This is a genomic window from Acinetobacter sp. YH12021 (genome assembly GCF_013420145.1).
GTDB lineage: Bacteria > Pseudomonadota > Gammaproteobacteria > Pseudomonadales > Moraxellaceae > Acinetobacter > Acinetobacter towneri.
In genome coordinates this window covers 1-57,671 of record NZ_VOYT01000002.1, presented here as the reverse complement: position 1 = coordinate 57,671, position 57,671 = coordinate 1, and the positions used below count along the sequence as shown (strand labels likewise).

Genomic DNA, 57,671 nt, shown 5'->3' with positions numbered 1-57,671 from the left:
CGCAACCCACACAGGGGACAACGCCTGTACCCCATGCATTAGGAAATGTTCAACGTCCAGGTGAGTACCTTCGTCAAATTCGCGTCAATCAAAAACGCGAACTGGATGATGTTTCAAAAGATTTGAAAATTCCATTAAAAACGCTGATAGCGCTAGAGCAAGACGAATATACCGCTTTGCCTGAAGCGACCTTTATTAAAGGTTATTATCGTACCTATGCCAAATATTTACAGGTCGATGCTTCAGCCATTATTCAGCGTTTTGATGAAATTTATGCCAACGATACAGGGTTGTTGCCAAATCACGCCTTGAACAATTCACCCATCAAAATTATGGGAAAACTGCCAGGCTCTAACCGCGATCGCAATAAAAAGTGGCTCACACGTATCGCTGTGATTGTGGCGGTATTGCTGTTGTTGTGGGCATTGGTCGCGCTAATTCAAAACTGGATGTCGTCTGGTCAAGAGGGTGCAGAACCTGAAATTGCAGTACTGCAATCCGATGTGCAAATCATTTCTGACAATGCGACAGGCAGCACGCCTGCACTTGCTTCGGGCGATCAGCTGAATTTGCAATTTGCTCGTCCAACTTCAGTGCATATTGTTGACTCTGCTGGCAATGTTTTAGCGACAGGACGTCAAGCCTCTACTTTAAATTTACAAGGCGAAGCCCCATTTCAAATTCGCTTAGATGATGCGACTGCTGTGTCATTAAGTTTGAACAATGAGTCGATTTCATTATCGCCATATACTGTGAACGGAAAAGCAGAATTCCGTTTATCTCGATAATGCAGCAAGGTAGAGCGATATCATGATTGTAAATCCAATTCAACGCCGTCCGACCCGTAAAATTCGTGTGGGTTCTGTCTATGTGGGTGGTGATGCGCCCATTAGCATCCAAAGTATGACCAATACGGAAACCTGCGATGTTGCTGCAACCGTGGCGCAAATTCAGCGTTGTGTAGATGCGGGCGTAGACATCATGCGTGTTTCTGTACCGACCATGGAAGCCGCAGCTGCATTTGGTGAAATTCGAAAGCAAGTATCTGTGCCGTTGGTGGCAGACATTCACTTTGACTATAAAATTGCGTTGGCAGTTGCTGATGCGGGTGCAGACTGTTTGCGGATTAACCCGGGTAATATTGGTTCGGAAGCTAAAATTCGTGAAGTCGTAGCTGCTGCCAAACATCATGATATTTCTATGCGGATTGGTGTGAATGCGGGATCGCTAGAAAAAGATATTCAGAAAAAATATGGCGAGCCGACAGGCGCAGCATTGCTAGAATCTGCCATGCGTCATATTGATATTTTAGACCGTCTAGATTTTCAGGAATTTAAAGTTTCAGTCAAAGCATCGAATGTGTTTTTAACCATGGATGCTTATCGTTTGTTATCACAACAAATTGATAATCCATTACATTTGGGCGTAACTGAAGCAGGTATTTACCGTACAGGTACCGTAAAATCTGCAATTGCTTTGGGCGGTCTGCTCATGGAAGGCATTGGCGATACCATGCGTATTTCACTTGCGGCAGAACCTGAAGATGAAGTTAAAATCGGTTTTGATATTCTAAAATCTTTAGGTTTACGCTCTAACGGGATTAACTTTATTGCCTGCCCAAGCTGTTCACGTCAGGAATTTAACGTCATTTCTGTAATGCAGGCATTGGAGGAGCGTTTGGAAGATATTCGTACTCCAATGGATGTATCGGTCATTGGTTGTAAAGTGAATGGCCCGGGCGAAGCTAAAGAAGCTGATATTGGTGTGGTGGGCGCAAGTCCGCGTTCATTGGTTTATCGTAATGGTGAAAAGAGCCATTTAATTGATACCAATCAACTCGTTGATGAAATCGAAAGCATGGTTCGTCAGCGTGTTACAGAGCTTGAACAAGCTAAATCTAAAGAGATTATTCGTACAAATTTTTCTGAGTAAGTCATGAGTTCAATTGTTGCAATTAAAGGTTTTAATGACATTCTTCCAACGCAAACACCTGCGTGGAGACGTCTAGAGCAACATTTAGCATCTTTAATGGATGCTTATGGTTATCAACAAATTCGTTTGCCAATGGTTGAGCAAACCAATTTGTTTAAGCGTTCAATTGGTGATGCGACCGATATTGTTGAAAAAGAAATGTACACATTCTTAGACAAGGGTAATCCGCCTGAGTCTTTGACTTTGCGTCCTGAAGGAACTGCGGGTTGTGTACGTGCCATGTTAGAGCACAATTTGCTACGTGGTGCGACACCGCGCGTGTGGTATATCGGCCCAATGTTTCGTTATGAAAAACCGCAAAAAGGTCGTTATCGTCAATTCCACCAATTTGGTGTAGAAACTTTTGGCGTTGCAACACCAGATATGGATGCCGAACTTATTTTAATGACTGCGCGTTTATGGAAACGTATGGGCGTTGCCGATAAAGTTCGCTTAGAGTTGAATACGCTGGGTGAGTCGGATGAGCGCGTAGCGTATCGTGCCGCTTTGGTTGAGTTTTTGGAAGCGCACAAAGCCGATTTAGACGAAGATTCACAGCGTCGTTTAAGTACTAACCCACTGCGTATTTTGGACTCGAAAGATGCTAAAACGCAAAGCATCCTAGAAAATGCTCCAAAATTGCATGATTTTATGGGTGAAGATACGCTGAATCACTTTGCCCAATTACAGCAGTATTTAACCGATGCAGGCATTGAGTTTGTGATTAATCAAAAACTGGTACGTGGTTTAGATTATTACAATAAAACCGTTTTTGAATGGACAACCACGCATTTAGGTTCGCAAGGCACAGTTTGTGCAGGCGGGCGCTATGATGGTTTGGTTGGGCAGTTGAAGGGTAAGGCAGATCAGTCCGTACCTGCCGTGGGCTTCGCCATGGGCATTGAGCGTTTATTGTTGTTGCTTGAGCAAGTCGAAGACAATACGCCTGTACGTGATTGTGAAGTATTCTTGTTGGCAGATCCAACAACTCAAGGCAAGGCGTTGGTTTTAGCTGAGCAAATTCGTGACCAATTCGAACAAGCGGGCAGCCAGATTCGCTTAAAAGTTGGTTCACAAGGCTCAATGAAAAGCCAAATGAAAAAAGCCGATCAATCAGGTGCAATCTATGCCTTGATTTTTGGTGAGCGCGAAGCGGAAGCACAGCAATTGGCAGTGAAAACCTTGGCAACTGCTGAGCAAACGACTGTTGCAGTGACCAAAATTGTGCCTTTCATCATTGAAAAATTTTCTTCACAATAAGCCAAATAACATAAGGAAAAGGGTAATCCAATGAGCGCATTGAGTGATGACGAACAACTTGATAGTTTAAAATCGTTTGCGAAAAAATATGGTTCAGCCATGATTAGCGGGATTTTAATTGCGTTGATTGCCTTTTTCGGATGGCAATATTGGCAGAAAAAAACCTTGGCAGAGCAGCAAATGAATACTGCTAAAGTGCAACAACTGATGGATGATGCACGTACAGCAGAAGGCAATCCAGATGCCTTCAGTCAATTGTCTGCAACTGCCGATAAAATTGTGAAAGAAGCCCCTGATTCTGCGCAAGCTATTCAAACTCAATTCTTAATGGCTAAACTCGCTTACGATCAGCAAGATTTTGCTGCCGCAGAAAAAGCCTTAAAGAAAGTTGAAAACTCTAAAGTAAAAGATCAAGGCTTAGTGCAATTGGTTAAGTTGCGTTTGGCTTATGCACAGTTGGCGCAAAAGAAATACGATGAAGCTATTCAAAGTTTGGCCGCGGTGACTGATCCTGCATTTAAAGCGACTGCAGATGAAGCGCGTGGCGATGTTTATGTCGCGAAAAATGACCGTGAAAATGCCAAAAAAGCCTATCAAAGTGCATGGGATACTTTGGTGGAACGTAAACAAGAACGTCAAATTTTACAAATAAAACTCGAAAGTGTTGGTGTTTTGGTGGATGATCCTGAAATTGAACGCCCAGTATTAGACACACAAGTGGATGAGAGCTAATGAATAGAAAGTATAAAATACCGTTTGCACTGACCGTTTTAACCCTCGCTTTGGCGGGGTGTTCTACCAATAAAATTAAAGTTGCAGAAGTTAAGCCAAATCCACTGCCAAAACTTGAGCAAGCACAAAGTCTAGTTCCTGTATTTTCACAAAGCGTTGCATCGACTACATCAGCCGATCCACTACGCCTGCAATTAGATGCCGAAAACGGGGTAATTTATACTGTTGATCCTAAAGGTGAGATGGCAGCCTATCAAGGCAAGCAACGTCTTTGGCAAAAACAAGTGTCTAAGCAAGGCTTAACTGCAGGTGTCAATGCTGCTGATGGCATTGTGGTTGCAGGAAACAGTAAAGGACAATTGTTTGCTTTAGATCAGCAAACAGGTGAGCAAAAGTGGGTTGCACAGTTAACAGGTGCAATTCTTGCGCCATCGTTAATTCAGGCGGGTCGTGTGGTGACTGTAAGTAATGACGGCACGGTATATGCACACAATGCCGAAACAGGTCAGTTGGTGTGGACTTACAACTTGCCAAACGTGCAATTTAGTTTGCGTGGTATGGCTGCACCTGTGGCGCTCGATTCACGTACTGTACTGATTGCTTCTGCAAATGCCTATGTCTATGCACTGGATATTGTTACAGGCGTACCACGTATGCAGCGTCGTGTTGCTATTAGTGAAGGCCGTTCAGATATTCAACGCTTAAATGATATTGATGGCGACCCTGTGGTTGCAGGTCAATTCTTAGTGACCACAAGCTATCAAGGTCAGGTCACCGTATTGGACTTAGCTTCACAACAAGTGATTTGGAGTGAAGACGCAAGCAGTACCAAACGCCCAGAAGTTGCGGGGAATGGTGTATTTGTCAGCACTGCAGATGGCAAAATTGCAGCTTACGAAATCACATCAGGACAAGCACTTTGGGAAAATGACAGTTTGCTCAACCGTCGTTTATCTAATCCTGTATTGTTTGGACAATATTTAGTGGTCGGTGATTTAGATGGTGTTTTACACCTCATTGATCCAAGCTCAGGGCAACTGGTTGGACGTTCAAAAACCAATGGCGAAGTCCGTTCATTGCGTGTAATTGACAATCAACTCTATGTCGCAACGCAAAAGGGCGCATTAAGCGTTTGGCAGAACCGCTAATTTTGTTCTGACTTTTATGCTAAAATAGTTGTCCGTATTTTTACGCGGGGTAATTGAATCATCAATGCCCCGTGTTTTTATTTAATAGAGTGGTCGATGTTCTCTCTGTCGTTTGCGTGGTCGCAACGCTGAACCCAACATCCATACTCTGTTCTTTCTTCCACAGTTTCGGATGTACAGACCATTGAAACTGACTGATCTTGAATAAAGGTTAATCTATGAAACCCGTAATTGCGCTCATTGGTCGTCCGAACGTCGGAAAATCAACGCTGTTTAACCAGATTACCAAGAGCCGTGATGCACTTGTTGCTGACTTTGCAGGTCTGACACGTGACCGCAAATATGGTGATGCAACCTATCAAAATAAATCTTTCATTGTGGTCGATACTGGCGGTATTGGCGAAAGTGAAGGTGGCATCGACTCTTACATGGCTGAACAATCTAAAACAGCCATCCATGAAGCCGATATGATCATTTTTGTGGTCGATGCACGTGCAGGCTTGTTGGCATCGGATGAGCAAATTGCGCGTGAATTGCGTACTTTGGGCAAAAAAGTATTCTTGGTGGCGAACAAAGTAGATGGCGTACATGCCGAAGCCGCTTTGGTTGAGTTCTTTAAACTGGGTATGGGCGAGCCTTTGCAAGTGGCTGCCAGCCATGGTCGAGGCGTTCAGCAAATGCTGGAAGACGTTTTGGCAGATGTTCCTGAAGATGAAAACCCAGATGCACATGATCAAGACACAGGTTTGCGTTTAGCCATCATTGGACGTCCAAACGTGGGTAAATCGACACTGGTTAACCGTTTATTGGGCGAAGAACGTGTGGTGGCATACGATCAGCCGGGTACGACACGTGACTCTGTCTATATTCCGTTTGAGCGCAACGAACGTAAATACACCTTAATTGATACTGCAGGTGTGCGTCGTAAAGGTAAGGTCGATGAAATGATCGAGAAATTCTCGATTGTGAAAACCTTGCAAGCCATGAAAGATGCACACGTGGTGGTGATTGTGGTCGATGCACGTGATGGTATTGTCGAGCAAGATTTACACTTAATTGGTTATGCGCTTGAAGCAGGGCGTGCCATGGTGATCGCGATTAACAAATGGGACAATATGTCCGAATATGATCGCAAACAATGTAAGTTAGATGTTGAGCGTCGTTTTGACTTTATTCCATGGGCAAAAATCCACCTAATTTCTGCCTTGCATGGTACAGGCGTGGGCGATTTATATCCTTCTATTCATCGTGCTTATGAATCATCACACTTAAAAGTGTCACCTGCGAAACTGACTCAAATCTTGAATGATGCAACAGATGCACACCATCCACCCAAAGTGCAAGGTCGCGCCATTAAAATGCGTTATGCACACATGGGTGGACAGAACCCGCCAACCATCGTGATTCATGGTAATAAGGTCGATAAAACACCTGCAGATTACCGTCGTTATTTAGAAAACGTGTTCCGTAAAGTTTATAAGCTAGAAGGTACGCCTGTAAAAATTGAATTTAAAACTTCTGAAAACCCATTTGAAGGACGTAAGTCACAAGTGGATGAACGCACAGCGGCACGTCGTCGTCGTTATGTGCAGAAGTTTAAGAAAGCCGAGAAGAAGTTCAAGCGAGGCTAAGGCTTAAACTTTGACGTGTTTAATAAAAAATCCCGAATGTGAATTCGGGATTTTTTTATTACAGTTTGAGCAAAATTGCCTAGAGATCAGCTTTGTGAATATTTTACTGAAGTTGTTAGGTCAATTCTTAATATTGTTAAAATGCACATTTTTTCGCTTTTTGATAAATTTGGATGTTATCCAGATTATTACGTGCAATTTCCAAAGACTGTTGGCTTGCACTTAAATCTTGTTGTGCATTTTGACCCGAAAAAGCATTTGCAATTTGGCTTGCTTTAGACACTGTTTCAGATTGACCTGAGAAAGCAGAAAGGGCTGAACCTGCAATGCCAGCCCATTTGCTTACAGGGTTGTTGGCTTGAGCATTGGCTTGGCTGCTGCTGATCTCTGCTTGCGCCAAAGTGCGTTGTGCTGCTTTGGCTTCAACTGCTAAATCTGTGCAGTCTAAAGTTTTTAAATAGCTGGTGCTATAAACCTGATTTTGCTGAAGGTTGCCATAATAAGCTTTATCGGCTTGCTTAACTGCATTCGCAGCAGCTAGACGGCTTTGATTCATTTGAGCTTCGGCTTGATTGACTGCAGCCGCATTTTTAGCACCTAATACTGCTGTTGCTGCTTCAATCCAGTTGGCTTGAGCTGCTAAAGGTAAACAAAGAATCCCGCAGCTAAGAAACAATTTTTTTAAAGTCATTATTTATCCCTCTCATTTATATAAGATTGTGATTCTAATAAAAATAAAAGCAAAAAAGGTGATTTGTTATACTTTTGTATCAAATTAATTGTTTGATTGTAAATAATTTTTTAATTTCAAGTATTGATTGTTTAATCATTCTAATGAATCTAGCGCCTGTGATGAAAAAGGCGCTAGAAGTATTGCTGTTGAAGTTTTATATATTTATTTAATGACGCTTCGCCAACAAGCTATTTGACAGACGATTTAACCATTGTGGGCTAATACTCGAAAGCTGCATTAGGGTTTTGGCTTTTAAACCGACCGCACGATGCGTATTGGTCAGGATCGAATCTTTAACCGTCGCTTGTTGATACACCACCTGGGCGACATCTTCTGTCGATAAATGCACGCCCATGTTTTGAATGGTGGCTGCATCCATATCTTTAACCATTGCGGTTTGTACAAATAGCGGCATGACATCTAAGACGCGAATGCCATATTTTTGCCACTCTATATCTAAACCTTCCGTAATGCCACGCACTGCAAATTTGGAAGCAGAATAAGAAATTAAATCGGCTTGTCCATAAATCGCAGATGCCGAAGACAGGTTAATCACCCGTGCAAAACTTGCTTGTTTTAAATAAGGCAAAGCCGCATGACAACCGTTTAATACACCATTCACATTCACTGCCATAGTCCGATGATGCGCTTCTATGGGTGTGTCTTCAAATGCGCCTGAGTAGAGAATTCCTGCATTATTCACCAAAATATTCAATTCACCTGCCCATTGGCAAAAATCAGATATTGCAGCTTGCCAACTGGCATAGTCTGCCACATCAAGTAAACCTGCATGCGCACGCTCACCCAATTGTTCTGCTAATTGCTGTGCTTGTGCGAGATGAATATCATAAATACCGACACGGTAACCTTGTTGATAAAACAATTGTGCGATTGCGGCACCAATGCCTTGTGCAGCGCCACTAATCAAGATACTGTGCATTTGAACTTGCTCCCTGATGTTATTTTTGTTGTGCATATCGTCCTTGCCATCTGAGCATAACAAAAAAATGGTGCATTCGTGCAATAAATTGAAATAAGGAACAACCCATGCAGCAATTGCTTTCAATCATGCAACAGTTACGTCAACAATGCCCGTGGGATCAAAAACAAACCCCAGAAAGTTTGACTAAATACGCGATTGAAGAAGCTTATGAAGTTGAAGCGGCAGTGCGTTCAGGCAAGGTAGATGATGTACGTGATGAGCTGGGTGATTTGTTGTTGCAAGTGGTGTTTCAGGCACAAATGTATAGCGAGCAAGGTGCATTTGATTTTCAAGATGTGGTACAAGCCATTTGCGATAAATTAATTCGTCGGCATCCACATGTGTTTCAGGCAGAACAGTTTGCGCAGCTTAGCGCAGAAGATGTCGCTGCCTTATGGAAAACCATCAAACAACAAGAAAAACAGGGTAAAGCAAAGTCACGTTTAGATGAGGTGAAACATGCACCCGCTTTGGTGCAAGCACAGCAAATTCAGCAGCATGCGGCACAATTGGGCTTTGACTTTCATACCGTGCAAGATGCGTATGGCAAGTTAGAAGAAGAATTGCAAGAATTACAACAGGCGATTCAACAGCAACAATCCGATGAAATACAGGATGAGTTAGGGGATTGTTTGTTTTCTTTAATCAATGTTGGGCGTAAACTTGGCGTGTCCAGTGAGTTGGCATTATTGGGCACAATTCATAAATTTAGAACACGCTTTGCTTACATTGAAGATCAGGCCGAATTACAACAAAAAACAATAGAAGATATGACTTTAGAAGAAATGGATCAACTTTGGGAGCAGGCAAAACAACAATTAAAATGACAGGTTTTGCGGCAACATGAATATATCGCAGCAATTAAAAGTTTCTTTTCGCTTTTTTTCTTTCGGATGGCAGTACTGGCTTGCATTGCTGTTATGCAGTATCAGTGTATGGACTACAGCACAAAATGTGCAATCTAAGCCTGCTCAGGTGAATGGGCATAGCTATGATCAAAACTATTTAAAATGGAAAGCACAGCAAGCCGCGCAAGATCAGCGTTTAAGTGCGGCTCAAACCGCATCATCAAGCGCAGAACATTATTTAGCGCGTCCCACTCAGCAAAGTGCGCCTACAAATCAAGTGCGTTTAAATAGTGCTTCGTTAGAACAATTGCAGCAATTGTCTGGGGTGGGTAGGAAAAAAGCACAAGCGATTGTGGAATACCGAAAACAAAATGGAAAATTTCAAAGTATTGAAGAACTTCAGCAAGTCAAAGGGATTGGCCCTGCCTTATTTGCCAAGAATAAACACAAGTTGGCATTGTAGCTGCAAGCAGAATTTTAGCACTGCACATTGCAAAATTAGCGTGTGAATCAAATTGCCCTTTGATTGTGTTAGAGATATGATTAGCGACATCTTATCTGTTTTACGTTCAGACGTAGGAGACAGCGTCTTTTGCAAACTTTGCGCGCGTCAAAATGTGGTTTATCTACCGCTCAATTACCTTCTTCCATTTTAGATGTTCTAGATGCTTTAACCAAAGCAGGCTATGAAGCTTATATCGTCGGTGGTGGAGTTCGTGACTTAATGTTAGGGCTAAATCCGAAGGATTTTGATGCCGTAACCAATGCCACACCCTCACAAGTGAAAGAAGTTTTCGGACGACGTTGCCGAATTATTGGACGACGTTTTGAGCTGGCGCATGTCTATGCAGGGCGTGAACTAATTGAAGTGGCCACTTTCCGTGCGCCACCGAAAAAAGCTGTGACTTCTGCGGCGGGGATGATTCTGCGCGATAATAACTGGGGCACAATCGAGCAAGATTTTGCCCGTCGTGACTTTTCAATCAATGCGTTGTATTACCAGCCACGCAAAGGCATCGTGTTAGATTTTTGCAATGCCGTAGATGATATAAAGCACAGAAACTTGCGTTTATTGGGCGATCCAACTTTACGTTTTGAAGAAGACCCAGTGCGTATGCTGCGTACTTTGCGTTTTGCTGCCAAATTAAATTTCAATATTGATCCAAAAATTCTTAAAATTTTTACGCCTGAAATGACGCAGTTATTGCGTGATGTATCGCCACACCGTTTATATGATGAGTCGCAAAAACTCTTTACGATGGGACATTTAAATAAAGTCCTGCCGATGTTGATTGAGTTTGGTATTTGGCGTCAGTTATTTGCCGACATCAAGCCAGACATCAACTCATTTATTGAACGTGCAGCAAAAAATACCGATCAACGGATTACGATTGGTAAAACCATCAACCCTGCATTTTTCTATGCGGTGCTGTTGTGGCAACCGTTTTTAGAGCGTTGTGACTTTTATCTTTCTAAAGGTGTGGTGGCAGCCGAAGCGCGAGCCCAAGCAGGTTTAGATGTACTGAAACGTCAGGCGACACGTACCATTATTCCTCGTTTTGCTGAAACTTTTATTCGTGAAGTTTGGGAAATGCAAACCCGTTTATTGCAACCGAAACCACAGCAAATTGAAGCATTGTCTGGGCATGCGCGTTTCCGTGCAGGTTTTGACTTTTTATTACTGCGTGAAAAAGCAGGCGATAGCTCGACTTTAGGAATGGGTCAGTGGTGGGATGCCTACCAGCTTATGAGCACCGATGAAAAAGAACGTGCGATTGCCCAATATAACCGATTACGTGCCAAGAGCCGCCGTAAAACAGCGCAAGAACCTGTTGATGTGGCACCAGCAACACATGCTGCCGATATGCAGATTGAACCCTTGGTGAATGAGCCTGAGCCTCGTAGTCGACGTGCGCGTAAAGCCAAACAGTATGAAGAAAATCGGGCGCAATTGACTGCTACAGCAAACGGTTCAGGTATTGGTGCAGATCATCCGATTTTAAAACGTAAACGTGTGCAACGTGATTTAAGCCAAGTGATTTTTGGGCCAACACAATGAGCAACATCACCTATATTGGTTTAGGCAGTAATTTGGGCGATTCGCGTCAAATTTTGACTGAAGCGGTGCAAAAACTGGCAACTTTGGGGCAAGTGCAGACTTCTAAACTGTATCAAAGCCCACCAATGGGGCCACAAGATCAGCCTAATTATTTGAATGCTGTGGTACGTTTAGATACCGAACTTGAAGCCTTGGCATTGTTAGATGAATTACAGCGTTTTGAACAAGAGTCGGGTCGGGTGCGTTTACGTCATTGGGGTGAGCGTACGCTAGATTTAGACTTGTTGATTTATGCTGATGCCAACATTCAAAATGAACGTCTGACTGTACCGCATGTGGGGGTGTTAGAACGTGATTTTGTCGTCATCCCGTTGTTAGATTTGGATGCTAACTTAAGCGTTAAGGGACAATTATTAAAACACTCGCCATTGCTTGAACATCCGAGCTTAACTGTTGTAGATGCCAGCAATTGGGCAGGGCTATAAAGTTTTAAATTAAGCATGCGTGATGCTTTTTCCATAGAGGAATATTTTCATGATTAGTTTAAGTGACCTAAGAAAATTTAAAGCGGAAGGTCGAAAATTCTCCTGCCTGACTTGCTATGATGCAAGCATGGCGAAAGCAATGGAAATTGCTGAAATTGATACGATTTTAATTGGCGATTCTTTGGGGATGTCCATTCAGGGGCGTGACTCAACCTTGCCTGTCAGCGTGGCGGATATGGCTTATCATACTGCGGCGGTGCGTCGTGGTAATCAACATGCTTTTATTTTGACTGACTTGCCATTTATGAGTTATGCCACCTTAAATGATGCATTGCAAAGCTCGAAAGAGGTGATGCAAGCGGGTGCACAAATGGTCAAAATGGAAGGTGGTGCATGGCTCAGCGAAACCGTTGCAACACTGACCCGTAATGGTATTCCTGTCTGTGTACATTTAGGTTTAACGCCACAATCGGTGCATGTATTTGGCGGTTATAAATTACAGGCACGTACCCGCGAAGCTGCAGATAAACTGATTGCTGACTGTAAAGCTGTGGTAGAAGCAGGCGCGGCGATTCTGTTACTAGAATGTGTGCCAGCACAGCTAGGTCAAGAAATTTCTGCCTTGTTCCCTGAAATTCCAGTGATTGGGATTGGTGCAGGTGCAGACACTGACGGTCAGGTACTAGTGGTGCAAGACATGCTGGGGCTGACTTTTGGTCGTGTCGCAAAATTTGTACGTAACTTTATGAAAGAACAAGCGGGTGAAACTGCCATTTTGGATGCATTTAAAGCCTATCATGCTGCAGTTCAAGATGGTTCTTTCCCTGCACGTGAACAAACTTTCCAAGTCGAGTTGTAATATGAAAACTGAAACCACAATTCAAGGCTTAGCGGCTTCATTACAGTCTGCACGCGCTGCGCGTAAAACCATTGGTTTTGTTCCGACTATGGGCAATTTGCACGAAGGGCATTTGACCTTGGTGCGCGAAGCGAAAAAAATATGTGATGTGGTGGTGGTCAGTATTTTTGTCAATCCAATTCAATTTGGCCCTAATGAAGACTTTGACAGTTATCCGCGAACTTTAGACCAAGACAGCCAATTGTTGGCAGAGGTCGGTTGCGACATTATTTTTGCGCCTTCAGTTGAGCAAATGTATGGTAACAAACCACGTTTGACCAATATTTCAGTGAGTGAGATTACGGCAGACTTGTGTGGCTTGCAGCGTCTTGGACACTTTGATGGTGTTGCGGTGGTCGTGACCAAATTATTCAATATGGTACAGCCAAACTATGCTTTCTTTGGTGAAAAAGACTATCAACAACTGGCAGTCATTCGTCAGTTTGTACGCGACTTAAATATTCCGCTAGAAGTGATTGGCGTGCCAATTGTACGTGCGGCAGATGGTTTGGCGCTTAGCTCACGTAATGGGTATTTGAGTGCAGAGCAGCGTCAAATTGCACCGACAATCTATCAAAGTTTAAAGGCTGCTGCACAAGCATTACAGCAAGGTGAAACTTTGTCACAAGTGTTAGCGAATATTAAAGCAACATTGACAGCGGCAGGCTTTGTTGTGGACTATGTAGAAGCGCGTACAACAGAATTGCAGAAAATTGAAGCATTTAGTGAAGATCTGGTGTTATTCGTTGCGGCAAAATTGGGCAATACACGTTTAATTGATAATTTGCAGGTCAAACATTCTGCATAGCTGGCAATAGAAGGGTTGCATGCCATGAAACGTATTTTGATCGTGACAGGTCAATCGGGTTCAGGAAAATCTTCGGCATTACAAGTGTTGGAAGATTTAGGTTATTACTGTATTGATAATTTACCTTTGGCATTGCTCCCCGAAATTGTGGATAAACTGGATCAGGAAAATAACTTGGAACAGTTGGCATTGGGGGTAGATGTACGCAGTACCCGTGCCGACTTGCAAGAGTTTGATTTGGTATTTGAGCAACTGCAAAAGCATGGTTCAGTCGATATTATTTATCTGACCACGCAAGATCAGGAATTGATTGCCCGTTTTAGCGCATCACGCCGTCCGCATCCACTCTCTAGCCGTTTTAAAAGCTTGAATGAATGTATTCAAGAAGAAAAAAACTTGTTGATGCCGATTCAGTTCCGCTCTACGGTGCATATTGATACCACGGACAAAAGCGTGCATGATTTAAAACATGTGTTGTTGTCTAAACTTGGGCAAACCGACAACCTGATTGTGATTTTACAATCCTTTGGCTATAAGCACGGAATTCCCTTAGATGCCGATTATGTGTTTGATGTGCGTCATTTGCCCAATCCCCATTGGGATTTGGAGCTAAGAAAACATTCAGGCTTAGATGCACCTGTGCAGGAATTCTTGCAACAAAGTCCGCAAACCCATGAAATGTTTCAGGACATCCACCAGTTTTTAGAAAAATGGTTGCCAGCCTTTGCCGAAGGGCATCGTCACTACATCACCATTTCAATTGGCTGTACGGGTGGGCAACACCGTTCCGTTTATATCGTAGATAGACTAAAAAAAGCACTTGAGGCAAAATGGTCTATTCAAGTCTTACACCGAGAAATGAAGCACTGGTCATGATTGACACAACTGTTGACGTAATTAATAAACTAGGTTTACATGCACGGGCATCTGGGAAACTGATTGAAGTGACCACCAAATTTCGTTCGTCAATCCAAATTGGTAAAGGCGACAAATTGGTTGATGCCAAAAATATTATGTCCTTGCTCATGTTAGGTGCAGGCAAGGGAACTACTTTACGCTTGGTGATTGATGGTGCAGATGAAGAAAAAGCTTTATCTGATATTCAAGCACTGTTTGCAGCAAAATTTTACGAGGCAGATTAATCGTGGCACGTCGACCGCAACGTTTTACCGAAGATGACTTTGAATCTTTAGAAGGGCGTGCAAGTAAAACCGAACAGAAAAAAGCCGTACAACGTATGGCTGCACTGGGCGAACAATTGGCGCAGTTAAGCGCCAAACAAATTCAGAAACTTCCAGTAGAAGAGCGTTTAATTGATGCTTTACTGGAATTGCAAAGCATTACTTCACATGAAGCACGTCGTCGTCAGTGTCAGCGTATTGGTAAATTGTTGCGTAATGAAGATGAAAGCGTAATTTTGTCTTATTTGACACCGCAACAAGGTGCGAAAAAAACCGCACAGTTACAGCGTTGGGTGGAACGAATTATTAAAGACGGCGACCCTGTGATTAATGATTTTAGTAAAACCTATAAAGCGGCTGAACGTCATACACTGCGTCAGCATGTGTTGCGTATCCACCGTGATATGAAACAGGAAGTGTCTGCGGAAGAACTTGAAGCATCTAAGCTCAAGTTGTTTAACTATGTGCAGCAAGTGGCTTTATTGTCAGAAAGCTAGATTAGCGTACCTTATCTAAGAAGATAGATAGCGTGAGCTGATGATTGCACAAAAAAACGACTCATGACGAGTCGTTTTTATTTGGTCTTAATATAGAGATTTTCAAATTTTAGCCAAACTCACCGACTGAACGCTCTTTGGCCCATTCACGCAGTACAAATTTTTGTAATTTACCTGTCGATGTTTTTGGAATTTCAGTAATCACCACATCCTTTGGTACTTTAAAACGCGCCAAATGTTGACTGCAATAGGCAATAATTTCTTCAGGGCTGACCTGCTTGCCTTCTTTCAGTTCAATAAAGGCACACGGGACTTCCTGCCAACGTGGATCTGGTTTTGCCACCACTGCGGCTGTCAAAACTGCAGGATGTTGATACAGCACCTCCTCCACTTCGAGTGACGAAATATTTTCACCCCCTGAAATAATCACATCTTTAGAACGGTCAGTAATTTTGGCGTAGCCATCGGGTTGGCAGACGGCTAAATCACCTGTATGAAACCAACCGCCTGCAAATGCTTCTGCGGTAGCTTTTGAGTTTTTCAAATAGCCTTTCATCACGATATTGCCACGGAACATAATTTCGCCCATGGTTTTGCCGTCTTTTGGTACAGGTTGCATGGTTTCTGGGTCTAAAACTTTCATGCCATCTTGCAGCGGATAAGGCACGCCTTGACGCGAATGTAATTGTGCTTGTTCTTGAATGGATAGCTCGCTCCAGCCTGCTTGAGAAGCACACAGCGCAGATGGGCCATAGGTTTCAGTTAAGCCATAAACGTGAGTTACGTTAATGCCAATATTGCGCATACCTTCAATAATTGCTGCTGGCGGTGCAGCACCCGCAACCATCACTTCAACACGGTGATCAAACTGGGTCTTTTTCTCCTCAGGGGTGTTGATGAGCATCGACAAGACAATTGGCGCACCGCAGAAATAATCGACTTTGTGCTCTGCAATTAATTTAAAAATCAGTTCAGGGTCGACTTTACGTAAGCAGATATTTGTGCCACCGTTGGCTGCCATCGTCCATGCAAAGCACCAGCCATTACAGTGGAATAGGGGCAGTGTCCATAGGTAGGTTGCACGTGGGGTCATCCCGCAGGCAATAATATTACTGGCTGCATTAATGTAGGCACCGCGATGATGATAGACCACGCCTTTCGGGTTGCCTGTCGTGCCAGACGTATAGTTCAGGCTAATTGCATCCCATTCATCTTGTGGCAAATGCCATTCAAAATTTGGGTCACCTGCAGCCAGCCAAGTTTCGTATTCAATCTGTCCGATGCTAAGGGCATTGGCAGCATGCTCATATTCTGCATCGTTGACATCAATCACGTAAATTTCATGATTGACCATCGCTAAGGCTTCTTGTGCCAAAGCCGCAAATTCAGGGTCAACCAAAAGCACTTTGGATTCTGCATGATCGAGCATAAACGCCAGTGTTTTGGCATCTAAACGAGTGTTTAGTGTGTTCAGCACTGCACCCGCCATTGGCACAGCAAAGTGTGCTTCTAGCATGGCAGGAACATTCGGAAGCAGCACCGAAACAGTGTCATTTTTGCTGATGCCTAAATTTTGAAGTTGATGTGCAAATTGGCAGCAGCGCAAATAAGTTTCGCGCCAGGTAATTTGACGTGAACCGTGAATAATCGCGTTTTGGTGCGGGTAAATATAAGCTGCCCGTTCTAAGTAACGTAACGGGGACAAGGCGACAAAGTTCGCAGGGGTACGCGGTAATTCATCGTATGCGCTGACCATTGTTATTCTCCATAATATGTGTCGTTATTTTATCCAACTTAAAAAGATAGGGATTTTATGGCAGCTTTGCAGTTATGCTTTAGTCGAAAATCTGTTGTTTTTGTTTTGAATCGCTTGTAAGTACATTTAAAAAATAGTTTAAGTAAAATTTAGCAGCTATTTTTTATTCAATAAAAATAGTAGCTTATTGGAAAATATTAACTTATTCTGTCATTTGGCTTTTATAGAGTGATGGGCTGAGACCTGTCCAACGCTTAAATGCACGTCGAAATTCGCGTAATTCACTAAAGCCAAGTTGTTGGCTAATTTCAGTCATGCTCAAAGGCTGTTGTAGCAGTTGTTTGGCTTTATTTTCCAAAACGTGTTGGCGCAGGTTTTGGAAGTTGCAGCCTTCGGCAAGTAATTGTCTGCGTAAATGTCTTTCGCTCATTTGAAAATGTTGTGCCGCTTGGTGCATATCAAAGTGCTGAGGTAAATGCTGTTCGATTAGATAACTCAACACGTGTGCATATTGCTGTTGATTAATCGCCTGCATATCCTGATACGCTTGTTGGCAGACACGCAGGGCGGTGCTGTAATTGGCGGCACTAGAGGTTTTAATTTGGCGTCCTAAAATCTCTGGTCGGAACACCAAAGCATTCATGTATGATGAAAAGTGCAGAGGACATTGATAATGCACCTGATAAGCCTCTAAATAGTCGGGTTGGGCAAAACTAAAATGCACTTCGACCAAATCTTGATGATTGCCAAGCATGACGTCTAAGCAGCTAACAATACTGGAGAGGACTTCATCGCAAAAAAAGCGCAGTAAGTTCCCCGTGGGATAACGCTCTTTCATCACCAGTGTAGGAGAGGTCGAGGAAAAATCGTACTCCAAATCCATCACACTGCCTGAAATGGGATGGTACTGCAGTCCTGTCTGTAAGGCTTCTACAACATTTTGACTGGACACCATGGCAAAACCGAGCATGCCCATGGAAATCAGCCCCTTGTCACGTCCAATTTCTAAGCCTAAATGTGCACATTGAGTGTCTTGCAGGGCGCGTGTCACCACTTTGCAAATATCTTGAAATGAAACAAAACCATTGCCTTGGACGATTTGATCAAGATCTTGAGAAATTCCCTGAAACCATGGTTGATAGGGGATCTGTTGTTCTTTGGCGTAATGAATCAGACCTGACAATAAGGCAGGCGGCACGTGCTGCAGCAAGTAGTTTGAAGTTGCTGACATAAGTCCGATTATCCCCCCCATGCCATTGTCGCTTTGACCCTTATTTGCCGTGATGCAATTTTGTTTAATGGCGTTGATCAGCGTCATGACTGATTGTATAGATGAAAAGGAATACGATTGCAATGTATTTGGTGGGTTGGGATAAACAGGAAATTCATATTCAGCCAAAAGGGCTTGCCATGTTTGGTTATGGCAACTGGAAACATCGTGCCTATGAACAACGAACAGCTTTATTTGCCCGCAGTATTTGTATTCAAACCTTAGACAATGACTTATTAATTTTTTGCTGTCTGGATATGGGGTGTGTGACCTATGCCATGCGTCATTTAGCGATACAGCGTTTACAGCGTAAACTGGGGGAGCGTTTTCAGCCGCAGCGTTTGGTATTGATGGCAACGCATACTCATTCTGCACCTGGCGGTTGTGCACATGAAGCGTTGTACAATATGCCCACACCTGGTTTTGTGCCTGAACATTTAAATGCAGTGGTCGATGCGATTGTGGGCAGTGTGCTCAAAGCTTTGGCGACCCAGAAAAAACCGATATTTATATGAGCAATGGTCGTTTTGCAGAAGAAACGCCAGTGGCATGGAATCGCTCTTTAACAGCGTATAACCGTAATCCTGATGTATCTCGTAGAACGCTGGAACAGGCACATTTGGCCTTAGATCGTGATATGCAATTGCTTGGTTTTTATCGCGAAGGTAATTTACAGGCAGTTTTTTCTTTATTTGGGGTGCATGCTACCTGTTTAAGCAGTCGTTTAAGCGCTCATGATGGTGATAACAAAGGTTATGCCGCACTTTGTACCGAGCGTGCACTGCAACAACGTGGGGTCAAAAATCCTGTGGCAATTTTTGCCCAAGCCGCAGCGGGTGATGTTTCTCCACATTATCATGGCCCTGAGCAGTCACAGGTACGTGCTGCAATGCGCGATGAAAAAGAATACGAATATACACAGCAAAATGGTCGCTATCAAAGTGAATTGGCACTGAAAGCTTTGGCACATAGAGGTACGCCGTTAATGGGAGCTTTAGATGCTGTGTGCCATTATGTCGATTTAAGCAATATTGAAATTCCAGTTGAATTTGCGATGGGGCAAACAGATGCAAAAACCAGTGCAGCCTGTCATGGTGCAGCATTTTTTGCAGGAACACCTGTAGATGGTGCAGGTGTGGCACAACCGATTTTTAAAGGTATGCAATGGTTAGCGCAGCGAGTGAAAAAGAAAAAGTTGAGTAATCCTCAAGCCGCAGATTATAGCTATTATCAACAGCTATATGCCTCACAAGGCCCCAAAGATATTGTGCTGGAATGTGGTTCTAAAACCATTTTTGGCAAGCCACTGAATCATTATCCTAAATTTTTAGACAAACTGATTGCAGAAATGAACAAGCAGGCCAGTGTAGGCGCAATTGATCATAGCTTGTTGGTACCGAATGTAGTGCCATTACAATTAATTAAAATTGGCGACTTAACCTTGCTGTGCTGTCCTGGGGAAATTACTACTGTTGCAGCTAAGCGGCTCAAAGTAACCGTACAACAAGAATTGGAATCGACTCAAAAGTATGGTTGGCTTCATATTGCAATGATTATATGGGCTATGTGACCACCTTCGAGGAATATCAATAACAAGCCTATGAAGGTGGTCACACTTTATATGGACAGTGGACTTTGGCAGCGTTGCAAACTAAATTTCAATATTTAGCAGAGCAATTGAATTTGCCTATTCCACAACGCGATACAGCATCGTTATTACCGCCCGCTGTACCTTTGGATGAATTAGAAAAAAGAACATATCGTGACAGTTTGAAAGCTAATGCGCTAAATGAATTGTAGTTTTTTTATACATTGTTCCATGTGAAACATATTCTAAATCATGTACTAGTCAGGAGGTTAATCTAAATCAATATGGATAGAGAGGTCATTTATCTCATCCATGTGTCTCTATTTTTTTAATGCGGTACTTTAAAAAGTAACGCAAAACAAACTGCAATAAAAATAAATGCCACGCAGAAAAAGGAAGGATTATGAAACAGCGTTGGAGTAACTGGTCTGGAAAGCAAACAGCCTATCCAGACTTTTTACAGCCGAAAAATGTAGATGAACTGAAAAAAATTGTGCGAAAGCACGACAAAATTAGAATGGTCGGAGCAGGGCATTCCTTTAGCCCCTTAGCCACAACCGATGATGTGATGGTGAATTTAGATCATATTCAGGGGGTGCATCAATTTAATGCACAAAAGCAGCAATGCACCTTACATGCAGGGACTCGGCTGTACAAACTGGGTGAATGTCTAGCTCCGATTCATCAGGCGCTGCAAAATCAGGGCGATATTGATCATCAGAGTTTGGCAGGTGTGGTTGCAACAGGAACACATGGCACAGGTGTGGATTTACCTTGTCTATCGGCTTTGGTGACTGATTTTGAACTGCTCACAGCAGAGGGTGAGGTGTTGCAATGTTCACCTGAACACAATGCTGAAATTTTTCAGGCAGGTCGGGTCGCGCTGGGCAGTTTTGGGGTGATGACCAAAATCACTTTACAAAACCGTTCGCGCTATAAACTCAAAGAGCAGCTACGTTTATGTGCCTTGAGTGATATTTATCAATATATAGACCGTTGGAAGCATCAACATCGCCATATTGAGTTTTGGGCATTTTTACACAGTGATCAGGTGATTTTAAAAACCTTAGATGAGAGCCGAGGATTGACGGATCCTCGTCCGCAATATTGGTTATCAGAAGACCGTTTATTAAATTTTTGTTCGGAAATAACCCGTGTTTTTCCACAGTTAAATCCGTATTTACAATCTTTGTTGGGCGTGTTTATCAAACCGAGTACTCATGTCGATTGGTCGAGTCAAATTTTCCCAACGCCACGCAATACCAAATTTAACGAAATGGAATACCAATTGCCTGCCGAGCAAGGTTTGGCGTGTTTAGAAGAATTATTGGCGGTTTTGAAACAACAGCGTGTCGCCATGTTTTTCCCAATCGAGTTTCGCTATGTCAAAGGCGATGATATTTGGCTGAGTCCTTTTTATGGACGGGATTCGGTGTCTATTTCAATCCACCAATTTTATAAACAAGATTGCCAACATATTTTTAAATGGGTTGAACCGATTTTACAAAAATATCAGGGACGTCCACACTGGGGCAAATTGCACAGTATGCAAGCGGATCAATTACGTGAGTTATATCCAAAATGGGATGATTTTATGCAACTTCGTGAGCAGCTTGATCCACAGCAAAAATGGATTAATCCATATTTAAGACAAATTTTCACGATTCCAAGTTTGAGTGCAGCGTGATGTTCAATAAACAACTCAAGCAATCGCAAAATAAGAGCATTCAATTAGGGAGCGTGACATGCAAAGTGATTATTTTCAGCAACTCACCCACAGTTTGCAGCAACAGGGTACAGGAACACCGCAACTGATTGTGGATATGGCACGTTTTCAGCATAACTTGGATTATGTTGCAGCCCATTTGCCTGCACGGTTGCAACCACGACTGGTGGTGAAATCGCTAGCGTGTTTGGAGATATTGCAACACGCAAGCCAAAGTCTGAATACGCAGCGTTTTATGTTGTTTCATCTGCCACATTTGTATGAAGTGATGCAGCACTTTCCACAAGCAGATGTACTGTTTGGCAAGCCAATGCCAATACGTGCGGTAGATGCTTTTTATCAGCAGGTGATGGCGTCTGCTGAGAATATCCAATTGCATTTACAATGGTTGGTTGATCAACCTGCACGTTTACAACAGTATTTACATTTGGCACAACAACGCCAGCTTTGTTTGAATATTAATCTTGAAATTGATATCGGTTTGCATCGTGGTGGGGCGCAAGATCATGCTAGATTTATGCAAATGCTGGAATTGATTCAGCAGCATCCACAACATTTAAAATTTTCAGGTTTGATGGGTTATGACGCACATGTGACCAAATTGCCGAATGTGTTTCAATTGCAAGCCAAAGCCTATCAAGATTCGCAACAGCAATACCGACACTATAAGCAGCTGATTCAAGATCATTTTCCTGAATTGTGGCACGACAACTTATGCTTTAACGGTGGCGGTAGCCTGACCTTTATGCAACATTGTCAGCAAAGTGAGTGTAATGATTTAGCTTTTGGTTCCATGTTGCTCAAACCCAGTGATTTCGACCTGAACGGTTTGTCTACTTTGCAATGCGCACTTTGGATTGCAACACCTGTTTTAAAGGTATTGGCTGCGGTACTAGTGCCTGGCTTAGATCGTTTGCAGTCCTATTTGCCACAATCCAATCAAGCCGTTTTTGTTTATGGTGGCTATTGGATGGCAGATTATGTTTATCCTGAGAGCAGTCATCCACATGCTTTATACGGACGCAGTAGCAATCAAGAGTTGATTCAAGTACCCAAACAGCATCGCATCCAAATAGATGATTATGTATTTTTACGCCCGCAACAGAGTGAGGCGGTGTTGCCACAGTTTGAAGCGGTGTATGCCTATCAACATGGACAATTCACGCCGTGGGCAACCTTTAGGGAATAAAAACAGCTGAAATGCCGATTCTTTGGCTTTTTTAGTACACAAAGGTTTAAACCTGTACGCAAGCCGTGTAAAATTTAAGGCGCTTTTTATTTATACACCGTTTTTATCTTTTGAGGGTCTCCCTTAATCATAATCTCGCGGTGATATGCTCCATGGTACGGGGCATCACTCCTTAAGGATTTTTATCTATGCCTATTATCACTTTGCCAAATGGCGATCAAAAACAGTTTGATCAAGCCGTATCTGTGATGGAAGTTGCTCAAAGCATCGGTCCGGGTCTTGCCAAAAATACAGTTGCTGGACGTGTGAATGATCGTTTGGTCGATGCCTGCGATTTAATTACCGAAGACGCAACCCTACAAATTATTACGCCTAAAGATGAAGAAGGCGTAGAGATTATCCGTCACTCATGTGCGCACTTGGTGGGGCATGCGGTAAAACAGCTTTTTCCTGAAGCGAAAATGGTGATTGGTCCTGTCATTGAAGAAGGTTTCTACTATGACATCTGGATGCCTCGTCCATTTACGTTAGATGATTTGGCAGCAATCGAAGAGCGTATGAAAAAGCTCATCGACCAAGATTATGATGTTGTAAAAAAAATGACCCCGCGTGATGAAGTGATTGCAGAATTTACAGCGCGTGGCGAAGAATATAAATTACGTTTGATTGCAGACATGCCAAACGAAACCCAAATGGGCTTGTACTATCACCAAGACTATTTGGATATGTGTCGTGGTCCACACGTTCCAAATACTAAATTCTTAAAATCGTTCAAACTCACCAAAATTTCTGGCGCTTACTGGCGCGGTGATGCGAAAAACGAACAGTTACAACGTATTTATGGTACGGCTTGGGCAGACAAAAAACAGCTCGCGGCGTATATCAAACGTATTGAAGAAGCAGAAAAGCGTGACCACCGTAAAATTGGTAAAGCTTTGGACTTGTTCCATATGCAGGAAGAAGCACCGGGCATGGTGTTCTGGCATCCAAATGGTTGGACAATTTACCAAGTACTTGAGCAATACATGCGTAAAGTACAACAAGACAACGGTTACCTAGAAATTCGTACCCCGCAAGTGGTCGATTTCACGCTATGGGAAAAATCAGGACATGCTGCCAACTATGCAGACAATATGTTCACGACCCATTCTGAAAACCGTAATTATGCAGTAAAACCAATGAACTGCCCATGTCACGTACAAGTCTTTAACCAAGGGCTAAAGTCGTATCGTGATTTGCCAATTCGTCTGGCAGAATTTGGTTCATGTCACCGTAACGAGCCATCAGGTTCATTACACGGCATTATGCGCGTACGTGGTTTTACCCAAGACGATGCCCACATTTTCTGTACCAAAGAACAAATTGGGCCAGAAGTTGCAGACTTCATCAAACTGACTTTAGATGTTTATAAAGATTTCGGTTTTGAAGAGGTGCAAATGAAACTGTCTACACGTCCTGAAAAACGTGTGGGAGATGATGCACTTTGGGATATGGCAGAAAAATCTTTGGCAGACGCCTTGGATGCTGCAGGTCTGGAATGGGAGTTACAACCAGGTGAAGGTGCGTTCTACGGTCCAAAAATTGAATTCTCACTGAAAGACTGCTTAGGTCGTGTGTGGCAATGTGGTACAATTCAGTGTGACTTTAACTTGCCTGAGCGTTTAGAGGCATCTTATGTCACTGAAGACAATGATCGTGATCAGCCTGTAATGTTGCACCGCGCAATTCTTGGCAGCTTTGAACGATTTATTGGTATACTTATTGAGCACTATGCAGGCTTTATGCCACCATGGTTAGCGCCAGTGCAAGCTTGTGTCATGAATATTACCGATTCACAAGCTGCTGCAAGTGAACAGGTCGTCGCAAAACTTAAAGAAAACGGTATTCGTGCTATTTCTGACTTGAGAAATGAGAAAATCGGCTTTAAGATTCGTGAGCGTACATTAGAGCGTATTCCATACTTACTGGTACTTGGGGACCGTGAAGTGGAAGAAGGAACGGTAAACGTCCGTACTCGCTCAGGAACAAATTTGGGTACTATGTCAATTGATGCTTTCATTGACCTAGTGAAAACAGCCGTCGCAGAACGCGGCCGGTATATTGTGGAGTAACAGCGATTAAACAGCCTGACCGTAATCAACAGGGCGGAAAATCTAACCGTCCTGCTTTGAATGATGAAATTCGTGCAAAAGAAGTCCGTCTTGTAGACGAAAATGGTGAGCAAAAAGGTATTGTAAGCTTGGCTGATGCATTGCGCGCAGCAGAAAGCGTCGACCTTGATTTGGTGGAAATTGTGGCAAATGCCGAACCACCAGTATGTAAAATCATGGACTTTAACAAGCATTTGTTTGATCTAAAGCAAAAGCAGAAAGAAGCGAAGAAAAAACAGCATCAAGTACAGGTGAAAGAAATCAAGCTGCGCCCTGCGACTGATGTTGGCGATTACAACGTAAAATTACGTGCAATTATCAAATTCCTTGAAGAAGGAAACAAGGTAAAAATCACTTTACGCTTCCGTGGTCGTGAAATGGCTCACCAACAGTTAGGTTTGGCTCAATTACAAAAAGTTGAAGCTGACGTAGTTGAATATGGTGTAGTTGAACAAGCACCAAAAATGGAAGGTCGTCAAATGGGAATGCTGCTTGGTCCTAAAAAGAAAAAGTAAGCACTCATTGAGTCTAAAAAGCCCTGCAATCGCAGGGCTTTTTGATGCTGGTTTTATGAGTCTCGATGGAATTTTAACTTCCAGTGGTCTTGAAGCATTTGAACGATGGCATGACGATGCTGTTTGGAAAAACTGAGTAAATATATCAGGCTGAATTTATGTCTCAGCCAATTGATGGGTTGTTGATGAATAAAAATAAACTCTATGGTTCCCATTTTTCTGTCAAATGCATCCAGATCACTCGTTGAATCGAAAGTTTTTACTTGCCTTCACATCCAAGTAAGTGGTGCATCAAACTGATGATTAATCCGGCAATCATAAATTTCATGTTTTTGAATGCCGAAAGTAATGGGAATGTTCCAAACACTATAATAAATTTTCTGTGGTGTAATGATTAAACGTAAATTCCATAAGACCACTGCGATGGCTATACAGCCTAGATTGTATAAGTGCATGGTCAGTTCCAGCTCAATGAATAGCGTCCAGATTTCTACAAAAGTCCTATTATTGCTCCGCCCGATATAGAAAATAACTGAAGTTACCAAGAGCGGTAAGAGAACAAAAAATACGGCTGCAAGTTTAAAGATAGCAACCGGATACTGTTTTGTTGAAGGTTGTGCTTTCATCTATGTTTTTATTATGCATGTTTTGAATCTACTATGCTGTTATGTATAAAAAAAGAAAGACTCCAGTTGGAGTCTTTCTTTGAATAAGCACATTATTCCGTATTCACGGTTTTTTCGGTCACCTTTTCCGGATTTTCTAGCAGTAACTTTTTGCCGATCGGGATTTGTCGCGGCAACTTCTCTTCTGGAATGATACGTTGCAGATCAATCACCAACAGACCATTTTCATAATCGGCTTGTTGTACTTCAATGTGCTCGTCTAAACGCAATGACAGTTTAAAGGAGCGACGGGCAATACCTTTATGCAGATATTCAGTACCTTCGGTTTGCACAACCTCAGGCTTGCCGGAAATGGTCAGTAAACGGTTTTCAAGTGAAATATCCAGCTCGTTCTGGTCGAAACCAGCAGTTGCCACTACAATGCGGTAATGGTTTTCGCCATGTTTTTCAATATTGTAGGGCGGATAGTTGGGTGCATCGCTTTGCATGGCATAATCAATGAAATCATTCAATCGATCAAAACCAATACTGCGACGGAAAAGTGGATGAAGATTGATGTTACTCATTATTAGAACCTCCTGAGGTCAGCAAAGTCTTAAAACAAGAATTTATCTGTCATGATCATCATCGACAGGGCAAAAGATGAAATATCATCCTGATGCAAAAATAAATATGTGTTTGAGTGAAAAAAATTCAAGGAAGAGCGCGAAAATTTTTTATTTTTAGTTTCAAGTAATTGAATAGATAATAAAAATTTATTTTTCGGTGCAATACTTGTTGTTTTTGGTCAGATCTATTATGTTGTTGAAACACCAAAATAAAGGTGCACGGAGCATAGGCACAAATGATTGATTTATATTATTGGGGTACGCCCAACGGTCATAAAATTACAATTGCATTAGAAGAAATGGGCTTGGAATATCAAATTTTCCCCATCAATATTTCAGAAGATGATCAATTTCAGCCAGATTTTTTAAAAATTTCGCCCAATAATAAAATTCCTGCAATTGTCGATCAGAACGGCCCACGTGGTGAGCCAATCTCTGTGTTTGAGTCGGGTGCAATTTTGCAATATCTAGGGCGCAAAACTGGCATGTTTTATCCTACCGATGAACAGGAGCGTGTTGAAGTAGAGCAGTGGCTCATGTGGCAAATGGGTGGTTTTGGTCCAATGTTAGGACAGAATCATCATTTTAGCCGTTATGCACCAGAGAAAATTCCTTATGCGATTGAACGCTATATCAATGAATCCAAGCGTTTGTATGGCGTGTTAAATAAGCAGTTGATGGGGCAAAAGTACGTGGCAGGTGAGTATTCCATCGCGGATATGGCTATTTTGCCGTGGGTGTTACGTCATGACTGGCAAAATATTTCACTAGAAGATTATCCTTATGTACAAGACTATATTACGCGCCTGACTGCACGCCCTGCGGTGCAGAAAGCACTCGCGATTCAAGTTTAAATCTACTTTTATGCTAAGATGCCAGCCACCTGATACCTCACTTTTTCAGGTGGCTTTTTTATTGGATGGGTTATGCAAGAATTTTTTTTAAACTTTACCAAGATTGTTGAGCAAAACGCCAAAGTGTATTGGAGCATTATTTTGGGCATTGTGTCTTGTTTGATCTTATTTGTGATCGAAGCATTTCATGTGCAGAACATGATTGCGGCTTTAAATAGTACAGATCAGCAGGTTTTACGTGCCGCGATTGAGCCTGTTACTCAGCGTTACACATGGGCACGTGCGGCACTCATTTTGCTCAGTATTGTTTGGGCGAACTGGGAATATCGTAAAACCAAGCAGGCTTTAGGGCTTTAAAATCGTCTATGCTTTGGACGCTGTTTGGTTTATTTTTATCTGCCTTTAGTGCTGCCACGTTATTACCACTGCAGTCTGAAGCGGTATTACTTGGACTGTTATTTGAAGGTCGCTATGCACCTATATGGCTGATTAGCATTGCCAGTCTAGGTAATATTTTAGGTTCATGTGTGAACTGGTATTTGGGACTCAAGATCGAACATTATAAAGATAAAAAGTGGTTTCCTGTTTCGGCTACACAATTAGAAAAAGCACAGCACACCTACGCCAAATATGGGTTTTGGTCTTTACTGCTCAGTTGGGTGCCGATTATTGGTGATCCAATTACGCTGATTGCAGGTTTAATGAAAGAACATTTTGCCCGTTTTGTGTTGATGGTGAGTCTAGCCAAAATCGGGCGTTATCTGTTTATTTATTTTGTTTATACATGGGTTTAAGCAAGCAACCCCTATTATCTATAGACACTTATGACTGTTCTTGAGCATCACACGTGTTTAAATCAAAATAAATTTCATCTTTTAATTTTGACTTTTTATACAGCCAAAATTGACGCGGTACATCTACTTGAGCAGCTTTCACTGCAGCTAAAACTTGTTGATCAAGTGCGTATTGTCCCGAACCTTGTGTCAATTCCACACGTTTCACTTCGCCATGCTTATTTACTTTGAATTGAAACTTTAACTTACGTGAGTGATTTTTTAAATCTTCCGCACTTAAGTTTAATTGTGGTTGACTACGATACTTATATTGAACTTTTTGCTGTTGTTGCTGTGCTAACCATTGTTTAGATTGAAAATCAAACTGGCAATCTTCGTGCTGGTTATCCTGAAATCTTAAATTAAAGCTTTGAAAACCAATGGTCGGTACGGCAGTATCTTCTACATAGGTCGGTTGAATTTCAGCAGTGCGAACCGCTTGTAATAAGGCATCATCTAATTTTTTCAGCCCTGTACTTTCTTGAATAGTGGCTTGACTGATTTTGCCGGTTTCATCTGCATAAATACGCACAATTGCAGCTCGGTTTTGTTGATTTAAATCTTCATTTTTATATTTGGGTTGTGGAAACTTGCGCCATGCTAAGCGTGTGGTGAGATGAGCAGGCAAGGCAGCACTTTTTTGTACTTCGAGTGTGGCTTTTGGTGTCGATTTCTGCTGCGGTGGTTTTGCAAAAAGATGCGTCGCACTGAGTCCAAGCAATAGAGTTATATATAAAGATGTTTTCATCATATTACGGTCTTTTTTATCTCACACAAGACGAGGCGAAGTATTGATGGAATTGTGGATAATCGCAAGGGTAATCCGCAACTTATTGCAAGTTTTTAGGGTGTTGATCTGCACAATTTTTGACAGAGCTTTAGCTTTATTTTGAATTGTAGTGGGTGTTCACAATTCCAGTATTTTTTCCTGAGTTGAATTACGGCAAATGAGTGAGGTAATGATCATTTTTTATTTAGCCAATATGCTTTTGTTTTAAGCAAAGATGCTTTAGAATACTCGCTCCCTTACCTGCAGGTCGTTTTTGCAATGGTGCAGACGTGCCGAACAGGTGTTTAAAGAGGTTGTTATGGCTAAGTTAAAAACTCGCCGTGGTGCAGCTAAACGTTTCAAAGCGACTGCTAACGGTTTCAAGCGTAAACAAGCGTTCAAACGCCACATTTTGACCAAAAAATCTGCTAAACGTATCCGTCAATTGCGCGGCTGTGTAATGGTTCACGTGAGTGACGTTGCTGCTGTTCGTGCTATGTGCCCATACATCTAAGGAGATTATAAATGGCTCGTGTAAAACGTGGTGTACAGGCTCATCGCCGTCATAAAAAAATTCTTGCTCGTGCTAAAGGTTACTATGGTGCTCGTTCACGCGTATATCGCGTAGCGTTCCAAGCGGTAATCAAAGCAGGTCAATACGCTTACCGTGACCGTCGTCAAAAGAAACGTCAATTCCGTGCTTTATGGATTGCGCGTATCAATGCGGGCGCTCGTCAAAATGGTTTATCGTACAGCCGTATGATCGCTGGCTTGAAAAAAGCACAAGTGATTATCGACCGTCGCGTACTTGCTGACATCGCTATGCATGACGCAGTTGCATTTGCTGCTTTAGCTACAAAAGCTAAAGATGCATTAGCTGCATAAGTCTTTATGACTTAAAAGAAAGACCGCATTTGCGGTCTTTTTTTATGCCTGAAATTTAGGGTCTCTGCCAAGTTTCATAACTCAATCTGAGAAATTTTTAGCCACAGCCTGAGCAAAAACAAGCACTGCTTTGTTTGCAGCGGAAGGCGCAGCGAAGGACAAGCATATTTTTTGCTGCTATTGCGTTATGTGCCGGTCATTTAGAATGACTAAATTTCCTGTCCCATGCCTTATATCAGCTAAAAAATATGCGTTGTCGCAAACATAGACGAATTGTCAACAGCCCCTAAGCTTATAAACCAAAATAATAGGCAGCTGCACAAATAACCACAGTCATTAAAATCAGTTTAATCACGGCAGATGTACCCACTTTATGCGTAGCTGCAGGTGTTGGTATTTGTGGTGAAGCGATGTTTTGTACTTGGCTAGGCGTTGATTCAAAAGGATCAGGTGTTTGCACTGGCGTGAGCTGTGCGGTCTGATAATGGTTCGCAACCTTGGTGATAAATTTGGCGTGTAAATCTTCAAGTTTCTGAGAAAAATGACGTAAATTGAGTTGTTCGCTTGGTTCAAGTTCTGTGCCATCGGCATGATAAGGATGCTGGATTTTATTCTGAATGTGTTGATCCAGTGCATCTAAACGATACAGCATCTGATGTGCATAGGCAGCAGGGTAGTCTGCGGGAATTAACGCCAAAGTTGGGTACATGCTTTCAGTTGCGTTTTGAGTAAGATCTACACCGAAATAAGGTTTAGCGCTTTGCTCTGGTTCAACAAACTCTGTAGCACAAGGATTTAAAAATAATTCGGAGCGAATAAAGCGATCAATTTCATCCCAGTTTGGAGAGGCAAAATCTGCATCGAGCTGTTTGGCGAGTTTGTGATTTAATTGATAGCGCCACATGACTTCCTGACGTAGCTCGCTCTGTTGGGAAACAGGCGCCATATAATCTTGTTCTGCGGTATACCATTCTGCAAGCTCTTTTCCGAAAATCCAAGCAGATTTGTGCTGTGCCTCGTGACTCACAATAAAGTGTGCAAAAGGCAATAACTCTACATTTGGATTGGGGTTTTTTTCATCATTTAAAATACTTGCCTGATGTAGGCTTAAACGTCGCACACCTTGTTGTTTAAGATGCTCTAACCAGATTTGAAAGTGTTGTGCCAGTAAATGTTGTGACAATAAATCACGAAACTGAATTTGATGCTGGTTAAACACTTGATGCTTGAGCCAATGATTAAAACTTAAATCTTGAGCCAAATATTCATTGCCATAAGTCACAAGGGCAAGTTGCTGTTTCCAAATCTGATCGAGCGCCATAATGTTGAGATCTCGTGGTGATTGGCTTTATCTTATACTTTTTGTATTTCAAGATGCTAATCTAATTTTCATTACATCGAAGCTTCATCAAAGCGACTAAAAACTGTTAGAATACGGGGTTTTTAAATTATTTCTAAATTGTTGCTTTTGAGAGTTACTATGTCACTGGAAGCCCTGACCAATGAAGCGCTCGCTGCAATTGCAGCAGCAGAGGACCTTGCTACACTCGACCAGGTGCGAGTGCAATTTACGGGGAAAAAAAGCCAGCTTGCGGAACAATCCAAAGCACTAGGTAAAATGGACCCTGAACAGCGTAAAGAATTTGGTGCACAAATTCATGCTGTGCGTGAAGCAATCAATGCGGCATTAACTGCGCGTCAAACTGAATTACAACAAGCGGCTTTGGCACAAAAACTGGCGAATGAAACCGTTGATATTACTTTGCCTGGTCGTGGTCAAAGCATCGGCAGTATTCACCCAGTTACGCAGGTACAGGAACGTATTTGCCAATTCTTTACCAAAGCAGGTTTTACCGTGGCAACGGGCCCAGAAGTTGAAGATGACTATCACAACTTTGAAGCGTTGAATATTCCAGGACATCACCCTGCGCGTGCCATGCACGATACTTTCTATTTTGATGTGAATCATTTATTGCGTACCCACACGTCGGGCGTACAAATTCGCACCATGGAAAATCAACAGCCGCCTATTCGTATTGTTTGTCCAGGTCGTGTGTATCGCTGCGACTCAGACCAAACACACTCACCAATGTTCCATCAAATTGAAGGCTTATACGTCGCAGAAAATACCAGTTTTGCAGAACTCAAAGGTTTGTTAATTAACCTGTTAAACGAATTCTTTGAAAAAGACTTAAAAGTACGTTTCCGTCCATCTTATTTCCCATTCACAGAGCCAAGTGCCGAAGTGGATATTATGGATGAACGTGGTCGCTGGTTGGAAGTTTTGGGCTGCGGTATGGTGCATCCAAATGTGTTACGCGCTTCAGGCATTGATCCAGAAAAATATAAAGGTTTTGCCTTCGGTTTAGGGGTAGAGCGTTTTGCGATGTTGCGTTATGGCATCAATGACTTGCGTATGTTCTACCAAAATGATGTGCGTTTCTTGCGCCAGTTTGCTTAAAACTTTTTAAACAACCTTTCCTAAAATTAGGAGAGGGAAAAGAGATTATTTTTAAATTTTAAAAATCCCCCCTAAATCCCCCTTTGTAAAAGGGGGACTTACGCGAAATAAATAGAAGTGTGGGAATTCCCCTCTTTATTAAAGAGGGGGTAGGGGAGATTCAGGAAATGAATGTATGAAAATTAGCGAAAATTGGCTACGCACGTGGGTTAACCCAGCCATTGACAGCGATACTTTATCGAATCAACTCACGATGCTGGGTCTAGAAGTTGATGATATGTCACCAGCAGCAAAGCCATTTACAGGCGTTGTGGTGGGTGAAGTCTTAACGGTTGAACAGCATCCAGATGCAGATCGTTTACGTGTGACTACGGTAAATATTGGTTCAGGTGAGCCGTTGCAGATTGTGTGTGGTGCGCCAAACGTGCGTGTAGGTATGAAAGCACCTGTGGCAACCATTGGTGCGGTATTGCCAGGCGACTTTAAAATCAAAAAAGGCAAACTGCGTGGTGTGGAATCACAAGGGATGCTCTGTGGCGCATCAGAAATTGACCTTGAAGATAAACTTGATGGTTTATTGGAACTGCCTGCAGATGCACCTGTAGGTGTGAATGTACGTGAATATCTTGATCTAGATGACCATGTCATTGATATCAGTATTACTCCAAACCGTGGTGATTGTTTCAGTATTCGTGGTATTGCCCGTGAAATTGGGGTGATTAACCAATTGCCAGTGAATACACCTGACATTCAGGCAGTAGCGGCAACTATTCAGGATGAAAAAACTGTACAAAGTTTGACGGAAGGCTGCCCACGTTATTTAGGTCGTGTGATTAAAAATGTAAATACCAAAGCCGCTACACCTGAGTGGATGGAGCGCGCGTTGGCACGTTCAGGTATCCGTCAGCACAGTATTTTGGTTGATATTACCAACTATGTCTTGATTGAATTGGGTCAGCCAATGCACGCTTTTGATGGTGCTAAAATTCAAGGTGGCATTCAAGTTCGTCAAGCGACTGCAGCAGAAAAATTGGTGCTGTTAAACGAGCAAGAAGTTGAGCTGCAAGATGATGTGATGGTGATTGCCGATGACGCAAAAGTATTGGCGATGGCGGGCATCATGGGTGGTTTATCTTCTGCGGTAAGTGATGAAACCACAGAAATTTTCCTTGAATCCGCTTTCTTTGCACCATTGCATATCGCAGGTCGTGCACGTCGTTATGGTTTGCATACCGATGCCTCACAGCGTTATGAACGTGGTGTCGATTTTGAATTGCCATTATTGGCGATGAACCGTGCATCACAACTGATTGCAGAATTTGCTGGCGGCGAATTTGGTCCAATTACAGTGGCAGAACAAGCAGCACAATTGCCAACACGTGAAGCAATTGCGTTAAATCAAGCGCAAGTCGATCAGCTCTTGGGTTATCACGTTGATGCTACATTTATTGCCGATGCTTTAACTCGTTTAGGCTGCGAAGTTACTGTTCAAGCTGAAGGTCAGTGGAGCGTTGTACCACCATCACATCGTTTTGATATGGCAATTTACCAAGACTTAATTGAAGAAGTTGCTCGTATTCACGGTTATGACAACATTCAAATCAGTTTGCCTGTGATTGATGTGCAATTAGCAAAATACCAAGATCAGTTTGAAGTTGCGCAATTACGTCAAACCGCAGTGACTTTAGGTTATCAAGAAGCAATTAGTTTTAGCTTTGCCGATGCAAAATTGGAAAAACAATTAAACCCTGCAGTGAATCCGTTGGCATTGGCGAATCCAATTTCAAGCGATTTGGCAGTAATGCGCTCAACGTTGTTATCCAGCTTAATTCCATGCGTTCAGTACAACGTGAATCGTCAACAAAACCGTGTGCGTTTCTTTGAGTTGGGTTTACGTTTTGATTATCAACATGCAGCAAGCATTCATGACTTGAAGCAAATTCCAACTTTGGCATTGATTGCGGTGGGTGCTAAACATGCAGAATCTTGGCATGCTAAAGCTCAGCCTATGGATTTCTTCGATTTTAAAGGCGATATTGAAGAAATTTTAGCTGCAGGTCGTGTGCAGGTAGAGTATGTTCGTTCAGAGCGTACTTGGTTGCATCCTGGACAATCTGCTGAAATTTTGGTAGATGGTCAGTCTATTGGTTACTTTGGTCGTTTACATCCATCTTTAGAAGATGAGCTGGATTTAGGCACGGCTTGGGTAGCAGAACTCGATCAAACAGCAGTTTTGCAAACTTATGTATCTAATTTTACAGAATTATCACGTTTTCCATCGGTTAGACGTGATATTGCGCTTTTAATTAGTGATAAGATAAATGTAAGCGAAATTCAGCAACTTATTGAAAAAACGGGTGGAGCGCTGTTAGACTCAACTTGGTTATTCGATGTGTATACTGGACAAGGTGTTGAACAAGGCAAGCGTTCTTTGGCTTTTGCTCTGTTATGGCAACATCCAACACGTACACTTGAAGATGCTGAAATTAAATCTGGTATGGATAACATTCTGCAAGTGTTGGAAAACACTTACCAAGCGACATTGAGGGCTTCATGACAGCATTAACAAAAGCAGAAATGGCTGATCATTTAAGTGAGCTCACGAGTTTAAACCGCCGTGAAGCGAAACAAATGGTCGAGTTATTTTTTGATGAGATCAGCCAAGCACTGATCTCTGGCGAGCAAGTTAAACTTTCAGGGTTTGGGAACTTCGAGTTACGTGATAAACGTCAACGACCTGGTCGCAACCCGAAAACAGGCGAAGAAATTCCAATTTCAGCCCGCCGTGTAGTCACATTCCGCGCAGGGCAGAAATTCCGCCAGCGTGTGGGAAATGAGCAGATCGATTGATCTGCTTTTTTTTATGCTTTTTATAAGAGATTTTAGAAAGACGCTGTGATTTAGCAAGACATAGTGATTGATCTTGCAATTGGGAGACTTGAATCAAACTATGGATATGAATGAAAACACTGTAGAGCTGAACAAGACGCTACCTAAGAATTGAGCGTGGAGATGAGAAACCAAAAGGTTATATCGAAATAAATGCCGAATGGGGTTAAGTGTTTTGGTTAAATGCTTTTATATGCTGAATCATCTACTTGAAAAAGATGGATTGAGCGATTTGGAGATATTGTGCTGAGTAAAATAAATTTTAGACAAAATATTCAGAAATAAAAAAGAGAGCCATCGGCTCTCTTTTTGTACTGCATAATCGTATCGATTATTGAGCAGCAGCTTCAGAAGCAGCAGCAGCAGCGTCTACAGCAGCATCAGCAGCGTCAGTTGCAGCAGCAGCAGCAGTGTCAGCAGCAGAAGCAGCAGCTTCAGCGCCAGAAGCAACTTCTACAGCAGCAGCGTCAGCAGCAGCTTCAGCTTCAGATGCAGCTACAACAGCTTCAGATGCAGCAGCGTTAGCGTCAGCAGCAGCTTCTTCAGTTTTTTTAGCACAACCAACGAAAGCTAAAGTAGTAGCAACTGCAGCAGCAATAGCGATTTTTTTGAATAACATGGCATCACTCTCTAAAATATGAGATTAAAAAAAACCGACGTTAGTCTGTTGTATGCTTTTATTATTCCTAAATTTTGTTAGGCACTAACAACGCAGGCGCAGTCTAACTGGTCTGCGAATATGCTATCACTGCGCTTTTTGAATTGCTACTAGGTTGATTGAAAAAAAGGCAAAAAAACGCGAAAAATACGTGCTTTTTTAACAGAAAATAACAATTAATTTGGCATTTTAGATTGGAGAGTTGCACGGTAACTGGCTAAAAACTAAAAGGTTTTTAATAAATATTTTTTTATAATCATTTACTTAAAAATAAGTTTACATATACCGCGTGCAATTGTGTCTTTATGTAAATTTTGTCAACCAAATAAAAAAGCCATCGTTTTAAGATGACTTTTTTAGGTGTTCTAATATTTATAGCCGTTTAATTGGCTGCTTTACGTTTCATTTGATCAAAGAAGTCGTCATTAGTTTTGGTTTCTTTCATGCGATCAAGCAAGAATTCCATTGCTGCCAATTCATCTTGAGTGTGTAACAATTTACGCAAAATCCAAACTTTACGCAAATTATCTTCACTCATTAAGCGCTCTTCACGACGTGTACCTGATTTTTTGATGTTCATGGCAGGGAAAACACGTTTTTCTGCAATACGACGGTCTAAGGTAATCTCTTGGTTGCCTGTACCTTTAAACTCTTCGTAAATCACTTCATCCATTTTACTGCCAGTTTCAATCAGTGCAGTTGAAATAATGGTTAGAGAACCACCTTCTTCAATATTACGTGCAGCACCAAAGAAGCGTTTTGGACGTTCTAAAGCGTGCGCATCAACACCACCTGTTAAAACCTTGCCTGAAGAAGGTACGACAGTGTTGTAGGCGCGTGCCAAACGGGTAATCGAATCCAGTAAAATCACCACGTCTTTTTTATGTTCAACTAAACGCTTGGCTTTTTCAATGACCATTTCTGCAACTTGAACGTGACGAGCAGGTGACTCATCAAATGTTGATGCAATCACTTCACCGCGCACGGTGCGTTCCATTTCAGTCACTTCTTCAGGGCGTTCATCAATGAGAAGTACAATCAAGAACACTTCTGGGTTGTTACGAACAATCGACTGAGCGATGTTTTGTAGCAACATGGTTTTACCCGCTTTAGGCGGAGCCACAATAATTGAACGCTGACCTTTACCAATTGGCGCAACCAAATCTACCACACGTGCAGTTAAGTCTTCAGTTGTTCCATTACCTAACTCCATCACCAACTGTTCTGTTGGGAAAAGCGGGGTTAAGTTTTCAAATAAGATTTTATTACGTGAATTTTCAGGGGTGTCATAGTTAATTTGATTGACTTTGAGCAAAGCAAAATAACGTTCGCCTTCTTTTGGTGGACGAATCGTACCTGTAATGGTATCACCCGTGCGCAGGTTAAAGCGACGAATTTGCGAAGGGCTGACATAAATATCATCTGGGCCAGCAAGGTATGAACCTGCAGCTGAGCGTAAGAAACCAAAACCATCAGAGAGAATTTCTAGAACGCCATCACCAAAAATCTCTTCACCATTCATGGCATGGCGCTTTAAGATGGCAAAAATAATGTCTTGCTTGCGGTTACGTGCCATTCCTTCAAGGCCCATAAACTCGGCAATCTTGATGAGTTCGCCAATCGGTTTTTTCTTGAGTTCGGTTAAATTCATAGAGGTTCTGATAGAATTAAAATTCTGGGGTACAGGTTAGAGAGGGAGCAACATTTAGCCGCATTCATACAATAAAATGAAAGCAATTGTATTTGCACAATAACGATTCAGAGCACTGATTCATTGTTTGATTGAAAAATGTGAAAAACAATTTCTGTTGCCGAGCGGCATTTTTGTGTTGTGTCTTTTCAGAAAGAGGATGAAAGATCCTGCGTTTCCTGAGCATGCAATATAAGAGAGAAACGTCTACTTGTCAATTTGTAGGCAAAAAAAATACGCCAATACGTGGCGTATTTTTTTCATCATCTCTATAAATAGACGATGGATCAATCGACTTAGATATTTTCGTCAATAAACGCAGTCAATTTAGATTTAGGTGCTGCACCGACTTGCTGTGCAACCACTTCACCATTTTTGAACATCAATAATGCTGGAATATTACGGATGTTGTAGTTCACTGCAGTTTGTTCGCAAGAGGTTACATCAACTTTTACAATTTTAACTTTGCCTTGGTATTCGTCTGCAAGTACTTCAAGTACAGGTGCAATTGCTTTACATGGCGCACACCAGCCAGCCCAGAAGTCAACCAATACAGGAGTATCCGATTGAAGAACATCTGCTTCGAAGTTTGCATCAGTGGTGTTTACGATGTTGCCAGACATGGATTACGCTCCAAATAATTTTTAAGATAGCTTTAGTTAGTATTACATAGCCATCTTGAACAAAGTAGGGGAATCTGTGGATTTTCCATTCAAAATACAAATTTGTCCAATTGATCGTGACGATAACGCTAAACGAAAATGCGAATTCTGTAACACAATTGTCATATATGCGGAAAATTTAAATAGTCGTCAAATTGTGCTGATAAATGGCTTTTAAATTAGGTGTATGTGAATTACTCTAGGCACAATTCTGTCTAGGTTTGTTTGAAGAATGTCTGATTTTTTAATTGATGAAGAGTTACTCGCAGCCATCGATATGGGGTCGAATAGTTTCCACTTGGCGATTGCTCGAGTGGATCATGGTGAAGTAAAAAAAGTGGCATCAATGTCAGAAAAAGTACAGTTGGCCGCAGGTTTAGATGAAAATAAGAATTTGACCGAAGCTGCTCAACAACGTGGTTTGGCATGTTTGGCGCGTTTTGTGGGACGTTTAACTGCGGTGCAGTCAAACCGTTTGCGTATTGTGGCAACCAACGCATTGCGTCAGGCCAAAAATGGACATGAGTTTATTCAAAAAGCCGCAGAAATTTTGCCTAAACCTATTGAAATTATTGCAGGGCGTGAAGAAGCCCGTTTAATTTATTTAGGCGTATCGCACACGATGGCAAATAGTGGTCGTCGTTTGGTAATTGACATTGGCGGTGGTTCGACAGAGTTGATTATTGGCGAAGAATTTGAGCCAATTCATACCGAATCTTTACAAATGGGCTGTGTGGCCTATACCAAAGCCTATTTTGCCGATGGTGAAATTAGCAAGAGCAGTTTTGAAAAAGCAGTGGTTGCAGCGCGTAAAGAACTGTATTCGATTGCCAATACTTATAAAGAAGCAGGTTGGGATACCGTTGCAGGTTCGAGCGGTACCATTAAAGCCTGTCGTCAAATTACGGTAAATATGGGCTGGAGCAATGAGCAGGAAAATCTGACTCGTGAAGGTTTAGAAAAACTCAAAGACCGTTTGCTCAAGTTTAAACACGTATCAGAAATGGAATTTGATGGTCTAAAAGAAGACCGTCGAGCAGTTTTGCCAGCAGGTTTGGCAATTTTATATGCGGTATTTGATGTATTAGATATCGATAAACTGGTGTATTCCGATGGGGCTTTGCGTGAAGGCGTAATGTATGACTTGTTGGGACGTTTCCAGCATGAAGACATTCGTGATCGCAGTGTACAGGCCTTGATGGGGCGTTATAACTCAGACCCGAAACAGGCTGGACGTGTGGTGAAAACTGCGCAACATTTATTTGACAGCGTGGCAGAATCATTAAAATTAAATAACGAAGATAGTGACTTATTGCGTCGTGCTGCGTACCTACATGAAATTGGTTTAGCCATCAGTCACAGCAGTTATCATCGTCACGGTGCATATTTATTGCAACATTCGGACATTCCCGGTTTCTCACAAATTGACCAAAACTATCTCTCGCATTTGGTCGGCAACCATCGTCGAAAGTTGCGCCAAGACGCGAAAACAGAAGCACTGAAAGCGGGTGGCAATAAAATTGTTTACTTAAGTTTGTTGCTTCGCCTTGCAGTTTTGGTCAACGCAAGTCGTAGCGATGCGATGCTTCCTGCCATTGAATTAAGCATCCGCAATGCGCAACAATGGCAGCTCAGCGTGTCGGGTGATGCCAAACAATGGCCATTGCTTGTCGCTGAATTGCACGATGAACAAGTGCAATTCAAGAATTGGGACATTGAATTGAATATTCAGTCGGAACAATTTGTCGATTAAGATTTGGTTAATTTAGGGATAACAGTCGACTTATGAAAAAAGCTGCTCAATCTAAAGCATGGAAAACCGTGCAAATTGCACGTCATCCTGAACGTCCGCAATTTCTAGACTATGTGGGTGAAATTTTCACTGAATTTGATGCCTTACATGGCGATCGTTTATTTGGTGATGATGGTGCAATGATCGGTGGATTGGCACGCTTTGATGGTCAGCCTGTCATGGTGATAGGTCAACATCGTGGTCGCAGTACCCGCGAAAAATTACAACACAACTTCGGGATGTGTAATCCAGAGGGTTACCGTAAGGCGCAGCGTCTTATGGATATGGCAGAGCGTTTTAATCTGCCAGTTTTCACTTTTGTCGATACAATGGGTGCTTACCCAGGTGTAGGTGCAGAAGAACGTGGTCAGGCAGAAGCGATTGCGACCAGCTTGGCACAACTGTCGAACTTAAAAGTACCTGTAATTGCTACAGTATTGGGCGAAGGTGGTTCAGGCGGTGCGTTGGGTATTGGTGTGGCTGACCGTGTGGTGATGTTGTCACACAGTATTTACTCTGTTATTTCACCAGAAGGCTGTGCGTCTATTCTGTGGAAAACTGCAGAAAAAGCCGAACAAGCCAGTGAAGCATTGGCATTGACTGCAGAAAAACTGCAAAAGATTGGTATTGTAGAATATGTGGTTGATGAAGGTGAGGGTGCGCATTTAAACCCTGAACAAGTCATGCACAGTCTGAAAAATGTGTTAAAAGAAGCTTTGGATGAATTGCAAGCGATGGATGCAACACAACGATGCGAAGAACGTTACCAGCGTTTAATGAAGTTTGGCAGCGACAATTTAGGTCTAGCGTCTTAAGTCAATTACAGGCTTTTTCTGCACAGACAAAATTTTTAATCGGATGTAGTGGCGGCATGGATTCCATGCTGCTACTGCATCTTTTGTCGTTTTTGTGCCCTGAAAAAGTACGCGCGATTTATATTGATCACCAATTGCAAAGTCCAAGCGCAGCGTGGGGCACATTGGTGCAAGCCACCTGCCAAAATTTAAATGTGCCGTGTGTGCTGCAAAAAGTCAGTGTGTCTGAGGGTAATTTAGAAAATCAGGCACGTCAGGCGCGTTATCAGGCCTATATGCAGCACTTAGATAGCAACGAAGTTCTAGTATTGGCGCATCATCAGCAAGATCAGGCAGAAACCGTATTGCTGCGTTTGTTTTCAGGCGCAGGTGTGCAAGGACTTGCTGCCATGCAAGCTGTCGATGTGCGTGATGACATCAGTATTTGGCGTCCGTTATTGGATATTTCGCGTGAGCAGATTTGCCAATGGAGTGCTGAATTAAAGCTCGATTATGTGCAAGACCCAAGCAATCAGGATGTGCATTATGACCGAGCTTGGGCAAGAGAAATATTGTGGCCTGTCGTGCAACAGCGTTTTCCTAAAATGCAGCAAGCTGTGACGCGTACTGCAAACTTGATGCAAGATACTGAAAACATTTTGGCAGAAGTTTTGGCGCAGGATTTAGCTGCATGTGGCACAAACTCGCAGTTGAATTTAATTCAGTTACAACAATTGTCTTTGTCACGGCAACGTCAGCTATTATCGGCATGGATGAAAGGACAGGCACAATATCGCCCAAGTTTTGATATGGTCGAACGCTTGCAACGTGAGGTGATTCAAGCCAAAGCCGATGCACAAGCGGCATTACATTGTCAGGATTATTATTATCTGCGTTATCAGCAACAATTATTTCGTTTGCCGAAAGCGGAGTATTTAGCTGCAGAACATTTTGAGGCAGAAGAACAAGTGTTATGTTTGCAGGCAGATCAGACTTTTCAAGTGTGGTCTGGCTGTTATCAACTGCAACAAGCCAAAGTCGGTTTATCTGCAACTTTGCTGAATCGTCCGTTAACTTTACGGCCACGTTTGGGTGGTGAAAAAATTCATTTGTATGGTCGGGTGGGCACATGGCCACTGAAAAAAGCCATTCAGGAAGCACAAATTTTTCCGTGGACGCGTCATACAATTCAAATATTAAGCCTAGATAATGTTATGCTAGGCGTTTTTAGCCCCAAAGGCTTTTGGCTTGCACAGTCGGACTATTGTGTCGCAGATGGATGGCAACCGAATTTAGTCTCTTAACGACAAAGAACTCAACGAAGAGCGTGAATCATGAGTGCAGTATTGAATTGTAATATTAGTTTCATTGGCGGTGGCAACATGGCGCAAGCCTTGATTGGTGGTTTGATTGCCAGAGGTTTGCCGCCAACCCGTATTACAGTTTCAGACCCTGTAGAACAAGTGCGTGAATTATTAAAAGAAAAAGATGTGCATGTCACTGAGGATAATTTGGCCGCGATTGCAGATGCAGATATTGTGGTATTTGCAGTCAAACCACAGGTTTTGGCACAAGTATTGCGTCCATTGCACGGTCAGTTTGAAGATAAGCTGGTGATTTCGATTGTTGCGGGCGCAGAAATTGCCACGATTTCTGAGTTATTACGTACAGAACGTGTAGTGCGGGTAATGCCAAATACGCCTGCTTTGGTGCAAACAGGTGCACATGGTTTGTATGCAACCGAACAGGTCAATAGCACTGACCGTGAATTGGCAAGTCAGGTTTTGGCAGCGACAGGTTTAACTATTTGGGTAAACTCTGAGGCGCAAATTGATGCTGTGACTGCAGTATCTGGTTCAGGGCCAGCATATTTCTTCTATTTGATGGAAAGTATGATTCGTGCAGGCAAGAACTTAGGTTTAGATGAAAAAGTGGCGACAGCACTGACGTTACAAACTGCGTTAGGTGCAGCACAAATGGCAATTACCAGCTCGAATACACCTGCAGAATTACGCAAAAATGTAACTTCACCAAATGGCACGACCCAAGCGGCAATTGAAGTGTTTGATCATGCGCAAATTTCACAAAATATTCAGGCGGCATTGGCTGCTGCTAAAACGCGTAGTCAAGAATTAGCGCAAGAGTTGAGTGATAGTATTTAATTATTGAAAAACAATGAATTTAAATTTTAGGAAAGTTTAAGTATGGGTGCAAATTCTGCGCTAATTTTTGGCATTATCATTAACGTAGCGATTTTGCTCGTATTCTTCCGTTTCTTAATGCAATTGGCAGCGGTGAGTCCTTATAACCCTGTGGTGCTTTCAACCATTAAAGCCACCAAAATTGTAGATGTATTTGGACGTATTTTTCCAACGGTTGGCAAAGGTCGAGTTAACTCTGCAGCCTTGGCTTTGTTGGTGGTGTTGTATCTACTCAAAATTTTTGGTGTTATGTATCTCAATGGTGCGATGCCGAATAGTCCAATTCACTTACTGATTCTGACTTTTGTGACCATGATTCAGGATTTAATCCGTTTCTGTCGTTATTTGATTTTTGCCACCATTATTTTGAGTTGGGTGGTGATGTTTACTCAATCTCGTGGCCCGTATATTGAGGTGATTCAAGAGTTGGCAGAGCCGTTATTAGCACCATTTCGTCGTTTATTGCCGAACATGGGCATGATTGATTTGTCGCCAATTATTGCATTTTTGGCTTTATATATCGCTGAAATTATTATGAATCAGGTAGCGATTGTATTGCTGACTGGCTTATAAGTCGCATTATCCTAAAACATTAAAAAGGACTCAAATCGAGTCCTTTTTTTGTAGTTTAAGTTTGGGCTGACGACCTTAATGAGTCTTCAGAAATACAAATAACCTGCATCCTGACCTCCTTCTAGGCGAAGGAAGGTGCTGAAAAAAGAGAGCGCAACGACTTTAATGCGCTTCATCCCAGTTATTGCCTTTTCCGACTTCCACCACCAATGGTACAGAAATTTCCACCACAGATTGCATGACTTCTGCCAACTTCGGCGCGAGTTCATCTGCCGCATCTGCATCGACTTCAAATACCAATTCATCGTGTACTTGCAGCAACATTTTGGCTTGCGCTTGCGGTAACATTTTGTCGACTTCAATCATCGCCATTTTAATAATATCAGCTGCAGAGCCTTGTAATGGCGCGTTAATTGCCGCACGTTCTGCCGCTTTACGTACCATCATATTACGTGCAGCAATATCTGGCGTATAGAGGCGACGACCTAAAATAGTTTCTACAAAACCTTGTTCTAGCGCGACTTGGCGGGTACGTTGCATATATTCATAAATGCCCGGATAACGCTGGAAGTATTGCTTGATGTAGTTTTGTGATTCTTCACGGGTAAACCCAAGCTGACGAATTAAGCCAAATTCCGACATGCCGTAGAGCAGACCGAAGTTTACAGCTTTGGCCTGACGACGCTGATCTGAGGTTACGTCTTCTAAGGCAATACCCAAGACTTCTGCCGCAGTACGGCGGTGCACGTCTTGTCCATGGTTAAAGGCATCGAGTAGGGCATCATCTTGTGAAAAATGTGCCATTAAACGCAATTCGATTTGCGAGTAGTCGGCTGCCAACAACACGCGACCTTCAGGTGCGACAAAGGCTTTACGAATTTGACGACCAATTTCGGTACGAATTGGAATGTTTTGTAAGTTTGGATCAGTAGAAGATAAACGCCCTGTTGCAGTCAAAGCTTGGTGATAACTGGTATGCACTCGATGCGTATCGTTGTTGGCTTGTTTCAGTAAGCCATCGGTATAGGTGCTTTTGAGTTTAGATAAACCACGGTAGTCTAAAATTAAACTACTGATCGGATGCTCAATTTTTTCCAAAACACTTTCACTGGTACTGTATTGACCTGTTGCGGTTTTCTTGCCGCCTTTGAGTCCGAGTTTATCAAACAGGATTTCGCCCACTTGTTTCGGTGAGCTGACATTAAAGTTTTCACCTGCCAATTCTACAATTTGGTTTTCCAAATCTTGCATGGTTTGGGAAAAATCGACACCCAATTGATCTAAAAATTTCAGATCAAGCTGAATGCCATTTTCTTCCATACTGGTCAGCACACGCGCCACAGGCATTTCGATGTTGTGCAAAATATTGACCAATTCAGGATGCTTTTGTAGCTTCGCAGACAGCACTTCATATAAACGATACGTAACATGCGCATCTTCTGCAGCGTAGTGCGCAGCCGTTTCAATTTCAATTTGATTGAAAGTTTTTTGCTTGACGCCTTTGCCTGCAATTTGCTCATAAGATGTGGTCAGGTGGCTTAAATATAAGCGTGCCACATCATCCATGCCGTGACGGGTTGCGACAGAGTTAAGCACATAAGATGCCAACATGGTATCGAAATACCAACCTTGTAAATGAATACCGTGATTTTCAAGCACATGCGCATCATATTTTAAATGATGCCCAATTTTATCCACCGCATTATTTTCTAAAATAGGTTTGATTTGTGCCAAAACCTGATCACGGTTGAGCTGCTGTGGTGCGCCCTCATAATCATGCGCCAAAGGTACGTAATAGGCATCTTTGGCATCGAACGCGATAGAAAAACCAACAATTTCTGCAACGCGATAATCCAGACTGGTGGTTTCTGTATCAAAGGCAAAACGCTGTGCAGTTTGCAAGCGTTGCAGCAAACTCTCCCAATGTTCCTGATCTAAAATGCTGTGGTATGTTGCTGCACCGAGTTGATCATCAACACTACTTTGTGTGGCTTGATCTTCAGTTTCAATTTCATTGACTGTCGGTGCGCCAACTGTTTTTGCAGCTTGTTGATAATTGCTGTTGTTGGGATTATTGGGATGATCGAGCGATTGTAATTGATTACGGAATTCTAGCTCGGTATATAAATTGCGTAAGGCTTCGACATTTGGGTCTTGCAGTTTTAGATCGGCATAGCCAAAGTCCAGATCAAGATCACAAACAATGCTGGCGAGTTGATGATCCAACGCAATACCATCCGCATTGTCTTTAATATTTTGTCCGACTTTGCCTTTAATATGGTCGACATTTTCTAAAATCGCACCAATCGAGCCATATTCGTTTAGCAGTTTTGCAGCAGTTTTGGCACCAATACCAGGCACGCCCATAATACCATCGGAAGCATCACCCATGAGGGTGAGGTAATCAATAATTTGATGTGGCCAGACTCCAAACTTATCGAACACAGCCTGAATATCCATTGGCTTTTCTTTGAAGCTGTCTTCAAGCGTGACTTTTTCAGTCACCAATTGCGCCATGTCTTTATCGCCAGTAGAAATCAGTACTTGTTGTCCTTCGGCTTCAGCACGTTTGGCTAAAGTTCCAATAATATCATCGGCTTCTGCGCCTGGCAGCATGTATAGCGGGATGCCCAATGCGCGAATTAAAGCGTGTAAGTATGGAATTTGCTGAGAAAGTTCCTCAGGCATACTTGGGCGGTCACCTTTATAAATTGGCGATAGTTCGTGACGGAAAGTCGGCTCAGGCGTATCAAAAATTACCGCCATGTGAGTAGGCTGAGTACGACGCATCAACTTTTGAATCGCAGAGATCGCGCCACGAATAGCATTGGTATGTAAACCAGTTGACGTGGTTAATGGTGGTAGTGCGTGAAAGGCACGAAATAGAAAATATGAGCCATCGACCAAGACAAATGGTGGCATGGATTGATTCCTTCTGCAAATAAGCAGTTTATTGTACGTGATTTTTGCAGTTGTCGCAGAAACTGATTTTTAAGGCAAGTGTTGCAGACGCACAGTTACCGAATTGCTGATGAATCCTGATTCAGAATCGTGCTGTCTGTTGTATGATCGGAGCCATGACAATATCAATAAAATGAAGAGCAATGCAGACAGGGCAGAATGAAATTCGAATCATTTGGTTCATGCTATTAATCATAATTTCAATTGGCGCATGGTGGCTCGGTGTGCCGATGCTGAGTTATATCTGTGCAGTTGCTGCGGTGGTCAGCGTGATGTTTTTTGTGGGACGAGTGCAGAACTCACTGGAACAGGTTGTGGATGCACAGTCACAAGTACAACGCCAAAGCTCTAAAACTCCTTTATATATCGCCGCTTTTATTGCTTTTTTAGGAATATTGCTGGATTGGTATTTACTGACATCTATTGCTTTAAGTGCATGGATTTTTATGTTGTTGCGATGGTTGCAGCGTTTGGAGCAAGGACTGTATCAATTACAGCAATTACAAAGTGCCGCTAAGCTTCAGGCGCATGCTCAAAAGAGCTATCCTCAAAAGACCAATGCTCAAGAGAAAAAGGTTCAAACGCAATTCGCAGAGCATATTTTAGCCAATACATCTGAAGTTGATGCAAGTCTTTCATCAGTTAAGGCAAATGTGGATGATGGTGTTATATCAACCGCTTCTCAACCTGAAACCATCGCTATTCAATCTGATTCCACATTATCGAGCGAGCCGAATTCTGTTCGGGAACAAGCAGCTCAAGTTTCTTATCCATATCAAGACCAAGAGTATCTACATCAAGAATATTCAGCTCCAGATTTAGCCAAATCCTCAAGGTCTGTTGCACCTTTTGCAACTCAGTCGCGCTCATCAAGTAACAGTTTATTGCAACAAGCTCAATCATGGCTGATACATGGTAATCCTGTATTAAAAGCAGCAATTGTAGTGTTACTCATAGGCGTGGTGTTACTGCTACGTTTTGCTACTGAACATTGGCAATTTAGTTTGGCAGTGAAACTTTTGTTCGTTGCTGGCGTGAGTGCAGCAGTGACAGTATTCGGTTATCTGTTACGCAACAAAAATCGCAGCTTTGCTTTGGGTGTGCAAGGTTTGGGGTTGGCTGGGCTGTGTCTGACCTTATTTTTTGCCTATTACAATTTGGTCATTCCAAATTTAGCTATCGCCAGTCTGTGTTTTATTGTGGTGATGTTGCTCACGCTCTGGCTGAGTTTAAAACAACAATCAGTCGAACTTGCCCTCATGGCAATGCTGATTGCGTATTTCGCACCGTTTACTTTACCTGTTCGTAATGCAACAGCCATTGAATTTATTGCCTATTATTTGCTGATTAATATTTCGGTTGCCATTTTAAGTAGTTTACGTCCGTGGAAATATTTAAATCAAATTGCGTTTTTAATGACGGTTGTGGTGGGTGGCAGCTATGCCTTTTATCATGGTTATATCTTTGAACGGCAGGTGCTAACGCTTTTAGTTTTGGCGCATGCGGCTATTTTTATTTGGTTGGGTTTTCGCTTTAGTCAGCTTTTGGCACAGGAAGATGTCGCCACGTTTCAGCTGAAACCTATTTTAGACCTTGCCTTGATTTTTGGCGCACCCATTGTCGGTTATGCCTGTTTATATCTGATGTATTTTGAAGAAACAGCAGAGCAGGCAGCCTTTAGTTTGTTATTTGCGGTGGTTTTTGCAGGTTTGTATTGGCTGACCAAACAGCATCGGCAGACACAATTTATTGCACAAAGTTATTTCAGTTTGATGCTGATTTTTAGTGTGTTGATTCCACCTATTTTACTGCCTGAACAATGGAGTGTCATTGGTTGGGCATTACAAGGCGTGGCTGTGTTTATTTTTGCCTTTATTCAATATTCTAAAATTAGCCGTTATTTGGCACTAGGTTTGTTTGCCGTAGCGGGCTTATCTGGGCTGTATTATTTAGTAGAGTTGCCTTATTTCGAGCGCAGTATTTATTGGGTACTGAGCCTAAGTTATGCCACGGTTGTGGTGTTTTCCAACAGCCGTGCAGCTTTCAGACAACAACTGAGCACAGCAACCACGAGCGTACTGTGTTTAATGATGTTGTCTGCAACCAGTTTATGGCTATGGTTAGGTTTAGATTACTTTGATGGAGAACTTGCAACCGTACAGACGCTTTTGGCGGTGGTGGTCATTTATTTACTTATCAACGAAGTACTACTTTCTCGTCAAGCGACATGGTCATGGCTATTGCCCAAATGGTTAGGTCTAACGCCAGTTTCGCTCACTGCAGCAGGTTTATTATTCAGCCGTAGCTATGATGGAGCGGTGCATTGGGTTTCGGGTACTGAACGTCTGCTATTTGCCTTGTTTGCAGGCGTGCTCAGTGTGTTGTGGTTGCGTCCTTTATGGACTGTCCGCAGCGACAAAGAATGGCTGAGTTTAGGACTGTTACCCATTTTGGCGATGGCGAGTTTAACGCTGTTACCACAGCATCCGTATAGCAGCGTGGTGATTTTACCATTGCTCTTTGCGGCGTGGTGTTGGTGGCAACAACCGGATTCAGATTGGCGCAAATTTTGGTATGCGCGTAGCAATTTAATCTTCATGTTGATGTGGATGCTATGTTCACAACTGTTGACTGAACACGCATTTTACGGCTATGTACTGCCTATTTTGAATCCATTTGATTTGGTCAGTATAGCCATGTTGGTGGCTATTTTGTGGATGTTGAATCTGCAACGCAAAACCCATTTAGACCAAGGCTTGGCAGCGGTAATTATGGTCTTGAGTTTACTGTGGCTAAGTAGTTATGTGCTATTACGTGCCTTACATCTGTATTTGGGAACGCCAATCAACCAAATTGCTGTTTGGCAAGATGCCACTGTGCAGCTCAGTTTGACCTTGCTTTGGGTGAGTTTGGCTTGTATCGCCATGTGGATTGCCAGTCTGAAACAATTACGTGCCTTGTGGATTTTAGGCAGCAGTATTTTGGTGATTGTGACCTTAAAATTGGTGCTTTTAGATTTATCTAATATTGGGACTTTAATGCGCGTGCTGTCATTCTTTGCTGCAGGTTTAGGTATGCTACTGATTGCATATATCGCCCCAATTCCTGAGCCAGATCTCGCAAAAAACAACACTTCGCCGTCTTCCAAAGCTTGAGCAGATCCTCAAGTTTAGTTAGAGGCAAAGTGTCGAAGACTGAAACGATTACTTTAAGTCAGGTTCTCGTTTCAGTGCTTGGGCATTGGCATATTGATCAAGTTCTTCATTATTTAAAGGGCGCGATAAAGGATGATCAACAAAACCCATTTTGGGTACAGGAATTTCGATTTGGTTGTCTAGGAAACCATTACGGATACGTTCCTGCATTTCATCACGTACCTTTAAAAAGTTTTCTTGCTGACACCACACCGCAAACAACAATTCAATTGAAGATTCACGGAAAGCTGTAACTGTCACCGCGGGTTTAGGGTCAGACAGCACGAGCGGATATTGATTGGCGACACTGAGCAACACTTCACGCACTTTAATAATATCTTCGTGAAAATTAATCGCGAGGGTAATGGGCACACGTCGGATTGGAAACTTGGACAAGTTATGCACGGGTGCACGAATCAATTGTTCATTGGGTAAACGCACATAAATATTGTCTTGGGTCAGCAATTTAACTGAAAGTAAGTCAATTGAGATCACTTCACCTTCAATGGTGTGTCCGCGAATCAGGGTGATTTGAATGGTATCGCCCACTTCAAAAGAACCTTCGCCAATCAGGAACATACCACTAATTAAATTGGATGCCGAGGTTTGTGAGGCAAAACCCAAAGCCACGGTTAAAATACCCGCTGCACCTAAAAACACGCTGAGTTTAAAGCCTGCTTCTTTCAGGCTCGCCATCACAAACAGCAGGAAAATAAAGTAAAAAATCCCGCGTCGCCAAACTAAGCGTTGATGCGCATTAAAACGTGCGCCAATAGTGCGTACAAAAGTATTGGAAACAAAACGTGCAATTAAGAAACCAATCAAAGACAATACAATTGCGACCAAAATTTCGGTCAGACGATCTGTATTGATACTGGTAAAAATTCCTTTGAGGCTGTTGGTGATTTCTTTGGAAATATTGGAATCTGCCATAACATCCTCTTAGAAAAATGAATCAAACATATTAAATAAAGCACCTGCCGTTTCACGCGGTGGTTGCAAATAGGTCACTTCACCTGCATGTGGCGGGGTGCGATTTTCAATCCGAATTCGTGGCGGGCGGTCTAAACCTTCATGCATCACTTTAATTTGTGAAGTCCATAAACGACCTGTACTTTCGCTGAAAAATAAAGGCAGCGCAGGCACAGGCACATTCATTCGGTCAAAACGCAATTGTTGATTGCTGGTGTTGTGAAATTCAATCGGCGTGACGGCACGAAATGCACGTGGTTTTAATTGATGTAATTCGGTACGGCCATCGACTGCTGTGGCATAGCAAATTTCACCTGTACGATGATTGGGGCCAAACCAAGTATCTTTCGGGCGAATAATCGGCAAATCAAAAATGGGTTCACGTTGACCATCGACAAAGGCAGACATCCACAACGGTGTGCTGATATACAAGGTGCCGCGTTGCCCCGCAGGAATATAAATTGGATCGACAGGTTTAATCACCACTGAACGGTCTGCCAAACGAGGCATGAGCTGTAATTTACTTTGTGTAGATTTGAACATATAGCGTTCAATTTTCACAGGTTGTGGAAAGGCAAATTCAGGATCATCAATGTTATGCCATTGCTGTTCATAATCGTATTGAACCTGCGGGCGATAATATTCCAAACGCCATTCTTGCATACCACGGGTCAAACGTACTAAGAGTGAGCCAAATTGCCACGTTTTAGGACGATTGAGCTCAAACTCATAGTCACCCCACCATTTTAATTTAGCCGAATCAGTTTCTGAAATCTCATGATTTTGTGACAATGGCCTATCCCTTTCTTGATAAATCAGCGAAAACAGACTTCACGCTGTCATACGCTTAGAGTACACTCAAATTAAATTTTTTCATCATTATTATAATCGCTGATGCAAGTACTGAAACAATTACAAATACCGTATAGCTTTGCCAAACGCCATGGGGTGTTAATTCGTTATGAGGGCGATCATGCCTTTATTGTACGTCGTGAAAATACGCCGATGCTTGCCATTCAGGAGGCGCGTCGTTTTTTGGGGCATCCTGCACAGCATCAACTTTGTAGCGATCAGGAATTTCACCAATTATTAAGCAGCAGTTTTGCAGGTGATACAGGCGAGTCGCAGCAAGTCGCTGCGGGATTGGAAGATCACCCTGACTTGCTTAGTTTGGCAGATTCAGTTCCTGAAGCAGAAGACCTGATGGATCAGGAAGATGATGCACCGATTGTACGTTTAATCAATGCTTTACTGTCTGAAGCGATTCGGGTTGGCGCATCGGATATTCATATCGAATCTTTTGAGAAAAAACTGTCAGTCCGTTTGCGGGTCGATGGTCAGTTGCGTGAAATCGTGCAACCGCGCCGTGAACTTGCGCCTTTATTGGTGTCACGTATTAAAGTCATGGCAAAACTTGATATTGCCGAAAAACGTATCCCTCAAGATGGTCGTATTTCGCTCAGACTAGCAGGTCGTGAGGTCGATGTACGTGTGTCAACGCTGCCATCTTCGCATGGTGAGCGGGTGGTAATGCGTTTGCTGGATAAGCAAGCAGGTCGTTTAAACATGACGCACTTGGGGCTGATGCAAAATGATTATGAGCGCTTAAAGCAACTGGTACATCGACCACACGGGATTATTTTGGTTACAGGGCCGACAGGTTCGGGTAAAACTACGACCTTATATGCAGCTTTGTCAGACCTGAATGACGGTTCTAAAAATATTTTGACTGCAGAAGACCCGATTGAATATCAACTTGAAGGGATTGGGCAAACACAGGTCAATACCAAAGTGGATATGACCTTCGCTCGTGCTTTAAAAGCCATGCTGCGCCAAGACCCAGATGTGGTGATGGTGGGGGAGATTCGTGACTTAGAAACCGCCGAAATTGCAGTGCAGGCTTCCTTAACTGGTCACTTGGTACTGTCTACCCTACATACCAATACGGCCATTGGTGCAGTCACCCGTTTAAAAGATATGGGCATCGAGCCGTTCTTGCTGTCAAGTTCATTAATTGGGGTGATCGCACAGCGTTTAGTGCGCACCTTATGTTCGCACTGCGCCACATGGCATGCTGCAGATGACTTTGAACAAGAACTCTTTAAAAGTGTGACCGATGCAAGCGATTTAAAACTTCCGCAACCGAAAGGCTGTGAACATTGCTCACATACAGGTTTTACTGGGCGGACTGCAATTTATGAAATTGTCCCTGTGGATGAAGCAATGCGCCGTTTGATTCATGGCAATGCCGCGGAATATGAACTGGAAGATTATGCACGACAGCAATCAGGTTCGATTCGTGAAGATGGATTGCGTAAGGTATTGGCAGGTAAAACCACTTTGGAAGAAGTGCTGCGCGTGACCAATGAAGCGGCTGAATAGCTAAAAAGTAAGGTTAAGATAAGAAATACAAAGAGTTGATCACTATATTGTTGATCAACCCTTTTTATTGAAATTCAATTTTAAAATTGCAATAAACGACGATGCTGCATTAAGGGCATAGATTCACGGACTTTACTTTGTTCTGCTAAATCAAAGGGTACAGTAATCAGTTGAGCGCCTTCATTTTCCACAATTGCCAATAGTTGCCCACGTGAATTGGCTGCACCTGAATGCCCCCAGGTTTGGCGTTTTTCACCATGCCAACCTTGTTGTGCTGCACCCAGTACTTGACACTGACTGTCCATGCCACGTGCCTGCAACAACAATTGCCAATGCATTTGGCCTGTAGTGTAAGTAAAGGCTGAGGGTGCTGTTAAAATATTTGCACCTTGAGCACGTAAAGTTAAAGCCAATTCAGGAAAGCGCAAGTCATAACACACCATCAAGCCAATGTTGCCAAAAGGTGTTTTTGCAACTACCGTTTCAGAGCCAGGTTCAAAAAATTTAGATTCCTGATAACCACCAACAGAGTCACCCACTTGCACATCAAACAAATGAATTTTGTCATAACGTGCTTCAGTTTTTTCAGGACTAATACATAAACTGACCGTGCGTACACGACCATCAGCAATTGTGGAGCCATCAGGGCGATAAGGGCACGGCAAAGTCCCCGCCACAATCCAGATTTGATGTTGATGTGCAAGCTGTTCTAAACGCTGTTGAATAGTTTCAAACTTTGCAGCAGTTTCACGTTGCTTGCCCGCTGCAAAGCAGACAAAATTTTCAGGAAAAACGATCAGTTCTGCACCATCGGCTTTACTTTGTTGAATCAATGTCTCAATGGTTTTGAAATTTTCTTCCAAATCGTTTTGAGAATTCATTTGTGCAACAGAAAGTAAAGTCATGGGTGCGCTCCAGTAAAGAGATCAGACATTTTGCTGGTTGTTTTCAGCACATTGATCCAGCGTATCTTGTTCTTTTTGTAGCTGTTTGACCAAAGGCTCAAACATATTTTGGTTGTTCTCATTCAGCTTCATGAGAGTTTTGTGTGCATCAAGTACGGTGGTTAGCATATTGCTATGAGTAACATGTTCTTCCACTAACTCGCGTGTGCAGACGGTTGGATCGCCACAGTAATTCAGAATCACAAACACTTGTCCTAAGCCCATGCTGTTGGCTAAGGTAGTAATGTCTGGATTGGTCGATAGCATGACGGCTTGAATTTGATGCACTTGTTTGAGTTTTAAGCCTAGTTTAGCCAATACGCCCAAAACTGTGCTGTCAATAAATGTGGTTTGAGTTAAATCTACAATTGCACCCACCACATTGGATTGCTGTTCAATTTTACTGAGTAGTTTGTCTAGACTAATACAAGATTGGGCACGCACTTCGCCAAAAAGCTTAAAGATATGCGTTCCATTCAAGCTTGCATATTCAACATGACCTGTTGACATATAAATGCCATTTGCAGAGAAGGATTAAATAATTATCCCATAGCGACTATGTAGACTCAAGTAGCTTACAGTCGTATATGCGAGGTGTAGATGTTAAGCGATTGAATAATCGTTTATTTTGTACGGCATAAACTCAAAATGGCAATGTCATCTGCCACATGGTCAGGGGCTTGGAAGGACTGATTTTGCAAATGAAAGATCAATTGCTCAAACTGTTCATTCAAGCCACCACTGTAAGGTTCAAGCGCACCATCAGAGCAAATAATAAAACGTGCCTGTTTATTTAAAACACATTCAAATTCTTCCACCTCTAAATCTTCAGTCAGCCCCAAAGGAAAACTACTGGTATTTAAAATTTTAGGTGCTTGATTGGGTTCGATAATAATGGCAGGTGGATAATGCCCCGCACTCGACCAACGCAGTTCGTGGGTTTCAATATTTAAAATCCCACTAATCATGGTGATATGCTTTTCAATATTTTCTTGAACCAACATGCCATTCAGCTTCTTAATCAGTTCGCGTGGTGTTTTGGAGCGACCATGAAATGCAGCCATCCAAGACGTTAGTAAACTACTAGTTACACCATGCCCAGAGACATCGGCTAAATAGAACATGATTTCTTTATCACTGATTTTCCAGTAATCAAACCAATCGCCCGACAAATAAGCCGAAGGCTTAAATAACGTATCTACACGGTAGTTGCACAGTTCGATAGGATTGGGCAGTAATTTTTTTTGTAGTTCAGCAGCTGAAGGTAAGTCGCGGCTGTCTTGATTGCGTTTATATTGTGCGTCTATTTTGCGTAAGGCTTGTGGTGGATTTTCTGGTAAACGACTCCACAACCAACCTGCTAAAGCGCCTTGTTCCCATGCTTGCACCAATGCTGTGCCTTCATCTTCAAAGGCCAATACAATCGTGGGTAAATTCCATTGATGTGTTAAATAATCTTGCACATCGGCAATTGCAATAATGGTTGGGTCATACAAGCTGATGTCATCTATGTGAATCATTTGCACACTAGGAAGTGTGTCGAGCACCTGTTCTAGATATGGAATATCACGTGTGGGTTGAATGAAATACATAGAGTTTTGTGTTGACCCTGAACCTAAACAAAGCGTTACTATAACAATGCCTGAATACTCAAGGAAAGTAAAAACTCACCTTGAGTAAAATGTTTTACAAATTATTCTTTGCTTTCTTCAGGCGGGTTTATTTCTTCTTGATCATCAAAAAGTTCTTCGCTTTCATAATCTACAAAAGAAATACTATCTGCATCGAGTCCTTTCTTTTCCGCAATTTCAAAGTTTTTACGTTGCAAGTAAATATCCCGAATCGCGGCATATTTATCGCCCTGTAATACTTGTTCTACATCTAGGAGTTGCGAGCGCGTATCTAGGCCGCGCATAACTTGCTCCGACCAATATAAACGGTCATTGCCATCTAAAATGTATTTTTGTGGACGTGCCTGACCATCTACAAGTGTGCCGAAACCATCACGGAAAGTACTTGGGCCGTAAATTGGTAGTATGACATAAGGCCCTGAAGGGACACCGTAGTAGCCCAAGGTTGTACCAAAATTTTCTTCTTCCGTGTCTAAACCTAAACGACGTGCAGGGTCAGCCATGCCTAAAGTAGTAATCGTATTTAAACTAAAACGACCTAAAGTTTTTGCGGCACGTAAAGGGCGGCCTTGAATCAATTGGTTAACCGCATTCCAAGGTTCGCCCAAGTTTTTTCGGAATTGACGATATGACCCGCGCACTTCACCAGGGACTTTCTTTGTATATTGAACCGCAAGTGGACGCGCGATATTACGATCTAACATATCGTTGAATGCATAAATCTGACGGTTCAAAGGTTGCAGTGGGTCTTTGACTTCATCGGGTTGTGCAGCATTTGCATTCACTTTTAAATCTTTGGCTTTTACATTTTTTAATTCTTTAAGCGCATTCAAACGACTACTTTTAGTTTCAGAAGATGAATCTGCCGCAATAACTTCAGTAGTTTCTTCTTGAGCAACTTCTTCAGTAGAAGGCGTTGTCGCATGTGTTGAGGTGATGAATCCTAAAGAAACAAGGCACACCCAAAGATATTTTTGTTGATACATAAAGAATCCTAGCGCTTAAATCTGAGTAAGCAAAAGCTGTTATATCGCCGATGGGTGTTATAGTAACAGTTAATTGAAACGATGTATTAAAGCAAATTTGCTCAAAATGTGTGTAGAAAAGGTAAGAATGAACAAAAAATAAACACTCGATATATTTCCTTTGAAAAAAGTGTTGCATGGCGAAATATTTCACCTATAATGCACATCCATCGGCGGTGATGAAGATTAAAACTTCTGGTAAAACAATGACTTGGTTAAGAATGATTGAGTTGGGTTTTAGAAAGAAAGTTTAAAATAATTTAAATTACCAGTTGACACTTTAGAAATAAAGCGTAATATAGCTGACCTAGCTTGATGCTGACGAAGCATCGAGAAGATCATTAAGAGATTATGAAGAACAACTTGTGTGGATTTTTACTGATTGATTGATCGAAATATTATCATTGATTGATTGGTTTAAATTACTCGAAGTTTATTTGAGCGAAATTTAAGTCAGAAAATTGATGAGCCAGATTTGGAAGTTTAGATTAAAACTTCAAAATGATTTTAACTGAAGAGTTTGATCATGGCTCAGATTGAACGCTGGCGGCAGGCTTAACACATGCAAGTCGAGCGGGCGAGGTTGCTTCGGTAACTGAGCTAGCGGCGGACGGGTGAGTAATGCTTAGGAATCTGCCTATTAGTGGGGGACAACATTCCGAAAGGGATGCTAATACCGCATACGTCCTACGGGAGAAAGCAGGGGCTCTTTATGACCTTGCGCTAATAGATGAGCCTAAGTCGGATTAGCTAGTTGGTGGGGTAAAGGCCTACCAAGGCGACGATCTGTAGCGGGTCTGAGAGGATGATCCGCCACACTGGGACTGAGACACGGCCCAG

At 42.4% G+C, this 57,671-nt stretch carries 52 protein-coding genes, 1 rRNA gene and 1 pseudogene (1 of these 54 running past the window's edge); 36 read left to right on the top strand and 18 right to left on the bottom strand.

From position 1 onward, the window contains the following. The 6 genes from FTT91_RS02665 to der all read left to right on the top strand — a co-directional run. Positions 1-788: the 3' portion of a helix-turn-helix domain-containing protein gene (locus FTT91_RS02665; RefSeq protein ID WP_179995991.1), read on the top strand. Its footprint begins 22 nt before the window's first position; 788 of the gene's 810 nt are visible here — the last part of the coding sequence; its start codon lies beyond the left edge, outside the window; it ends in the stop codon at positions 786-788. A gap of 22 nt (positions 789-810) precedes the next feature. Then, positions 811-1,932 carry a flavodoxin-dependent (E)-4-hydroxy-3-methylbut-2-enyl-diphosphate synthase gene (ispG, locus tag FTT91_RS02660; RefSeq protein ID WP_004975100.1) on the top strand — a complete coding sequence of 374 codons (1,122 nt, stop codon included), beginning with the start codon at positions 811-813 and terminating at the stop codon, positions 1,930-1,932. A 3-nt stretch (positions 1,933-1,935) separates the two neighbouring features. Next, the gene (gene hisS / locus FTT91_RS02655) at positions 1,936-3,231 is read left to right on the top strand and encodes a histidine--tRNA ligase (RefSeq protein WP_180168924.1); all 1,296 of its coding nucleotides are present in this window, start codon (positions 1,936-1,938) and stop codon (positions 3,229-3,231) included. 30 nt (positions 3,232-3,261) lie between these two features. Continuing rightward, positions 3,262-3,963, top strand: coding sequence for a tetratricopeptide repeat protein (locus FTT91_RS02650; protein ID WP_178318747.1), 702 nt, complete (start codon positions 3,262-3,264; stop codon positions 3,961-3,963). Next, positions 3,963-5,111, top strand: coding sequence for an outer membrane protein assembly factor BamB (bamB, locus tag FTT91_RS02645; RefSeq protein ID WP_180168923.1), 1,149 nt, complete (start codon positions 3,963-3,965; stop codon positions 5,109-5,111). Before FTT91_RS02650 ends, bamB begins: the two co-directional genes overlap by 1 nt. Before the next feature lie 218 nt (positions 5,112-5,329). Beyond that, positions 5,330-6,742, top strand: coding sequence for a ribosome biogenesis GTPase Der (gene der, locus FTT91_RS02640; protein WP_004975107.1), 1,413 nt, complete (start codon positions 5,330-5,332; stop codon positions 6,740-6,742). A 136-nt stretch (positions 6,743-6,878) separates the two neighbouring features. Here der and FTT91_RS02635 read toward each other — a convergent pair whose 3' ends face one another. Both FTT91_RS02635 and FTT91_RS02630 read right to left on the bottom strand, forming a co-directional pair. Then, complete coding sequence (locus FTT91_RS02635; RefSeq protein ID WP_180062337.1) at positions 6,879-7,433, bottom strand: hypothetical protein; 555 nt, start codon at positions 7,431-7,433, stop codon at positions 6,879-6,881. A 208-nt stretch (positions 7,434-7,641) separates the two neighbouring features. After that, on the bottom strand, positions 7,642-8,415 hold the full coding sequence (locus tag FTT91_RS02630) for an SDR family oxidoreductase (protein WP_180043972.1): 774 nt from the start codon (positions 8,413-8,415) through the stop codon (positions 7,642-7,644). Positions 8,416-8,522: 107 nt separating this feature from the next. On the opposite strand from FTT91_RS02630, the gene mazG reads away from it, so the two are divergent. From mazG to yjgA, 9 genes are all read left to right on the top strand, one after another. Further along, a complete protein-coding gene (mazG, locus tag FTT91_RS02625; protein WP_179988666.1) occupies positions 8,523-9,284 on the top strand; it encodes a nucleoside triphosphate pyrophosphohydrolase in 762 nt (253 codons plus the stop codon). Between the two features lie 16 nt (positions 9,285-9,300). Beyond that, on the top strand, positions 9,301-9,768 hold the full coding sequence (locus FTT91_RS02620) for a ComEA family DNA-binding protein (RefSeq protein ID WP_180168922.1): 468 nt from the start codon (positions 9,301-9,303) through the stop codon (positions 9,766-9,768). Between the two features lie 129 nt (positions 9,769-9,897). Next, positions 9,898-11,364 (top strand): polynucleotide adenylyltransferase PcnB, encoded by a 1,467-nt coding sequence (gene pcnB, locus FTT91_RS02615; RefSeq protein WP_131260755.1) that lies wholly within the window; start codon positions 9,898-9,900, stop codon positions 11,362-11,364. Continuing rightward, positions 11,361-11,849, top strand: coding sequence for a 2-amino-4-hydroxy-6-hydroxymethyldihydropteridine diphosphokinase (folK, locus tag FTT91_RS02610; protein WP_004975118.1), 489 nt, complete (start codon positions 11,361-11,363; stop codon positions 11,847-11,849). The genes pcnB and folK overlap by 4 nt, the downstream gene beginning before the upstream one ends. 49 nt (positions 11,850-11,898) lie before the next feature. After that, positions 11,899-12,708 (top strand): 3-methyl-2-oxobutanoate hydroxymethyltransferase, encoded by an 810-nt coding sequence (gene panB / locus FTT91_RS02605; protein ID WP_004975120.1) that lies wholly within the window; start codon positions 11,899-11,901, stop codon positions 12,706-12,708. Between the two features lies 1 nt (position 12,709). Further along, entirely contained in the window at positions 12,710-13,555 is an 846-nt protein-coding gene (panC, locus tag FTT91_RS02600) for a pantoate--beta-alanine ligase (RefSeq protein ID WP_180168921.1), read from the top strand. A gap of 24 nt (positions 13,556-13,579) precedes the next feature. Next, on the top strand, positions 13,580-14,431 hold the full coding sequence (gene rapZ, locus FTT91_RS02595; protein WP_004975124.1) for an RNase adapter RapZ: 852 nt from the start codon (positions 13,580-13,582) through the stop codon (positions 14,429-14,431). Then, positions 14,428-14,697, top strand: coding sequence for an HPr family phosphocarrier protein (locus FTT91_RS02590; protein WP_026438354.1), 270 nt, complete (start codon positions 14,428-14,430; stop codon positions 14,695-14,697). Before rapZ ends, FTT91_RS02590 begins: the two co-directional genes overlap by 4 nt. 2 nt (positions 14,698-14,699) lie before the next feature. Then, the gene (gene yjgA, locus FTT91_RS02585) at positions 14,700-15,233 is read left to right on the top strand and encodes a ribosome biogenesis factor YjgA (RefSeq protein WP_004975130.1); all 534 of its coding nucleotides are present in this window, start codon (positions 14,700-14,702) and stop codon (positions 15,231-15,233) included. A gap of 109 nt (positions 15,234-15,342) precedes the next feature. Here yjgA and FTT91_RS02580 read toward each other — a convergent pair whose 3' ends face one another. Both FTT91_RS02580 and FTT91_RS02575 read right to left on the bottom strand, forming a co-directional pair. Beyond that, entirely contained in the window at positions 15,343-16,989 is a 1,647-nt protein-coding gene (locus FTT91_RS02580; protein WP_180168920.1) for an acyl-CoA synthetase, read from the bottom strand. A 202-nt stretch (positions 16,990-17,191) separates the two neighbouring features. Then, positions 17,192-18,220, bottom strand: a complete 1,029-nt coding sequence (locus FTT91_RS02575; protein WP_004975134.1) for an AraC family transcriptional regulator — start codon at positions 18,218-18,220, stop codon at positions 17,192-17,194. A 122-nt stretch (positions 18,221-18,342) separates the two neighbouring features. Here FTT91_RS02575 and FTT91_RS02570 point away from each other — a divergent pair. The 5 genes and pseudogenes from FTT91_RS02570 (at position 18,343) to infC (ending at position 25,427) form a co-directional block, all read left to right on the top strand. Next, positions 18,343-20,059, top strand: a pseudogene (locus FTT91_RS02570) (neutral/alkaline non-lysosomal ceramidase N-terminal domain-containing protein). A gap of 191 nt (positions 20,060-20,250) precedes the next feature. Further along, positions 20,251-21,534: a D-arabinono-1,4-lactone oxidase gene (locus FTT91_RS02565; RefSeq protein ID WP_167846245.1), complete on the top strand. Its 1,284-nt coding sequence runs from the start codon at positions 20,251-20,253 to the stop codon at positions 21,532-21,534. 58 nt (positions 21,535-21,592) lie between these two features. Continuing rightward, positions 21,593-22,762, top strand: a complete 1,170-nt coding sequence (locus FTT91_RS02560; protein WP_180168919.1) for an alanine racemase — start codon at positions 21,593-21,595, stop codon at positions 22,760-22,762. A gap of 188 nt (positions 22,763-22,950) precedes the next feature. After that, entirely contained in the window at positions 22,951-24,873 is a 1,923-nt protein-coding gene (thrS, locus tag FTT91_RS02555; protein ID WP_004975142.1) for a threonine--tRNA ligase, read from the top strand. A 5-nt stretch (positions 24,874-24,878) separates the two neighbouring features. Continuing rightward, positions 24,879-25,427, top strand: a complete 549-nt coding sequence (gene infC / locus FTT91_RS02550) for a translation initiation factor IF-3 (RefSeq protein WP_074964463.1) — start codon at positions 24,879-24,881, stop codon at positions 25,425-25,427. 269 nt (positions 25,428-25,696) lie between these two features. On the opposite strand, the gene FTT91_RS02545 is transcribed toward infC, so the two are convergent. Together FTT91_RS02545 and FTT91_RS02540 are read right to left on the bottom strand one after the other, a co-directional pair. After that, positions 25,697-25,882 carry a hypothetical protein gene (locus FTT91_RS02545; RefSeq protein WP_180168918.1) on the bottom strand — a complete coding sequence of 62 codons (186 nt, stop codon included), beginning with the start codon at positions 25,880-25,882 and terminating at the stop codon, positions 25,697-25,699. A gap of 263 nt (positions 25,883-26,145) precedes the next feature. Continuing rightward, positions 26,146-26,619: an Hsp20 family protein gene (locus FTT91_RS02540; RefSeq protein WP_019836319.1), complete on the bottom strand. Its 474-nt coding sequence runs from the start codon at positions 26,617-26,619 to the stop codon at positions 26,146-26,148. Between the two features lie 278 nt (positions 26,620-26,897). Between FTT91_RS02540 and FTT91_RS02535 the strand changes: the two genes are divergently transcribed. The 3 genes from FTT91_RS02535 to FTT91_RS02525 all read left to right on the top strand — a co-directional run bounded on the left by FTT91_RS02535 (position 26,898) and on the right by FTT91_RS02525 (position 28,309). Beyond that, positions 26,898-27,515 (top strand): glutathione S-transferase N-terminal domain-containing protein, encoded by a 618-nt coding sequence (locus FTT91_RS02535; protein WP_180168917.1) that lies wholly within the window; start codon positions 26,898-26,900, stop codon positions 27,513-27,515. 72 nt (positions 27,516-27,587) lie between these two features. Then, positions 27,588-27,872, top strand: a complete 285-nt coding sequence (locus FTT91_RS02530; RefSeq protein ID WP_004975148.1) for a hypothetical protein — start codon at positions 27,588-27,590, stop codon at positions 27,870-27,872. A gap of 8 nt (positions 27,873-27,880) precedes the next feature. After that, complete coding sequence (locus FTT91_RS02525; protein WP_180168916.1) at positions 27,881-28,309, top strand: YqaA family protein; 429 nt, start codon at positions 27,881-27,883, stop codon at positions 28,307-28,309. Positions 28,310-28,337: 28 nt separating this feature from the next. Here FTT91_RS02525 and FTT91_RS02520 read toward each other — a convergent pair whose 3' ends face one another. Next, the gene (locus tag FTT91_RS02520) at positions 28,338-29,099 is read right to left on the bottom strand and encodes an energy transducer TonB (protein ID WP_180168915.1); all 762 of its coding nucleotides are present in this window, start codon (positions 29,097-29,099) and stop codon (positions 28,338-28,340) included. Between the two features lie 337 nt (positions 29,100-29,436). On the opposite strand from FTT91_RS02520, the gene rpmI reads away from it, so the two are divergent. Then, on the top strand, positions 29,437-29,631 hold the full coding sequence (rpmI, locus tag FTT91_RS02515; protein ID WP_004975152.1) for a 50S ribosomal protein L35: 195 nt from the start codon (positions 29,437-29,439) through the stop codon (positions 29,629-29,631). Positions 29,632-29,642: 11 nt separating this feature from the next. Further along, positions 29,643-30,002 carry a 50S ribosomal protein L20 gene (gene rplT / locus FTT91_RS02510; protein WP_004975153.1) on the top strand — a complete coding sequence of 120 codons (360 nt, stop codon included), beginning with the start codon at positions 29,643-29,645 and terminating at the stop codon, positions 30,000-30,002. A 292-nt stretch (positions 30,003-30,294) separates the two neighbouring features. On the opposite strand, the gene FTT91_RS02505 is transcribed toward rplT, so the two are convergent. Beyond that, positions 30,295-31,323, bottom strand: coding sequence for a hypothetical protein (locus tag FTT91_RS02505; RefSeq protein WP_167846241.1), 1,029 nt, complete (start codon positions 31,321-31,323; stop codon positions 30,295-30,297). A 159-nt stretch (positions 31,324-31,482) separates the two neighbouring features. Here FTT91_RS02505 and pheS point away from each other — a divergent pair, with 159 nt between their 5' ends. The 3 genes from pheS (at position 31,483) to FTT91_RS02490 (ending at position 35,313) form a co-directional block, all read left to right on the top strand. Continuing rightward, a complete protein-coding gene (gene pheS, locus FTT91_RS02500) occupies positions 31,483-32,463 on the top strand; it encodes a phenylalanine--tRNA ligase subunit alpha (RefSeq protein ID WP_004975156.1) in 981 nt (326 codons plus the stop codon). Between the two features lie 175 nt (positions 32,464-32,638). Beyond that, complete coding sequence (gene pheT, locus FTT91_RS02495) at positions 32,639-35,020, top strand: phenylalanine--tRNA ligase subunit beta (RefSeq protein WP_104852457.1); 2,382 nt, start codon at positions 32,639-32,641, stop codon at positions 35,018-35,020. Next, the gene (locus FTT91_RS02490) at positions 35,017-35,313 is read left to right on the top strand and encodes an integration host factor subunit alpha (protein ID WP_004649746.1); all 297 of its coding nucleotides are present in this window, start codon (positions 35,017-35,019) and stop codon (positions 35,311-35,313) included. The genes pheT and FTT91_RS02490 overlap by 4 nt, the downstream gene beginning before the upstream one ends. Positions 35,314-35,683: 370 nt before the next feature. Here the strand turns inward: FTT91_RS02490 and FTT91_RS02485 are convergent, their stop codons facing one another. The 3 genes from FTT91_RS02485 to trxA all read right to left on the bottom strand — a co-directional run bounded on the left by FTT91_RS02485 (position 35,684) and on the right by trxA (position 38,323). Further along, positions 35,684-35,971 (bottom strand): hypothetical protein, encoded by a 288-nt coding sequence (locus FTT91_RS02485; RefSeq protein WP_104852456.1) that lies wholly within the window; start codon positions 35,969-35,971, stop codon positions 35,684-35,686. A gap of 421 nt (positions 35,972-36,392) precedes the next feature. Then, positions 36,393-37,661, bottom strand: coding sequence for a transcription termination factor Rho (gene rho, locus FTT91_RS02480; protein ID WP_004975162.1), 1,269 nt, complete (start codon positions 37,659-37,661; stop codon positions 36,393-36,395). A 335-nt stretch (positions 37,662-37,996) separates the two neighbouring features. Beyond that, complete coding sequence (gene trxA / locus FTT91_RS02475; protein WP_004975164.1) at positions 37,997-38,323, bottom strand: thioredoxin; 327 nt, start codon at positions 38,321-38,323, stop codon at positions 37,997-37,999. Between the two features lie 271 nt (positions 38,324-38,594). On the opposite strand from trxA, the gene ppx reads away from it, so the two are divergent. From ppx to FTT91_RS02450, 5 genes are read left to right on the top strand one after another with little or no spacing between them, the layout of a single operon-like run. After that, the gene (ppx, locus tag FTT91_RS02470; RefSeq protein ID WP_004975167.1) at positions 38,595-40,115 is read left to right on the top strand and encodes an exopolyphosphatase; all 1,521 of its coding nucleotides are present in this window, start codon (positions 38,595-38,597) and stop codon (positions 40,113-40,115) included. Between the two features lie 32 nt (positions 40,116-40,147). After that, positions 40,148-40,969 carry an acetyl-CoA carboxylase carboxyltransferase subunit alpha gene (locus FTT91_RS02465; protein ID WP_004975170.1) on the top strand — a complete coding sequence of 274 codons (822 nt, stop codon included), beginning with the start codon at positions 40,148-40,150 and terminating at the stop codon, positions 40,967-40,969. After that, positions 40,906-42,252, top strand: coding sequence for a tRNA lysidine(34) synthetase TilS (tilS, locus tag FTT91_RS02460; protein WP_179994993.1), 1,347 nt, complete (start codon positions 40,906-40,908; stop codon positions 42,250-42,252). Before FTT91_RS02465 ends, tilS begins: the two co-directional genes overlap by 64 nt. Positions 42,253-42,282: 30 nt before the next feature. Continuing rightward, positions 42,283-43,110 carry a pyrroline-5-carboxylate reductase gene (gene proC / locus FTT91_RS02455; RefSeq protein ID WP_096902428.1) on the top strand — a complete coding sequence of 276 codons (828 nt, stop codon included), beginning with the start codon at positions 42,283-42,285 and terminating at the stop codon, positions 43,108-43,110. Positions 43,111-43,152: 42 nt separating this feature from the next. After that, entirely contained in the window at positions 43,153-43,722 is a 570-nt protein-coding gene (locus tag FTT91_RS02450) for a YggT family protein (protein ID WP_004975174.1), read from the top strand. A 162-nt stretch (positions 43,723-43,884) separates the two neighbouring features. Here the strand turns inward: FTT91_RS02450 and polA are convergent, their stop codons facing one another. Then, positions 43,885-46,644: a DNA polymerase I gene (gene polA, locus FTT91_RS02445; RefSeq protein WP_180168914.1), complete on the bottom strand. Its 2,760-nt coding sequence runs from the start codon at positions 46,642-46,644 to the stop codon at positions 43,885-43,887. A 182-nt stretch (positions 46,645-46,826) separates the two neighbouring features. On the opposite strand from polA, the gene FTT91_RS02440 reads away from it, so the two are divergent. Further along, complete coding sequence (locus FTT91_RS02440) at positions 46,827-49,838, top strand: DUF2339 domain-containing protein (protein ID WP_154320388.1); 3,012 nt, start codon at positions 46,827-46,829, stop codon at positions 49,836-49,838. Between the two features lie 48 nt (positions 49,839-49,886). On the opposite strand, the gene FTT91_RS02435 is transcribed toward FTT91_RS02440, so the two are convergent. Then, positions 49,887-50,810, bottom strand: coding sequence for a mechanosensitive ion channel family protein (locus FTT91_RS02435; protein WP_096902425.1), 924 nt, complete (start codon positions 50,808-50,810; stop codon positions 49,887-49,889). Positions 50,811-50,819: 9 nt separating this feature from the next. After that, positions 50,820-51,641, bottom strand: a complete 822-nt coding sequence (locus FTT91_RS02430) for a hypothetical protein (RefSeq protein ID WP_004975182.1) — start codon at positions 51,639-51,641, stop codon at positions 50,820-50,822. Between the two features lie 102 nt (positions 51,642-51,743). On the opposite strand from FTT91_RS02430, the gene gspE reads away from it, so the two are divergent. Beyond that, positions 51,744-53,231 (top strand): type II secretion system ATPase GspE, encoded by a 1,488-nt coding sequence (gspE, locus tag FTT91_RS02425; protein ID WP_004975184.1) that lies wholly within the window; start codon positions 51,744-51,746, stop codon positions 53,229-53,231. 80 nt (positions 53,232-53,311) lie between these two features. Here the strand turns inward: gspE and FTT91_RS02420 are convergent, their stop codons facing one another. From FTT91_RS02420 to FTT91_RS02405, 4 genes are all read right to left on the bottom strand, one after another. Beyond that, the gene (locus tag FTT91_RS02420) at positions 53,312-54,136 is read right to left on the bottom strand and encodes a carbon-nitrogen hydrolase family protein (RefSeq protein WP_168418885.1); all 825 of its coding nucleotides are present in this window, start codon (positions 54,134-54,136) and stop codon (positions 53,312-53,314) included. 21 nt (positions 54,137-54,157) lie between these two features. Continuing rightward, positions 54,158-54,685: an anti-anti-sigma factor GigB gene (gigB, locus tag FTT91_RS02415; protein WP_168418886.1), complete on the bottom strand. Its 528-nt coding sequence runs from the start codon at positions 54,683-54,685 to the stop codon at positions 54,158-54,160. A 113-nt stretch (positions 54,686-54,798) separates the two neighbouring features. Then, entirely contained in the window at positions 54,799-55,767 is a 969-nt protein-coding gene (gene gigA / locus FTT91_RS02410; protein ID WP_180168913.1) for an RsbU family protein phosphatase GigA, read from the bottom strand. A gap of 101 nt (positions 55,768-55,868) precedes the next feature. Further along, positions 55,869-56,792: a VacJ family lipoprotein gene (locus FTT91_RS02405; RefSeq protein WP_180168912.1), complete on the bottom strand. Its 924-nt coding sequence runs from the start codon at positions 56,790-56,792 to the stop codon at positions 55,869-55,871. A gap of 547 nt (positions 56,793-57,339) precedes the next feature. Between FTT91_RS02405 and FTT91_RS02400 the strand changes: the two genes are divergently transcribed. Next, positions 57,340-57,671, top strand: a 16S ribosomal RNA gene (locus tag FTT91_RS02400); the annotation flags it as partial.

Bases quoted from the DNA above. Each gene is read 5' to 3' on its own strand.
- ispG (WP_004975100.1), top strand. From the start codon at position 811: ATGATTGTAAATCCAATTCAACGCCGTCCGACCCGTAAAATTCGTGTG.
- hisS (WP_180168924.1), top strand. From the start codon at position 1,936: ATGAGTTCAATTGTTGCAATTAAAGGTTTTAATGACATTCTTCCAACG.
- FTT91_RS02650 (WP_178318747.1), top strand. From the start codon at position 3,262: ATGAGCGCATTGAGTGATGACGAACAACTTGATAGTTTAAAATCGTTT.
- bamB (WP_180168923.1), top strand. From the start codon at position 3,963: ATGAATAGAAAGTATAAAATACCGTTTGCACTGACCGTTTTAACCCTC.
- der (WP_004975107.1), top strand. From the start codon at position 5,330: ATGAAACCCGTAATTGCGCTCATTGGTCGTCCGAACGTCGGAAAATCA.
- FTT91_RS02635 (WP_180062337.1), bottom strand. From the start codon at position 7,433: ATGACTTTAAAAAAATTGTTTCTTAGCTGCGGGATTCTTTGTTTACCT.
- FTT91_RS02630 (WP_180043972.1), bottom strand. From the start codon at position 8,415: ATGCACAGTATCTTGATTAGTGGCGCTGCACAAGGCATTGGTGCCGCA.
- mazG (WP_179988666.1), top strand. From the start codon at position 8,523: ATGCAGCAATTGCTTTCAATCATGCAACAGTTACGTCAACAATGCCCG.
- FTT91_RS02620 (WP_180168922.1), top strand. From the start codon at position 9,301: ATGAATATATCGCAGCAATTAAAAGTTTCTTTTCGCTTTTTTTCTTTC.
- folK (WP_004975118.1), top strand. From the start codon at position 11,361: ATGAGCAACATCACCTATATTGGTTTAGGCAGTAATTTGGGCGATTCG.
- panB (WP_004975120.1), top strand. From the start codon at position 11,899: ATGATTAGTTTAAGTGACCTAAGAAAATTTAAAGCGGAAGGTCGAAAA.
- panC (WP_180168921.1), top strand. From the start codon at position 12,710: ATGAAAACTGAAACCACAATTCAAGGCTTAGCGGCTTCATTACAGTCT.
- rapZ (WP_004975124.1), top strand. From the start codon at position 13,580: ATGAAACGTATTTTGATCGTGACAGGTCAATCGGGTTCAGGAAAATCT.
- FTT91_RS02590 (WP_026438354.1), top strand. From the start codon at position 14,428: ATGATTGACACAACTGTTGACGTAATTAATAAACTAGGTTTACATGCA.
- FTT91_RS02580 (WP_180168920.1), bottom strand. From the start codon at position 16,989: ATGGTCAGCGCATACGATGAATTACCGCGTACCCCTGCGAACTTTGTC.
- FTT91_RS02575 (WP_004975134.1), bottom strand. From the start codon at position 18,220: ATGTCAGCAACTTCAAACTACTTGCTGCAGCACGTGCCGCCTGCCTTA.
- FTT91_RS02565 (WP_167846245.1), top strand. From the start codon at position 20,251: ATGAAACAGCGTTGGAGTAACTGGTCTGGAAAGCAAACAGCCTATCCA.
- FTT91_RS02560 (WP_180168919.1), top strand. From the start codon at position 21,593: ATGCAAAGTGATTATTTTCAGCAACTCACCCACAGTTTGCAGCAACAG.
- thrS (WP_004975142.1), top strand. From the start codon at position 22,951: ATGCCTATTATCACTTTGCCAAATGGCGATCAAAAACAGTTTGATCAA.
- FTT91_RS02545 (WP_180168918.1), bottom strand. From the start codon at position 25,882: ATGCACTTATACAATCTAGGCTGTATAGCCATCGCAGTGGTCTTATGG.
- FTT91_RS02540 (WP_019836319.1), bottom strand. From the start codon at position 26,619: ATGAGTAACATCAATCTTCATCCACTTTTCCGTCGCAGTATTGGTTTT.
- FTT91_RS02535 (WP_180168917.1), top strand. From the start codon at position 26,898: ATGATTGATTTATATTATTGGGGTACGCCCAACGGTCATAAAATTACA.
- FTT91_RS02530 (WP_004975148.1), top strand. From the start codon at position 27,588: ATGCAAGAATTTTTTTTAAACTTTACCAAGATTGTTGAGCAAAACGCC.
- FTT91_RS02525 (WP_180168916.1), top strand. From the start codon at position 27,881: ATGCTTTGGACGCTGTTTGGTTTATTTTTATCTGCCTTTAGTGCTGCC.
- FTT91_RS02520 (WP_180168915.1), bottom strand. From the start codon at position 29,099: ATGATGAAAACATCTTTATATATAACTCTATTGCTTGGACTCAGTGCG.
- rpmI (WP_004975152.1), top strand. From the start codon at position 29,437: ATGGCTAAGTTAAAAACTCGCCGTGGTGCAGCTAAACGTTTCAAAGCG.
- rplT (WP_004975153.1), top strand. From the start codon at position 29,643: ATGGCTCGTGTAAAACGTGGTGTACAGGCTCATCGCCGTCATAAAAAA.
- FTT91_RS02505 (WP_167846241.1), bottom strand. From the start codon at position 31,323: ATGGCGCTCGATCAGATTTGGAAACAGCAACTTGCCCTTGTGACTTAT.
- pheS (WP_004975156.1), top strand. From the start codon at position 31,483: ATGTCACTGGAAGCCCTGACCAATGAAGCGCTCGCTGCAATTGCAGCA.
- pheT (WP_104852457.1), top strand. From the start codon at position 32,639: ATGAAAATTAGCGAAAATTGGCTACGCACGTGGGTTAACCCAGCCATT.
- FTT91_RS02490 (WP_004649746.1), top strand. From the start codon at position 35,017: ATGACAGCATTAACAAAAGCAGAAATGGCTGATCATTTAAGTGAGCTC.
- FTT91_RS02485 (WP_104852456.1), bottom strand. From the start codon at position 35,971: ATGTTATTCAAAAAAATCGCTATTGCTGCTGCAGTTGCTACTACTTTA.
- rho (WP_004975162.1), bottom strand. From the start codon at position 37,661: ATGAATTTAACCGAACTCAAGAAAAAACCGATTGGCGAACTCATCAAG.
- trxA (WP_004975164.1), bottom strand. From the start codon at position 38,323: ATGTCTGGCAACATCGTAAACACCACTGATGCAAACTTCGAAGCAGAT.
- ppx (WP_004975167.1), top strand. From the start codon at position 38,595: ATGTCTGATTTTTTAATTGATGAAGAGTTACTCGCAGCCATCGATATG.
- FTT91_RS02465 (WP_004975170.1), top strand. From the start codon at position 40,148: ATGAAAAAAGCTGCTCAATCTAAAGCATGGAAAACCGTGCAAATTGCA.
- tilS (WP_179994993.1), top strand. From the start codon at position 40,906: ATGCGAAGAACGTTACCAGCGTTTAATGAAGTTTGGCAGCGACAATTT.
- proC (WP_096902428.1), top strand. From the start codon at position 42,283: ATGAGTGCAGTATTGAATTGTAATATTAGTTTCATTGGCGGTGGCAAC.
- FTT91_RS02450 (WP_004975174.1), top strand. From the start codon at position 43,153: ATGGGTGCAAATTCTGCGCTAATTTTTGGCATTATCATTAACGTAGCG.
- polA (WP_180168914.1), bottom strand. From the start codon at position 46,644: ATGCCACCATTTGTCTTGGTCGATGGCTCATATTTTCTATTTCGTGCC.
- FTT91_RS02440 (WP_154320388.1), top strand. From the start codon at position 46,827: ATGCAGACAGGGCAGAATGAAATTCGAATCATTTGGTTCATGCTATTA.
- FTT91_RS02435 (WP_096902425.1), bottom strand. From the start codon at position 50,810: ATGGCAGATTCCAATATTTCCAAAGAAATCACCAACAGCCTCAAAGGA.
- gspE (WP_004975184.1), top strand. From the start codon at position 51,744: ATGCAAGTACTGAAACAATTACAAATACCGTATAGCTTTGCCAAACGC.
- FTT91_RS02420 (WP_168418885.1), bottom strand. From the start codon at position 54,136: ATGACTTTACTTTCTGTTGCACAAATGAATTCTCAAAACGATTTGGAA.
- gigB (WP_168418886.1), bottom strand. From the start codon at position 54,685: ATGTCAACAGGTCATGTTGAATATGCAAGCTTGAATGGAACGCATATC.
- gigA (WP_180168913.1), bottom strand. From the start codon at position 55,767: ATGTATTTCATTCAACCCACACGTGATATTCCATATCTAGAACAGGTG.
- FTT91_RS02405 (WP_180168912.1), bottom strand. From the start codon at position 56,792: ATGTATCAACAAAAATATCTTTGGGTGTGCCTTGTTTCTTTAGGATTC.